37 protein-coding genes and 1 pseudogene (1 of these 38 cut by a window edge) are annotated in these 52592 nt (G+C 60.8%); 9 read left to right on the top strand and 29 right to left on the bottom strand.

Going from position 1 to position 52592, the window contains the following annotated elements; all coding sequences use genetic code 11:
• Window positions 1–76 precede the first annotated feature (76 nt).
• The 4 genes from hldE to msbA all read right to left on the bottom strand — a co-directional run bounded on the left by hldE (window position 77) and on the right by msbA (window position 4883).
• Window positions 77–1498, bottom strand: a complete 1422-nt coding sequence (gene hldE / locus V3W27_RS13665) for a bifunctional D-glycero-beta-D-manno-heptose-7-phosphate kinase/D-glycero-beta-D-manno-heptose 1-phosphate adenylyltransferase HldE (protein ID WP_103368225.1) — start codon at window positions 1496–1498, stop codon at window positions 77–79.
• Between the two features lie 102 nt (window positions 1499–1600).
• A complete protein-coding gene (gene cysC / locus V3W27_RS13660) occupies window positions 1601–2212 on the bottom strand; it encodes an adenylyl-sulfate kinase (protein ID WP_330206812.1) in 612 nt (203 codons plus the stop codon).
• Window positions 2205–2909: a sulfotransferase family 2 domain-containing protein gene (locus tag V3W27_RS13655; RefSeq protein ID WP_330206811.1), complete on the bottom strand. Its 705-nt coding sequence runs from the start codon at window positions 2907–2909 to the stop codon at window positions 2205–2207. Before V3W27_RS13655 ends, cysC begins: the two co-directional genes overlap by 8 nt.
• Before the next feature lie 171 nt (window positions 2910–3080).
• The gene (gene msbA, locus V3W27_RS13650) at window positions 3081–4883 is read right to left on the bottom strand and encodes a lipid A export permease/ATP-binding protein MsbA (RefSeq protein ID WP_027611379.1); all 1803 of its coding nucleotides are present in this window, start codon (window positions 4881–4883) and stop codon (window positions 3081–3083) included.
• Between the two features lie 153 nt (window positions 4884–5036).
• Here msbA and V3W27_RS13645 point away from each other — a divergent pair, with 153 nt between their 5' ends.
• Together V3W27_RS13645 and V3W27_RS13640 are read left to right on the top strand one after the other, a co-directional pair.
• The gene (locus tag V3W27_RS13645; RefSeq protein WP_330206810.1) at window positions 5037–6899 is read left to right on the top strand and encodes an O-antigen ligase family protein; all 1863 of its coding nucleotides are present in this window, start codon (window positions 5037–5039) and stop codon (window positions 6897–6899) included.
• Window positions 6899–8116: an acyltransferase family protein gene (locus V3W27_RS13640; protein WP_330206809.1), complete on the top strand. Its 1218-nt coding sequence runs from the start codon at window positions 6899–6901 to the stop codon at window positions 8114–8116. Before V3W27_RS13645 ends, V3W27_RS13640 begins: the two co-directional genes overlap by 1 nt.
• An 18-nt stretch (window positions 8117–8134) precedes the next feature.
• Here the strand turns inward: V3W27_RS13640 and V3W27_RS13635 are convergent, their stop codons facing one another.
• The 17 genes from V3W27_RS13635 to V3W27_RS13555 all read right to left on the bottom strand — a co-directional run bounded on the left by V3W27_RS13635 (window position 8135) and on the right by V3W27_RS13555 (window position 27362).
• Window positions 8135–9019: a glycosyltransferase gene (locus tag V3W27_RS13635; protein ID WP_330206816.1), complete on the bottom strand. Its 885-nt coding sequence runs from the start codon at window positions 9017–9019 to the stop codon at window positions 8135–8137.
• A 14-nt stretch (window positions 9020–9033) separates the two neighbouring features.
• Window positions 9034–10188 carry a glycosyltransferase family 4 protein gene (locus V3W27_RS13630; RefSeq protein WP_330206808.1) on the bottom strand — a complete coding sequence of 385 codons (1155 nt, stop codon included), beginning with the start codon at window positions 10186–10188 and terminating at the stop codon, window positions 9034–9036.
• Window positions 10185–11621 (bottom strand): PIG-L family deacetylase, encoded by a 1437-nt coding sequence (locus V3W27_RS13625; RefSeq protein ID WP_330206807.1) that lies wholly within the window; start codon window positions 11619–11621, stop codon window positions 10185–10187. Before V3W27_RS13625 ends, V3W27_RS13630 begins: the two co-directional genes overlap by 4 nt.
• 8 nt (window positions 11622–11629) lie before the next feature.
• A complete protein-coding gene (locus V3W27_RS13620) occupies window positions 11630–12526 on the bottom strand; it encodes an antimicrobial resistance protein Mig-14 (protein ID WP_330206806.1) in 897 nt (298 codons plus the stop codon).
• Window positions 12526–13656, bottom strand: a complete 1131-nt coding sequence (locus V3W27_RS13615) for a glycosyltransferase (protein ID WP_027611372.1) — start codon at window positions 13654–13656, stop codon at window positions 12526–12528. Before V3W27_RS13615 ends, V3W27_RS13620 begins: the two co-directional genes overlap by 1 nt.
• Window positions 13640–15397 carry a carbamoyltransferase family protein gene (locus V3W27_RS13610; RefSeq protein ID WP_007967355.1) on the bottom strand — a complete coding sequence of 586 codons (1758 nt, stop codon included), beginning with the start codon at window positions 15395–15397 and terminating at the stop codon, window positions 13640–13642. The genes V3W27_RS13615 and V3W27_RS13610 overlap by 17 nt, the downstream gene beginning before the upstream one ends.
• Before the next feature lie 225 nt (window positions 15398–15622).
• Window positions 15623–16477, bottom strand: coding sequence for a DUF3800 domain-containing protein (locus tag V3W27_RS13605; protein WP_150369514.1), 855 nt, complete (start codon window positions 16475–16477; stop codon window positions 15623–15625).
• Between the two features lie 6 nt (window positions 16478–16483).
• Window positions 16484–16819 (bottom strand): YceK/YidQ family lipoprotein, encoded by a 336-nt coding sequence (locus tag V3W27_RS13600; RefSeq protein ID WP_330206805.1) that lies wholly within the window; start codon window positions 16817–16819, stop codon window positions 16484–16486.
• Between the two features lie 213 nt (window positions 16820–17032).
• Window positions 17033–18484 (bottom strand): lipopolysaccharide kinase InaA family protein, encoded by a 1452-nt coding sequence (locus tag V3W27_RS13595; protein ID WP_330206804.1) that lies wholly within the window; start codon window positions 18482–18484, stop codon window positions 17033–17035.
• Complete coding sequence (locus V3W27_RS13590; RefSeq protein WP_330206803.1) at window positions 18484–19236, bottom strand: lipopolysaccharide kinase InaA family protein; 753 nt, start codon at window positions 19234–19236, stop codon at window positions 18484–18486. Before V3W27_RS13590 ends, V3W27_RS13595 begins: the two co-directional genes overlap by 1 nt.
• Window positions 19233–19967, bottom strand: coding sequence for a lipopolysaccharide kinase InaA family protein (locus tag V3W27_RS13585; RefSeq protein ID WP_041065844.1), 735 nt, complete (start codon window positions 19965–19967; stop codon window positions 19233–19235). The genes V3W27_RS13590 and V3W27_RS13585 overlap by 4 nt, the downstream gene beginning before the upstream one ends.
• Window positions 19967–20773 carry a lipopolysaccharide core heptose(I) kinase RfaP gene (rfaP, locus tag V3W27_RS13580; RefSeq protein WP_096794729.1) on the bottom strand — a complete coding sequence of 269 codons (807 nt, stop codon included), beginning with the start codon at window positions 20771–20773 and terminating at the stop codon, window positions 19967–19969. Before rfaP ends, V3W27_RS13585 begins: the two co-directional genes overlap by 1 nt.
• Window positions 20774–21895: a glycosyltransferase family 4 protein gene (locus tag V3W27_RS13575; protein ID WP_135294812.1), complete on the bottom strand. Its 1122-nt coding sequence runs from the start codon at window positions 21893–21895 to the stop codon at window positions 20774–20776.
• Window positions 21895–22956 carry a lipopolysaccharide heptosyltransferase I gene (waaC, locus tag V3W27_RS13570; protein ID WP_330206802.1) on the bottom strand — a complete coding sequence of 354 codons (1062 nt, stop codon included), beginning with the start codon at window positions 22954–22956 and terminating at the stop codon, window positions 21895–21897. The genes V3W27_RS13575 and waaC overlap by 1 nt, the downstream gene beginning before the upstream one ends.
• A 1-nt stretch (window position 22957) precedes the next feature.
• Complete coding sequence (gene waaF / locus V3W27_RS13565) at window positions 22958–23992, bottom strand: lipopolysaccharide heptosyltransferase II (protein ID WP_047290935.1); 1035 nt, start codon at window positions 23990–23992, stop codon at window positions 22958–22960.
• A gap of 308 nt (window positions 23993–24300) precedes the next feature.
• A complete protein-coding gene (gene glnE / locus V3W27_RS13560; protein ID WP_330206801.1) occupies window positions 24301–27240 on the bottom strand; it encodes a bifunctional [glutamate--ammonia ligase]-adenylyl-L-tyrosine phosphorylase/[glutamate--ammonia-ligase] adenylyltransferase in 2940 nt (979 codons plus the stop codon).
• Window positions 27237–27362, bottom strand: coding sequence for a hypothetical protein (locus V3W27_RS13555; protein ID WP_256198919.1), 126 nt, complete (start codon window positions 27360–27362; stop codon window positions 27237–27239). Before V3W27_RS13555 ends, glnE begins: the two co-directional genes overlap by 4 nt.
• 262 nt (window positions 27363–27624) lie before the next feature.
• On the opposite strand from V3W27_RS13555, the gene aceE reads away from it, so the two are divergent.
• The 5 genes from aceE (at window position 27625) to msrA (ending at window position 37737) form a co-directional block, all read left to right on the top strand.
• Window positions 27625–30270, top strand: coding sequence for a pyruvate dehydrogenase (acetyl-transferring), homodimeric type (gene aceE, locus V3W27_RS13550; RefSeq protein ID WP_003220999.1), 2646 nt, complete (start codon window positions 27625–27627; stop codon window positions 30268–30270).
• A gap of 11 nt (window positions 30271–30281) precedes the next feature.
• Window positions 30282–32243 carry a dihydrolipoyllysine-residue acetyltransferase gene (gene aceF / locus V3W27_RS13545; RefSeq protein WP_330206800.1) on the top strand — a complete coding sequence of 654 codons (1962 nt, stop codon included), beginning with the start codon at window positions 30282–30284 and terminating at the stop codon, window positions 32241–32243.
• Window positions 32244–32522: 279 nt separating this feature from the next.
• Window positions 32523–33920 (top strand): alkaline phosphatase D family protein, encoded by a 1398-nt coding sequence (locus V3W27_RS13540; RefSeq protein WP_247269705.1) that lies wholly within the window; start codon window positions 32523–32525, stop codon window positions 33918–33920.
• A 252-nt stretch (window positions 33921–34172) separates the two neighbouring features.
• Window positions 34173–36869, top strand: coding sequence for a putative bifunctional diguanylate cyclase/phosphodiesterase (locus V3W27_RS13535; RefSeq protein ID WP_247269704.1), 2697 nt, complete (start codon window positions 34173–34175; stop codon window positions 36867–36869).
• Window positions 36870–37071: 202 nt separating this feature from the next.
• Window positions 37072–37737, top strand: coding sequence for a peptide-methionine (S)-S-oxide reductase MsrA (msrA, locus tag V3W27_RS13530; RefSeq protein ID WP_097087056.1), 666 nt, complete (start codon window positions 37072–37074; stop codon window positions 37735–37737).
• A 124-nt stretch (window positions 37738–37861) separates the two neighbouring features.
• Here msrA and V3W27_RS13525 read toward each other — a convergent pair whose 3' ends face one another.
• The 4 genes from V3W27_RS13525 to putP form a co-directional block, all read right to left on the bottom strand.
• Window positions 37862–38701: a 23S rRNA (adenine(2030)-N(6))-methyltransferase RlmJ gene (locus tag V3W27_RS13525; RefSeq protein WP_003220988.1), complete on the bottom strand. Its 840-nt coding sequence runs from the start codon at window positions 38699–38701 to the stop codon at window positions 37862–37864.
• A 321-nt stretch (window positions 38702–39022) separates the two neighbouring features.
• On the bottom strand, window positions 39023–39727 hold the full coding sequence (locus V3W27_RS13520; protein ID WP_330206799.1) for a DUF4123 domain-containing protein: 705 nt from the start codon (window positions 39725–39727) through the stop codon (window positions 39023–39025).
• A complete protein-coding gene (locus tag V3W27_RS13515) occupies window positions 39717–41732 on the bottom strand; it encodes a type VI secretion system Vgr family protein (RefSeq protein ID WP_330206798.1) in 2016 nt (671 codons plus the stop codon). The genes V3W27_RS13520 and V3W27_RS13515 overlap by 11 nt, the downstream gene beginning before the upstream one ends.
• A 354-nt stretch (window positions 41733–42086) precedes the next feature.
• Complete coding sequence (gene putP / locus V3W27_RS13510) at window positions 42087–43571, bottom strand: sodium/proline symporter PutP (RefSeq protein WP_103368701.1); 1485 nt, start codon at window positions 43569–43571, stop codon at window positions 42087–42089.
• Between the two features lie 457 nt (window positions 43572–44028).
• Between putP and putA the strand changes: the two genes are divergently transcribed.
• Together putA and V3W27_RS13500 are read left to right on the top strand one after the other, a co-directional pair.
• Window positions 44029–47982 (top strand): trifunctional transcriptional regulator/proline dehydrogenase/L-glutamate gamma-semialdehyde dehydrogenase, encoded by a 3954-nt coding sequence (putA, locus tag V3W27_RS13505; protein WP_330206797.1) that lies wholly within the window; start codon window positions 44029–44031, stop codon window positions 47980–47982.
• 260 nt (window positions 47983–48242) lie between these two features.
• A complete protein-coding gene (locus tag V3W27_RS13500; protein WP_330206796.1) occupies window positions 48243–50045 on the top strand; it encodes an acyl-CoA dehydrogenase in 1803 nt (600 codons plus the stop codon).
• Window positions 50046–50164: 119 nt separating this feature from the next.
• Here V3W27_RS13500 and V3W27_RS28200 read toward each other — a convergent pair whose 3' ends face one another.
• The 4 genes and pseudogenes from V3W27_RS28200 to V3W27_RS13485 all read right to left on the bottom strand — a co-directional run.
• Window positions 50165–50896 (bottom strand): methyl-accepting chemotaxis protein, encoded by a 732-nt coding sequence (locus tag V3W27_RS28200; protein ID WP_442962655.1) that lies wholly within the window; start codon window positions 50894–50896, stop codon window positions 50165–50167.
• Window positions 50897–51031: 135 nt separating this feature from the next.
• Window positions 51032–52057: pseudogene (locus tag V3W27_RS28195) on the bottom strand (HAMP domain-containing protein); the annotation flags it as partial.
• Between the two features lie 144 nt (window positions 52058–52201).
• On the bottom strand, window positions 52202–52504 hold the full coding sequence (locus V3W27_RS13490) for a cell division protein ZapA (RefSeq protein WP_027611351.1): 303 nt from the start codon (window positions 52502–52504) through the stop codon (window positions 52202–52204).
• A protein-coding gene (locus V3W27_RS13485; RefSeq protein ID WP_003220969.1) for a hypothetical protein crosses the window boundary here: on the bottom strand, window positions 52501–52592 show its 3' end. Its footprint extends 139 nt past the window's final position; the window shows 92 of its 231 coding nt (coding positions 140–231); the start codon falls outside the window, past its right edge — the gene reads right to left on this strand; its stop codon occupies window positions 52501–52503. Before V3W27_RS13485 ends, V3W27_RS13490 begins: the two co-directional genes overlap by 4 nt.

Genomic DNA, 52592 nt, shown 5'->3' with positions numbered 1-52592 from the left:
GCGGCCTAATACTCCTACGGAGTGGTTTAAAAAAACTGAACCACTACACCGCAGGCGGCGATCTTTTTAGCTTGAATCAGTTACCGCGGATTTTCTCCACGATCGCCGTCGTCGAGCTGTTTTCCACCAGACCCAGCACTTTCACCGTGCCGCCGTAAGCCTTGACGATATCGGCACCAACAACCTGGTCGATACCGTAATCACCGCCCTTGACCAGCACATCCGGCTTGACCTCGCGCAGCAGGTTTTCCGGGGTGCCTTCGGGGAAGCTGATCACCCAGTCCACCGCACCGAGGCCGGCGAGTACCGCCATGCGTCGGTCGACACTGTTGATCGGACGTCCCGGCCCTTTCAGACGGCTGACGGAGGCGTCATCGTTGATCGCCACGATCAGACGGTCGCCCTGGGCGCGCGCCTGCTCGAGGTAGGTCACGTGCCCGGCATGCAGAATGTCGAAGCAGCCGTTGGTGAAGACGATGCGCTCGTTATGCGCACGGGCATCGGCCACTGCCAGCACCAGCTGTTCCAGACCTAGCACCCCACGCTCCGAACCTTCTTCACGCTGAATCGCGCGGCGCAGTTCCGGGGCGCTGATCGCCGCAGTACCGAGTTTGCCGACCACGATGCCCGCCGCCAGATTGGCCAGCGCCACCGCGTGCGGCAGCTCTTCACCGGCAGCGATCGCCGCCGCCAGGGTGGAAATCACCGTGTCGCCGGCACCGGTCACATCGAACACTTCACGGGCACGGGCCGGCAAGTGCAGCGCCGGATGCTCCGGGCGCAGCAAGGTCATGCCGTGTTCACCACGGGTGACCAGCAGCGCGCCGAGTTCGAGATCGTGCATCAGGGCCGCGCCCTTGCTCACCAGCTCGTGCTCATCGGCGCACCCGCCAACGATGGCTTCGAATTCGCTGAGGTTCGGCGTGATCAGGCTCGCACCACGGTAGATCGAAAAATCCTTGCCCTTGGGATCGGCCAGCACCGGAATGCCTTTGGCCCGGGCCGCCTGAATCAAGGCCTGATGGTTCTTCAGCGCGCCTTTGCCGTAGTCCGACAGCACCAGCACCTTGATGCCTTCGAGCAGATCATCGACCTGCGAGGCCAGGGCCAGCGCATCGGTGGCAAACGGTTCTTCGAAGTCGATACGCAGCAACTGCTGGTGCCGGCTCATGACCCGCAGTTTGACGATGGTCGGCTGGTGCGCGATGCGCTGGAACAGCGCGCGTACGCCCGCACCCTTGAGACTGTTGCTCAGGCTGTCGGCGGCTTCGTCGTCGCCGGTCACACCGACCAGCGACGCCGGCGCACCCAGCGCGGCAATGTTCAAGGCAACGTTGGCAGCACCGCCCGGGCGGTCTTCGATTTGCTCGACTTTTACGACCGGTACCGGTGCCTCAGGGGAAATCCGTGAGGTTCCACCATGCCAGTAACGGTCGAGCATGACATCGCCGACCACCAAGACTGGGGCTTGATCGAATCGCGGCATGGACAACTTCATGGAGCAACCCACATACAAAATGAACAGGGGCGCGATATTAACACAGGGTTGGCGCAGGCTTGCGTGCAGCCTGCAACAGGATGAAACAGTCCGTTACTTTGCTTATTTTTTGAGCACCAGTGCCGCCAGTTGTCCACAGGCTTCGGACAATTCCAGCGCCTCGGTGTCGATTTGCCACTCGGCTGCCAATGGCGCTTCGTAAGGACTGTCCACGCCCGTAAAGTGCGTGATCCGCCCTTCCCGTACGGCCTGATACAAACCTTTCGGATCGCGACGGGCGCAGACTTCGAGCGAAGTGCTGACGTGGACTTCAATGAACTCATCCTGGGCAAACAGCCTGCGCGCGGCGTCGCGTTCGGCGCGGAACGGCGAAATGGCCGCAACGATCACAATCAGCCCGGCGTCGACCATCAACCGCGCCACCTCGGCCATACGCCGGATGTTTTCCCGGCGGCAGAGGTCGCTCATGCCCAGGTCGCGGCACAGGCCATTGCGCACATTGTCGCCATCGAGCAAAAACGTGTGCAGACCCGACGCATGCAGGTGCAGTTCGAGGGCATTGGCCAGGGTTGACTTGCCGGCGCCGGAAAATCCGGTCAACCACACGCAGCGTGGGTGTTGTGCCTTGAGCGCTGCCCGGGCCTGGTGCGAGAGCGCCAGACCGTAAGGCCGAATGGCGAGCGTCTGTAGCGGCAGTGGCAGGGACTCATTCATACCCGAGCAACTCGTAATCACGCTGATAAACCCGACGCACCAGACGCCGGGTGCGCACCGTACAGAACTCCCGCGCCGGCAATGATTGCCGTTCCCGCGAGCCGTTGACGTGAGGCAACTCGCCAGTCAGCCCCAACTGTTCGCAAACCAGACGAAAATCCCGCGTCAGGTGTTCCTGATAACCGATGAAGTCCAGCGCCAGATGCCCCAGCGAGTCCGTCAGAAAGTCGGTCTGCGCGGCAAAGTGCAATTGCCGGGCAATCGTTTCCGGATGCAGCCAGCGCGCGACAAAAGCGTCGAAATCCCGGTACTGCCGCACCAACCGTTGCGCCATATGGTCACGCGCGCTCAACTCGTTGCCACGCAAAAAGGCGTAGGCCGAATAGGCGCGTTCCAGCGGGTCGCGAACAAAAGCGAACTTGAAGGCGTGGGCGAACTGCTCGGGAAACTGCTCTTCATACCAATACAGCGGCAAGTGCCCGGGTCGCCAGCCGTCGAACAGCGCCGTGCAAACGCTGCTGCCGGCGCATTTCGGAACATGGATAAACAGGCAGGAGCGCTGCTGGAAGGCCTGAGGAAACGTCAGGTTGGCCGACATCGACTTGTTCACCACCTGCCGATCGACCACCGACAGGCGCCCGAGCAGAAAAGCCCGCTGTGGCTTGGGCAGCAGTTTCCAGAGATAGCGTTGCAGCATGAAAGCACCCGCGCGACGGGGATGGCCCCCTCGATGGAAGTCAGAGTTCGTTGAGGAACCTTAACAAGCGCGGTGCCCGGATTTATTCCGGTTTGGTCAAGAAGGGTAAAGGTCTGGATACAAACGACGGTGGGAGCGAGCAGGCTCGCTCCCACAGGGCAGGGCCTGGAGTCAGGCGATATCTTCGGCCGGGGCATCGAGGCCCATGGCGTTGAGGCGCGCGTAGTAACCATTTTGCGCCAGCAACTGGTCGTGGGTGCCGCGCTCGACGATGCGCCCCTGATCCATGACCAGAATCAGGTCGGCCTTCTCGATGGTCGACAGACGGTGAGCGATCACCAGCGTGGTACGCCCCTTCATCACCTGATCCAGTGCCGCCTGAATGTGCCGTTCGGACTCGGTGTCGAGTGCCGAGGTGGCCTCGTCGAGAATCAGCAGCGGTGCATTCTTCAGCAACGCACGGGCAATCGCCAGACGCTGGCGCTGGCCACCGGAAAGCAAGACGCCGTTCTCGCCGACCTGAGTGTCCAGGCCTTGCGGCAACTGCGAAATGAAGTCCATCGCGTAGGCATCACGCGCGGCTTTTTCAATGTCTTCACGCGGCGCACCGGCCAGATCGCCATAAGCGATGTTGTTGGCCACGGTGTCGCTGAACAGAGTGACGTGCTGAGTCACCTGAGCGATGTGACGACGCAGGTTGAGCAGTTTGTACTGTTCGACTTCCACATCGTCGATGAGGATTTCGCCCTTGTCGTGGTGATAGAAACGCGGAATCAGGTTGGCCAGCGTCGACTTGCCGCTGCCCGAACGCCCGACCAGTGCGACCATCTGCCCTGGCTGGACCGAGAAACTGATGTCGTCCAGCACCTGGCGTTCGGTGCCAGGGTAGGTGAAGCTGAGGTTGCGCACGTCCAGACGGCCACTCACCGCATCGCGCTCGACGGTGCCGGTATCGACTTCCGGCTCGACGTCCAGTTGCTCGAAAATGCTCTCGGCACCGGCCACGCCTTTCTGAATGGTCGAGCTGACTTCGGACAATTGACGGATCGGCTTGGGCAACAGGCCCGCCAGCGTGATGTAGGCGACCATGTCACCGGCCGAGGCGTCACCGCGCAGGTACAGCACCAGGAACATCAGCACGGCCATGGCGGTGTAGATCACCAGTTGCAGCATCGGCGTGTAGATCGCACCCGTGCGAGTCATGCGCAGTTGCTTGTCGGTGTTGCCCTGGCTGGCATCGAGGAAGCGCTTTTCTTCATAGGCCTCGCCGCCGAAGCTGCGAACCACGCGATAACCCTGGATGGTTTCCGAGGCCACATGCGTGACATCGCCCATCGCCAGCTGGATCTTCTTGCTCTGCTTGCGGAATTTTTTGCTGGCGGTGCGCACCATTACGGCGATCAGCGGCAGGATCGCCACCATCACCAGGGTCAGCTTCCAGTTCATGAACAACAGCGAGGCAAACAGGAAGATCACCGTCATGCCTTCACGGATTACGACCTTGATCGCATCTGTTGCCGCCCCCGTGACCATCGTCACGTTGAAGGTGATACGCGAAATCAGATGACCGGAGTTATGCTTGTCGAAATAGCGGTTAGGCAGCACCAACAGGTTGTTGAACAACTGCACACGCAAGTCATGCACCAGCCCCAGGGAAACCTTGGCCAGGAAATAGTTGCCCAGATAGGAGCCCAGCCCCTGCCACGCGGCGATCAGGATGATCAGCAGCGGTACGGCCTGCAACAGTTGCAGGTCACGCAGGTAGGGCACGGAGGGAAACAGCACCGCTTCAGGGTTGGACAGGCCATCGACAAAGTACTTGAGGATGTAGCCAAGCATCGGTTGCGTCGAGGCGAAAATCAGAAAGCCGACGATGCTGATCAGGAACAGACTGATGTACGGCCGGACATAGCCGAGCAGGCGGAAGTAGATTTTCAAGCTCGATGGGCTTGCGGCGGGACTGGAATCGGTCATATCACGCGAAAGTCGATAAAAAGGACGCTGACTTTAGCACAGCTTCTTCAGGGTTCTGGCAATCGGCGAAAGGCTGTTATTGTTATGCACCTCTTCTGCATCAAATAGCCATCACTCGAATGGTCGATCAACCTCAGGAATGAATCTCACAGCATGCAACTTCGCGGCTTCAGCAGTACGTCCAATCGGATTTTCGATTTCATTAGCCTGTGGATTCTTCCCACCGGTTATTTCCTGCTCCTGTGCGCGCTGTTCTTCTTGCCGGGTCGAAGTCTGCATCACAAGTTGTTCTATGGCCTGTTCAGCATTCCGACACTGATCGCGCTGTGCCTGCGCCCGCGCGAACTCAAGGAGCTGCTGCGCGAGCCGATTTTCATCGCGGCTCTGCTGTTCGCCGCCTGGGCGTTGCTCAGCCTCGCCTGGGGGCCGGGCGGGGAGCCGCTCGGCGGAATGTTCAAGCCGCCACTGCATACCTTGCTGCTGTTTGCCGGCTGCTACCTGCTGGTGCGCTACCGCAGCGACATCCTGCAACCCTTGCTGTTCGGCGCCGCGTTGGTCGCGCTGATTGCCACGACCATTTTCCTGTTCATGTTCGCCCGGGTTTATGAGCCGGGCATGCGCCTGATCGGCGGTGGTGCCTTCGATAACCCGTTGCTCAGCTCGCACCTGTTCGGCTTCTTCAGTGCCTACTGGCTGAGCGTGACCATGACCTGCAAACGTCGCCAGATGATGTGGCTCAGCTTGCCGGCGATGGCAATCATGTTCATGGCCGTGATCGGCACCGGTTCCCGGACGCCGTTGGTGGCACTGACCATGGCGGCGCTGTGGCTGTGCTTCATCTGCTGGAACAGACGCTCGATGGGGTTACTGATCGCGCTGGTCCTGAGCGGCGTAGCAGTCATTACGCAGTTTTCGCAGATGATCACCGAACGTGGCGACTCCTATCGTCTGGAAATCTGGCAGAAGGTACTGCACATGATTGCCGATCATCCATGGATCGGTCATGGCTACAGCGCCAGCCTTGCCGTAGACCCCGGTAACGGCATCAGCTTTCAGGAGCCGCACAGCTTTATCCTGGGTGTGCTGTATTACGTCGGCATCATCGGCTTGCTGCCCTGGCTGTTCTTCCTGCTGTGGGGCCTGCTGAGCAGTTGGCGCCAGCGCGTGCAGCCACTGCTGATCATAGCCTCGACCTGGCTGGTATTCGGTATCGGCGCCGGGCTGACCGAAGGCGGCGGGATCATTTCGCGGCCCAAGGAACACTGGTTCCTGTTGTGGATCCCGCTGGCACTGATCGCAGCGTTGAGCATCAATCAACGCGCGCGGCGCCTGTTGACCCAGCCGGTGCAAAAGCTTGCGACCGCTGACCTGGAGCACATGAGCAGCACGGCCCAGATCATTGAAGAAGATGGCCTCGGCCCGAAAGTCCTGCGCCTGACCGACGGCAGTTTCCTCAAGCTGTTCCGCCGTCGCCGCTGGTACACCTCCGGCAGCTTCAATCCCTACTCCGAACGTTTCGCGGTCAACAGCGAACAACTTCGTCAGATGGGCATCCCGACCCCGCAAATATTGAATCTGTACCGTCTCGACGATGGCAGCAGCGCTGTGCATTACGCGCCGTTGCCGGGGCACACGCTGCGTCAGGTGCTGCAGAGCATTACCGCTCCAGCGGTGCGCCAGGCGCTGGTGGAGCGCTTTGGCAAATTCATGGCGCAACTGCACGAGAAAGGCGTTTATTTCCGCTCGCTGCACCTGGGCAACGTACTGGTACTGGAAGACGGCGAGTTCGGCCTGATCGATCTGGCCGACCTGCGAATCTACCCTACTCCGCTCAGTCTTTCCCTGCGCCAACGCAATTTGCGTCATATGCAACGTTACACTGTCGACAAACGCTGGTTGTTCGAGGATCACCTCGATGCGTTGCTCCAGGGGTACGCCATGACGGCGTCTAAATCCGCGGTTGAAAATCTGCACAGGCAAGTGCTGGCCGGCAACACCCCGGCTCGGGTTCATTGATGATCGAAACCAATCCGCTTATCGCGCTGGCAGCCTATCTGCTGGCCATCGTCACTTCCGCCCTGCTGTTGCGTGCGGTGCCGAAAATCGCTCGGCACCTGCAGCATTCCGGCGAAAGTCGATATGCCAGCATCGACGGCCTGCGTGGCTATCTGGCGTTTGGTGTGTTCGTGCACCACTCGGTCATTACCTGGATCTTCTTGCGCACCGGGGTGATCGACTTTCCGCCGAGCAACTTCTATTCGATGCTGGGTCAAGGCAGCGTCGCGCTGTTCTTCATGATCACCGGTTTTCTGTTCTGGAGCCGCCTGCTCGCGCAGGGACGCAACCATGACTGGCTGGCCTTCGGCGTGTCACGGGTATTTCGCCTGTATCCGCTTTATCTGCCGCTGATGCTGCTGGTGTTCGTCTCGATCTTCCACTTGCAGGACTGGCAAATGAAGGAGCCTGGCCTGGAGCTGTTCAAGCAGATCCTCGCCTGGCTGACGTTCGACCGCCCGGACATCAACCAGTACCGCCACTCCGGCATGCTGATATCCAACGTCACCTGGACGCTGGCCTATGAGGTGTTTTTCTACATGGCGCTGCCATTGGCCGGGCTGGTGTTCATCTACCGCGGCAGCTGGTTGCAGGTGGTGCTGTGCCTGATCGGCATCTACACGCTGTACCAGGTCATCGGCTGGGAACATTCGCTGAAGAAACACTTTCTGGCGAGCTTCCTCGGTGGCATCGCCGCCGCCTACTGGATTCGCCGGCCGGCGCTCGTGGCGTGGAGCCAGTCGCGTCTGGCGAGCATCATCGCCGTGCTCGCGCTGGTGATTGCGTTCACCGCGTTCAGTCGTGCATTCAAGACTGCACCGCTGTTTTTGCTGGGGTTGTTTTTCGTGATCGTGGCGTCCGGCAATAATCTGTTCGGCGCGCTGAAACCACGCAGCATTCGCTGGCTAGGCGAAATTAGCTACAGCACCTATCTGCTGCACGGGTTCGTCCTGTGGCTGATGGTGCAACGGCTGCCGCTGCTGCTGAATATCGATGCGCGGGAAACGGCGGTGTACCTGCCCCTGGTGGCCGTCTGCACCTGCTTGCTGATTCTGATCAGCAGCGCGACGTTCCTCTATATCGAGCAGCCGGGCATGGCTGCCGGCAAGAAGGTTGTGCATTGGCTGCGCCAGCGTCAGAAGGGCGAAAAGCGCTTGCCGGAGAAGGTCGCCCGCTGAGCGCGAGCGACCGCTGCCTCAGTCCTTTTCCAGCGGGGAAAAGAGTAAACGCCCCAGTCCGCGCCAGGTCTTCTTGTTCCAGGCCTTGAACGGGATCTGCGCCAGCAGCTCGCGTGCCAGCTTGCGATTACGGTTGGCGGTCTTGAGGAACATCGAGTTCAGCGCCTTGAAGCGCACTTCGTCGTACAGCGGATGATCGCTGAACAGCGCATAGGTGCGCAGGATGTTCTCGATCATGAAACGATGATTCTTGTACGAGTTGGTGGCGTGCTTGCGGTAACGCGCCATCACCACGTTCAAACCGTCGATGAAGTAGCCAGCACGGGTCACCTTGAGCTCAATGTACAGGTCTTCAAGACGAATCGTCGGATCAAACCCTCCCACCTTTTCCAGCGCCTCACGACGGATCATCAACGTCGGTGCTGGCGGATACGGCTTGCGTTCAAGAAACATGTCGTCGAAATCGAGGCGGCGAAACGGCACGTCGCGGCGCTGACGTTTCTCCGGGTAAAGACTGCCGTCGGCGTGCATCAGCTCGATATTGCCGGCACAGATCCCGACTTCAGGCTTGCCGTCCATGTACGCCACCTGGGTGGCAATACGTTCGGGGTACATGATGTCGTCGGAGCCGAACGGCACAATCAGGCTGCCCTTCGAACGGGCGATCGCGCCGTTGAGGGTATTGGTCAGGCCCTGATTCTGCTGCACACGGAAATCGAAGCCGTACTGCGCCTGCAACGCGCTGATGCGCTCGACGCTGTCGTCCTTCGAACCGTCGTCGACCACCAGCAACTCGATGTTCTTGTAGCTCTGGCTGAGGACACTGAGGATGCTTTCCTCAATGTACGGGCCGTGGTTGTAAGAGGCGATGATCACGGTGACGAGGGCGTTGGCTTCGCTCATGACTTGTTCTTCGCTCACGGCTGCTCCTTGCGAGCCTGCTCCAGGCCGGATTCGATCAGGTCCAGGTATTCCTGACGGAACACCTCGATGTCGTGCTGTTCCTGCAGATAACGGTAGGCCTGTTCGCCCTTGGCCTTGAGCTCGTCGTCCGACAGCGCCAGATAGTTATCCAGCGCGGCGACCAGACTCGGTACGTCTTTGGGCGTGATCGCCAGACCACCGGCACCTTCGATCAGCGGCAACATTGCCGGCACGTTCGAAGCGATCACCGGCAAATGGCCGCTCATGCCTTCGAGCAAGGCCAGGCCCAGGCCTTCGGCCAGCGACGGCATGGTCCAGATGTCGAACGCACGCACGTATTGCAGAGCGTTTTCCTTGAAGCCCAGCAGGTGCGCGCGACCGCTCAGGCCCAGTTGCTCGATCTCGGCCGCCAGCGGTGCCTGCAGGCGCCCGGCACCGATGATCGCCAACTGGGTGTTCGGGTATTTGTCCTTCAATGCGGCAAAGGCTTGCAGCAGATAGGTGTGGCCCTTGACCGACACCAGCCGCCCCAACGCACCGATCAAACGCACATTCGGGTCGAGGCCCAACAACTCGCGAGCTTTTTCGCGGCTGTGCTGCAAGCCCTCGGCCTGCTCGATGTCGATGGCATTGGTGATGGCGTAGGTGTTCTGGTCGGTGAAGCCGCAGTCACAATCGAGCAGGTACTGTTTGACCGCGGGTGACACGCCAACGAAGCGCCAGTGTCGATCGATCAGACGCTGGGTCTGGCGTCGTCGGTAAAAGCGGTCGTATTCACCGAAACCGTGGGAGATGCCAATGCACAGCGGCACCTTCAACCAGCGGTTGAGCGCCAGCATCATGTTCACCGGTTTGAAGCGGTTGCAGATCACCACGTCGAACTTTTCCCGGCGGCAGAACTTGTACAACTGCCACATCGCCCGCAGGCGCATGCCCTTGAGCGACTTGTCGGAAAACTCGAAGTACACCGAATGGTCGGCCCGGCTCACCGGCTCGCCCGGCCCCGGTTTGCCGCGCAGGAAAGCCGCGGTGATCTCATAGCGATCGCTCGGCAGCGCCTTGACGATCTGCTCGGCGAGGTCGGCAAAGTCATGGGCTTTGACGTTGTAGTCGGGTTGCAGCTGCAACACCTTGAACCGTTGACTCATGACTCTCCCCGCTGGACGCCTGTCTCACCGTGCCTCAGTAGCCAGAACAACTCCTGGCGCCTGACTGCTTTTCGAAAAAATTCGTTTTCGCCGTACACCGACCCAGCCCGCCCGGCGAGCACACGCTGGATAACCCGGCGCAGGCGACGCTTGAACGGTGCCGGCGGCTGCAGGTCATGCATCATGCCCAGCGCCATGGCCTTGTCCCGTTGCAGCTCGATGGACAGCGGCAGGCACAAAGGCTGCATCGGCACCGCCGCATCGAAGGCCGGCGGCAAGGCAATGCCCTGCCCGGTGTTGCCCATCGGCCAGCGGTCGTTGTCGTGCAAGTGGTTGGCGTAACCGAGCAGCGTCGGCTGCCAGTCGAGGCCTTGGAGCGCCTGCAAAACCGCTTGCTGGGCGCAGATATGGTCAGGGTGCGGATCGAGAGTCGGGTGCGGCAGCACGATCACCTCTGGACGGGCGCGCAACAGCACTTCACGCAAGTCGGCCAGCAGGTTGTTCCAGGTCGGCGCGCCGTCGGCATCGCCCGGCAGAGTGAACGGATTCAACTGACGAAACAGGCGCGTGTCGTTCAGGTCGGCTTCACGCGAGCCCACCGCCTGATTCGGCGCGGCCTGCATCGCCGCCAGTTGCAGGCAAAAGTAACCGAGTTGCACGCAGTGTTCCTGCGGCACACCGGCCCAACGCGGCACGGCGAGGCTGTCCCAGGCACGCAGACGGCCCTTGAGCCGCGCGGCCTCGACCTTGCTCATGCCCATCTGCTGATAATGTTCGGCTTCGATCTCGCCAGCGGTCAGGGTGACGATCCAGGCTTCGTCGGTCTGGCTGTACAAGCCATAGGCGGCCAGCTCGGCATCGTCGGCGTGCGGGGCGATCACCATCACCCGCTGACGGCGATAGTCCGGTTGCTCCAGTGCCCACAGCACCGGCTCGCCGGAGACCCGGCAGAAGCGCCCGCGCAAGCGCAACTGGCCTTGCGCCAGAGCTTGCGCCTGACCGCTGAGGTTCAGGTAACGCAGGCCATTGACCGCGCGCTCGAAGGTTTGCGAATCTGGATGCGTCCCGCCGAGCAGTTCGACGCGCGGATCAAAGAACCGTCCCAGCCAGGTGCTTTTAACCTTTACCGCGAGGATCAACGTCGCTTCGTCGACCAGCATCACGCCTTCATCCAGACGCAATTGCTCGCCGCTCAAATGCACCTTCGGCTGCGGTGTAAACGGCGGAAAGCTGTACTGATAATCGTCTTTCGGCGAATAGAACAGGTGATCGGCAAACCACGCTTCATGGGCGACCCAGCCAACCACCGCGAGCACCAGCGGCAACCACCACGCGACCAGCACACCGAGCGCGATCAACACGCTCAGGGCGATCAGCAAGGTAATGCGTTTATTGCGACGATGACGCTTGAGCAGTTGCTGTTTGCGGCTCATGGGCTGACTCATACGGTGAACACCGGCACAGGATTGCACCAGCGATCCTTGTATTCACGGTCGGCGCGACCGAAGGAAAACCGCAGCGGCTTGTTCAGTGCTCGCGCGTGTTCCCAGGCGCTTTGAGTATTGAGGAAGCTCAACACGCTGCCGGGGCTGAATTCGCGGGTTTCGGGATCGACGCCGCCGTTGATGTACTCGACGCTGATCCACTCCGGCGCTTCGACGCGGTACACCAGTTGAATGGCGATCGGCGCATCATTGAGGAAGATCACCGAGCCGATCAGCAGTTCGCGCAGCAGCTCGATGACTTCGGCCATGCGCGCCGCGCCGGTGGCCGGGAAGCCCCAGCGGCGCTGGAACAGATCACAGTAGATCGCCGCCAGTTCGGCACTGGAGAACTCGACAACCGGACGCACCACGCCACCCGCCTCCTCCAGCAGGCGCAGTTCGCGGCGCTGGTTGTAGCGAAACTTCTTCGACAGTTCTTCGGGGGTGCGGGCCATGGCCAATTGTTCGGTCTGCAACTTGAGGCCGCTGAAGCGGTTTTCGTTGAGCGCCGACAGATAGCGTGCGCGATGGCGCAGGGGTGCCTGGGCATCGACCGCGGCCGGCAGGATCAGCTCGGCATTGCCGAGGTCGAACAGACCTTTCTTGCCGTTGCGCTTAAGCACGTCCTTGGACAGGGCCAGGTCGCGGCCCCAGGTCGGGATTGCCGCTTTGACTTCACCGTCCTGCTCCCAGGCCAGATAGCGCACCGGGATGCCGGCCAGATCAGCCAGACGCTCGACTACCAAAGGATGCGTCGCGACGCTGCCGCCAAATCGCTGCCAGACGGTGGCATAGGTGGAGGCGTCAACGGGCGACCAGCCACGTTCGCGCCAGCCTTGAAATCGGTTGAGCATCAGCCCCTCGGTGCCAGATCGGTAACTTGCGGCAGACGCCAGAAGGTGTCGCGCACCGCACGGTCGGAGAAACGCTCACGCAGGCGATCGAGCATCAGCTCGGCGCACTGCCGGCGCTGCTGATCATCCATACCGGCCAAATGTTGCAGGCCTTGTGCAAGGTGTTCGGCATCGCCCAGCGGGAACAGAATCCCCACGCCTTCGACCACTTCCTTGGCCCCGCCACAGGCAGTGGCGAGCAACGGCACGCCAGCGGCCATGGCTTCGAGCAGCACCATGCCGAACGGTTCGTGATCGGAGCTCAGGGCAAACACATCGAAGGCGCGGAAGTAATTGCGCGCGTCCGGCACCTGACCGAGAAACAACACCCGGTCACCGATGCCCAGTTCGCGCGCCAGCTCCTTGAGATCCTGTTCCAGACGGCCCTTGCCGAGAATCACCAGCTGACTGTTGCCCGGCAGACCGGGTAACGCCGCGGCAAAACCGTGCAGCAAGGTGGCCTGATCCTTGTCCGGGTGCAGCCGTCCGACGTTGCCGACAATGAACGCATCCGCCGCCAGACCGAGGGTCTCGCGGGCCTCGCGGGCCGACACCTGACTGGCCTGCAAGGCCGGCACATCGATGCGGTTGTACAAGGTCTGGATGCGAGTGGACGGCCATTTCGGCAGGCAGCGCCGCATGTCGTCGCGCACGGCATCGGAGACGCCGAGCAGACTCAGACGCTTGCGAAAAATGTGCGCGAACAGCTTGCGCGTGCCACGTTTGTAATCGTCAAACGCGTGGTGCACGCCAATCACCGGCAGCGAGGTGCCGAGCAAGGCGATGTAGATCGGCTTGAAGCGATGGGCGATGCAGAAACTGAAATTGCGTGAAGCGGCGATCTTGCGCAGATCACCGATGGCGCCCAGCTTCAGGCCACGAATGGCCTTGGAGCTGTATTCCATGAACAACACTTCATCGGAAGCACACGCTGCGGCCACCTCGCTGTCGGCGGCCCCGGTCAGAAAGACCGTGGTCACCCGATAACCGGTGCCCGCGAACAGGCTGGCGTACTGCCGTGCGCAGTCGAGGAACGGCCCGTCATAGCCGTGACAGAACTGCAGCACATGGCGTTCAGCCGAGCGAGTCATAAGCGTTTGCGCCCTCTTTGACCACCAGAATGTCTTCCATGATCAGGTACTGTAGATCGGAGCCGAAGAACATGTTCAGGGCATCGGTCGGCGAGCAGATCATTGGTTCACCACGACGGTTCAGCGAGGTGTTCAGCGACACGCCGTTGCCGGTGAGGTTTTCCAGCGCCTTCATCATGTCGTAGTAGCGCGGGTTGTATTCGCGCTTGAGGACCTGGGCACGGGAAGTGCCGTCTTCGTGAACGACTTCCGGCACGCGGGTCTTCCACTCTTCCGCCACTTCGAAAGTGAAGGTCATGAACGGCGCCGGGTGATCGATCTTGATCATCTGTGGCGCAACGGTGTCGAGCATCGACGGGCAGAAAGGCCTCCAGCGCTCGCGGAACTTGATCTGGTGGTTGATCCGGTCAGCCACACCGGCCACGCTCGGGCAACCGATGATCGAACGACCACCGAGCGCACGCGGACCGAATTCCATGCGGCCCTGGAACCAGGCCACCGGGTTGCCATCGACCATGATTTTGGCGATCTGCTCCGGCATGTTGTCGAGCTTGCGCCAGGTCGGCTTGTTCTCGTGACGGGCGCACGCGGCGATCACGTCTTCGTTGCTGTACGACGGGCCGAGGTAGACGTGTTCCATCTTCTCGACCGGCACGCCACGGGCGTGGGACACATAGGCTGCTGCGCCGACCGCGGTGCCGGCATCGCCGGACGCAGGCTGGACGAACAGTTCCTTGATGTCATCGCGGGCGATGATTTTCTGGTTCAGCTTGACGTTCAGCGCGCAGCCACCGGCGAAGGCCAGCTTGCCGGTTTCCTTGAGCACGTCGCCCAGGTAGTAATCGATCATCTGCAACGCCAGTTTCTCGAACAGCGCTTGCATGCTCGCGGCGTAGTGGATGTACGGTTCGTCGGCAATATCACCTTCACGCTTCGGACCCAGCCACTCGATCAGCTTCGGCGAGAAGTAGAAGCCTTTGCCCTTCTCTTTATAGCGACGCAGGCCGATCACGTTGGCGTAGTCGGTGTTGATCACCAGTTCGCCGTTCTCGAACGAGGCCAGACGCGAGAAATCATATTTGCTGGCATCGCCGTACGGCGCCATGCCCATGACCTTGAACTCACCGTCGAGCATCTCGAAACCGAGGAACTCGGTGATCGCGCCGTACAGGCCGCCGAGGGAGTCCGGATCGAAGAATTCCTTGATCTTGTGGATCTTGCCGTTTTCGCCATAACCGAAGAAGGTCGTGGCGTACTCGCCCTTGCCGTCGATGCCGAGGATCGCGGTTTTCTCTTTGAAACCCGAGCAGTGGTAGGCGCTGGAGGCGTGAGCCAGGTGGTGCTCGACCGGCTCGATCTTGATCTTCTTCGGATCAAAACCCAGTTGCTCCAGGCACCAGACGATCTTGTTGCGATAGCGCTTGTAGCGACGGTTGCCCATCAGGATCGCATCGAGGGCGCGATCCGGCGCGTACCAGTAGCGCTTGGCGTAGTGCCAGCGGGCCTTGCCGAACAGGCTGATCGGGGCGAACGGAATCGCCACCACGTCAACGTCGGACGGCTTGATACCGGCCTGTTCCAGGCAGAACTTCGCCGATTCGTAGGGCATGCGGTTCTTTGCATGCTTATCGCGGACGAAGCGCTCTTCTTCAGCCGCCGCCACCAGCTTGCCGTCGATGTACAAGGCGGCTGAAGGGTCATGGCTAAGGGCGCCGGACAGGCCAAGAATCGTCAATGCCACAGGGTCTAGCCTCTTTAGTCTGCATTCAGGCGCGATGCGCCTTGAAAATTGATGTGCCCTCGCACCGGGCGAGAGACAGCTAAAGGGCGGGATTATAGCGTAAAAGCGCCGACAAGCCTCTAGCGGAACTGGCCGGCCTTTGCGTTGACACTCCCGAGCCTCTCAACATAGACTTCCGTGCAAATGGGCTGGGGGATCCCGGTCGGCGCTAATGCCTCGGTGAGATCACCGGGGCTTTTCGCTTTCTGGGGGAGGGAAAACCTTCAACCCCCAATTCTCGAAACCTTTCCCAACTTTATTCCGCCCACCGCTGCAATAGAACTTGCGCCTGAGCACATCAAACGCGCGATTTTCCTGACCCGCCCTCAAAACACTCATGCCGATCGGCCTTGCAACAAGATCAGCCAGCTGCAATCCGGTGGAATTGACTTGTTTTGTGGCGAAGACGATGTCAAACGGCAGTTGAACCCCCAATCGGTTAGACCCGCCACAAACCCTGCGAAACTCCAGCTCAAGCTCGTTATCCTCCCGCTTGCCTCGCCGCTCGAAAATCACATGCGTTAACACTTTATGTTGATGCTTTTCCTGCAAAAACTCATGCAGCGTTTCCAGACAGAAGCCGAGAGCCAAGTGGTAGGGGTTGTCCGCAGATGCCTGCTTTTCGCGCAGCAAGGCCTTGTCGATAACGCAACTGATCAGGACAAAATTGATGGCCTCGATAATGCCGGTCAATTCGTCGAGAAAGGCATGCTTGTGCACTCTCGAAGTGAACAGGCTGGAGAACGCTCCTTTTTCTTTTCGAATCTCCAGCTCATGCAGCACGATCAGATCGTGCCCCATATGGTTGAACTTGAATTTCTGGACAGCCGGAATGACCTTTTCGCAGTAATGCCTTTTTTGAAAGACGCAAAAAGCAAGCACGAATATAGGGTAATAGGGATCCAGCTTCTGCATCCCTTGATCACCGCTTTCATCAACATAGACGATGTAGTCGCTGTATCTCCCGGACGGATACAAGAGCGCTGCCGCTTCAACAATCGCTTGCGACTCGCTCTGGTTTTCAAACAGAGAAAATTGCAAAAAAAGTTACCCGCGATCTGTTCGCCAATAGATGCCGATATTGCCATCCACGACCTGTTGATAAATCGTATACGGCAACACCACCGTATCCAGCACCCCGGACAATGGCAGGTCCAGCAACACGAATGGCACCAGGACGCCGGAGGGGTCAGGGGGCGCGTGGAGCACACAGAAGTCGAACGCCAGCCCGCTGTAGATCCGTGGAATCGATTGGCAGTAGGTTTTCTGTTTGCGCATGTCGCGGGCGACGTCGGCGTCCATTTGCATTACCGAGGCGGCGGTGCCGCAGCCGGATAAAAGCCATGCGCAGGTGCTGAGTGTTAAAGCGTTTTTGATGGTCAAGTCTTGCCCTCCGAAGTGGTCAGGGCAAGCTAGCATCGGGGCTGGAGCGGGCACAGTTCATGGCTTCTGGAGAAGCTGTAGGACAAGTCAGTGGTGTTTGTCCGCTATTGCTCAACGGGAGATTTTTGGGGCTTTAAAGCCCTGTTGCGAGCAGGCTCGCTCCTACAGGGGAATGCTTTCCCATGTGGGAGCCAGCCTGCTGGCGAAGGCGGTTCAGGCCGCGCTGGAGATGTCCTTGGGCAACCGCTGATCGATCACCTGATACAGCGCGCTGCTCTCGGGCCAGTTGCGCATGAACCGTGCCCGATCCCGCGCATAGGCCGCTGCGAAACTTCCGACAGAGCTGTGCTGACACATCGAATCCAGATCGATCAGTGCCCAGCGATCTTCCTGCCAGAACAGGTTATGCCCCTTGAAGTCGCCATGGCTGATGCGCTCGGCAATCAATCGTGCGAACAGTCGATCCAGCGCCTGCAACTCGGATTCCGGCGCCGCACCGCTTTCCACATACGGCGCAAAGCGCTCGATGATGTCCGGCCCCGGCAGGAACTCGGTCACCAGATAGGCACGGCTGCGCAACCACAAAAAACGCTTTTCCAGCACCGCCAGCGGTTTCGGCGTGGCGATGCCGAGGAACGCCAGGCGATTGCCTTCACGCCACGAGTGCCACGCACGGCTCGGGCGCCAGAAGCGCTTGAGCCAGTGCGCAAAGCCTTTGATGTTGTAGCGCTTGATCACCAGCGTACGCCCGGCCACTTCGACCTTGCCGACGCTCGCCGCGCCGCCGGTCTTGTACAGATGGCCCTGATCGAGCAATGCATCGGCCTGATCCAGCACCGGCAGCATCGCCGCTTCTTCCTCGCGACGGATCGCCCGCAAGGCGAACGCACCGCGCTGCACACTGAACAACGTGCACTCGCGGCCCACCTTGATCAGGTAATCCTTCAGGCGCCAGGCGCGCACCTTGGCGATCTGCTTCTGCAAGGCTTCCAGCGGCAACGCGTGTTCGCTGTTGCTCAGCAGGTAATACACCAGCAATTCTTCGGTGAACGGCTCCAGCGACTTGGGCAACTGGGCGAAAAACACCCCGAGGTTTTCCAGCACTTTTTGCCGCGACAGCGGCTGGCCAGCGGTCTCGGCGCAGATCCCGGCGCCATCGATCAGGTACAACTGACCGCCCTGGCGCAGCAGATTGTCGAGGTGCAGATCTTCCTGCCACAGGCCTTTGCCATGCAGTTGACCGATAGCGCCCAGCGCCTCGGCGAGTACCGCCGATTGCTCGTCCGCCAGCACTGGCAGCGATTCGACTTTCTGCCAGGCCTCACCAAGGCTTTCGGCACCTTCGAGAAATTCGAACAACAGCCAGCCACCCTCGCCGTCCTGCAAGCCATCAGCCAGCAACAGTGGCGTGGTCAGGCCTTGTTCGGCGAGCAGCTTGACGCCCGCAAGCTCACGCTGAAAATGCCGTGCAGCCTTGCTGCCCACCAGTAATTTGGCCAGCACCGGCCGCCCGCGCCAGACCCCGGCACCGACATAGCGCTGCCCGGGCAACACCCGCAGCAGATTCAGCAGTTGCAGATCCGCAGGACCGGCCGCATCAGCGAGGCTGATCGTCAGCGGCAGACTCGGCGCACGTCCGGCGTTTTTCAGTTCGGACAAGCGCATCAACGGGTCTCCTTGCGACTGCGCCGCGCAGTCAGGCGCGTCACCCAGCTGTCGACCAGCGAACTGTTGACTGGCTGATCGAGATAGGCCGCGAGCAACTCGCGCAATTGCGCTTCGCTCCATTCCGGGGCGCGACGCAGTAGCGGCTCCAGATCCTTGACCCGGTCGCGCATGCCGAACAGCAAGGGCCGGGTCTTTTCCAGGTCGATCAGTTGCGCCCGATAGGCGTCGCCATCAGCCTGCAAAAAGATGTGTTTCGGATAAAAGCAGCCGTGCACCTGACGCAAGCCGTGCAGCCGGCGCGCCAGCTGTCCACAGGCCTTGAGAATGGCCGATTGCTGCGCGGTGCTCAGCTCGGACCAGCGCTGCAGCAACGAGTCGAGATCATCCCAGCCGTCGAGGGCACGGGTCAGCAGGATCGCCTGGACTTCGCCCTTGACCTTGCGCTCACCGAAGAACGCCGCTTGCAGCGCCGGGATCCCCAACTTGTTGTAGCGGCTGATATTGCGAAACTCGCGGGCGAAACTCGGCTCGCCGAACGGCGCATGCAGGGTGCGGGTCAGGTAGTTGCTCTGGCGCTTGAGGTAGTAGGCCTGCCCTTCCAGCTCCAGGCGAAACACGCTGCTCCAGCCACCGCCATCGGTGTTCGGTTCGTCCACGGCCTCGAGCTGTTTGGCCCAGAGCGCGTCGAAAGTGCCGAGGCCATGACGCTCAAGCAGCGCCCGGTCTTCAGCAGCCAGGAAATCAGTCATTCGCGTCCCTCGAAAAATCTCACCACGTGGCGAATCCGTTTCTTGTCGGCGGCATTCAGCCGATCACGTCCGCGGTATTGCAGGTAGAAGCGCAGGCGCTGGGTGTTCGACAGGTGATATTTGGCCACCTTGTCGAGACAGGCCAGATCCTTGGTGATCCGGTATTTGAGCCAGAAGCCGCGCCAGAAATCGCCGTTCGGGCAATCGATCAGAAACAGCTGCGCCTGATCGTCGATCAGCAGATTGCGCCACTTCAGATCATTATGGGTAAAGCGGTGGTCGTGCATGGTTCGGGTGTAGCCGGCCAACTGCCGGCTGATGCCATCGACCCACAGGCGATCCTTGAGTTTCGGATCATTGCGCTCGGCCAGCGCCGACAGGTCTTCGGTGCGCGGCAGCTCGCGGGTGATCATGGCGCCACGGGCATAGGCCGCGCCACGTCGCTCCAGGCCCCAGGCCACCACTTCGGCGGTGGGAATGCCCCACTTGGCGAAGCGCTTGAGGTTCTGCCACTCCATCTTCACCCGGGGCTTGCCCAGGTAACGGCGCAAGCCTTTACCGGCGCCGACGTAGCGTTTGACGTAGTAATTCACGCCGTTGCGCTGCACGCGGATGACTTCGGACAGCGGGTCGCGGGTCAGGCGCTCGCCCTGCAGGGCAAACACCGCTTCGAGGCTGCCGAAATCTTCGCTCAGTTCGCTGTATTGCGGTTCAAGCGTCCAACCCGCCATCAGAGCGCATCCCCGTAACGCTGTTTGCGCGCATAAAGCTTGTTGGCCTTGCCTTCGAGCCAACTCAGCAACGGCGCTTCTTCGGCGAGGATCTGGCGTAGCGGTTGCTGGAAGTAGCCTTTGAGGAAACGCAGCTTGTCGCGTCGGGTCAGGCCGATGTCCAGTGCCGAGAAATACAACGCGGCCAGATCCTTGTTGCGCCAGCGTTGAGTAATTCTTGGGCGAGTCTGGGCGCGGTGCAGGTCGATCACCGACAGCTTGAAATCGTCCGGGGTGATCGGCTTGTCGGTGTGCAGCAGAAAGTGGCAGATGTAGCAGTCGCGATGGTTGACCCCGGCGCGGTGCATCATGCCGGTCATGCGCGCCACTTCAGCGATCAGCGCGTGCTTGAGTTTCGGCTGCGGCGGGTTCTTGACCCAATCGATGCTGAAGTCTTCGAGGCTGATGGTCGGCGCCAGCTCTTCGGTGACGATGAACGAATGCTGATCCGCCGGGTTGCTGCCCTTCTCGCCGTAAGCCACGGCGGTCATGGTCGGCACGCCGACTTCCTGCAGACGCTGGATTGCCTTCCACTCCTGACCTGCGCCAAGCACCGGCAGCTTGGCGGTCAGCAGGTTCTTGAAAATCTCGCCCCAGCCGATGCCCCGGTGGATCTTGACGAAAAATCCGTTGCCGTCGACTTCCGTGCGCAGAGTCCGTCGAGCTTCCAGCTCGCGGTAGACTTCGCCCTGCAAGCCTTCGACTTCGGCGAACGGGTCGCGCCCGGCCCAAAGGCTCTTGAACGGTTCAGCCAGCATCAACTTCATTTAAGCGTGCTCCGCCAGAATCACATCGGCCGCGTGCTGCGGCATGCTGTAGAGGTCGGCCGTCTCGGCGAAAGCCAGACCATTGCGGCTCCAGGCCGCGCGTGCAGCGTCGTCATTCAACATGTCAGTCAGGTACTGCGTCAGTTGCGCCTGATCGAACGGCTCGTCCAGCACTCGCCCGGCGTCCGCCTCGGCAATGTAATGGGCGTAACCGCAGACCGCGCTGACCAGCACCGGCAACCCGGCGACCAGCGCTTCGAGCAATACTGTGCCGGTGTTTTCGTTGTACGCCGGGTGGATCAACAGGTCGGCGCCAAGCAGGAAGCGCGGGATATCGCTGCGGCCCTTGAGGAAGGTCACGTTGTCGCCCAGGCCCAAAGTCGTACTCTGCATCTGGAACAATTTGGGGTCATCCTGGCCGATTACAAACAGCCGGGTGCGCTTCTTCAGCTCGGCGGGCAGTGCAGCCAGCGCCTTGAGGCTGCGATCGACGCCCTTGGTCTTGAACCCGGAGCCGATCTGCACCAGCAGCAATTCATCGTCCTTGAGGCTGAATTCGGCGCGGAACCCGGCGCGAATCTGGTCGGCATCCGCCGGCCGGCGACGATCCTGGGCGATACCCGGCGGCAGCAGGTGGAAGCGCTCCAATGGCGTGTCGTAATGCTTGATGAACAGCGGCTGCTGCACTTCGGAAATCATCAGCACTTCGGTTTTCGCGTCTTTGGCGAACACCGCGCGCTCGTACTCGGCGAAGTGGCGGTAGCGGCCCCAGCGGCGGTACAGCGAATGGCGCAGGTTCTGCGCCTTGTCTTCGAAGCAGCCGTCGGCGGCGTAGTAGACGTCCAGCCCCGGCATCTTGTTGAAGCCGATCAAGCGGTCCACCGGACGCTTGGCCAGATCCGCTTCCATCCACGCCGTGAGTTTCTCGTTGCGACGGTGGTTGAAGAACGCCTTGACCGGCGCCACCAGCACTTCGAAACCGGGCGGCACGTCGCCTTCCCAGATCAGCGTATAGACACGGATCTGATGGCCGCGCTTCTGGCATTCGAGGGCGATGCGCATGAAGTCGCGCTGCAAGCCACCGAACGGGAAATATTTGTACAGAACAAAAGCCAATTGCATCAGCGCAGCTCCTCAGCCATTAACAACGTGCTCAGACGGCTGGCGACACGCTCGGGATTCACACGCGTGAAGCACAGCGGCTGCTCGCGTTTCAGGTCAAACTGGCGGGCATCCTGCGCGGTCGGTTGGTAAGTGCATTTCTTTTGCAGGCAAGGGGCGCAGGGGAAATCACTGGCCATGTGAATCTGCACCTTGCCGTAGGCGCCGGTCAGGCCCGGGTTGGTCGGGCCGAACAGGGAAATCGTCGGCACGTCCAGCGCGGCCGCCAGATGGCCGAGGCCGGTGTCCACCGCGACGCAGGCCTGGGCGCCGGCCAGCACTTTACCGACCCCGGCCAGATTCAGCTTCGGCAGCACTTCGGCGTGTTTGAAACCGGCGGCAATCCGTTCGGCACGGGCCTTCTCCAGCGGGTTGCCCCACGGCAGTTTGACCCCGACGCCCAGATAGCCGACCCGCTCGGTCAGCTCGCGCCAGTAGGCTTCCGGCCAGTGTTTGGTGTCCCACGTGGTGCCGTGCAGGAACACCACGAAGGCGCTCTTGCGCGGCAATTCCACCAGACGCTCGACGTTGAGGCCGTAGTCGCCCAACCCTTTGGGCAGGTCATAACCAAGGGCGATGGCGAACAACTGACGCACCCGTTCGACGGCGTGTTGCCCACGGGCCACCGCCAGTTTGCGGTCGTAGAAACGTGCAGCGATCGGCTCGCGCGCCGAGCCTTTGTCGAGGCCGGCCACCGGGGCTTTGACGTAGCGGGTCAGCCAGGCGCTTTTCAGCAGGCCCTGAGCGTCGATCACCAGATCGTATTGGCTGGCGCGCACGCTTTGCTTGAAGTGCTTCCACTCGCCGCTCTTGATGGTCTGCCAGAGGTTTTTGCGCCAGCGGCGGATCGCCACCGGAATCACCTTGCCGACGGCCGGGTGCCAGGTCGGGATCTCGGCGAAGCCTTCTTCCACCACCCAGTCGAACTTGATCCCGGGAATGGCCCGGGCGGCGTCGGTCAGCGCCGGCAACGCGTGAATCACGTCGCCCAGCGATGAAGTCTTGATCAGCAATACCCGCAACTTAATGAACCTCGACCACGGAGCCCTGCAGTTTCTGCAAGGCATCGTTGACCGCGTCCGGCATCAGCTGGCGCAGGCAGTTGTAATGGCCGAACCGGCAGGTACGGTCGAAGCACGGGCTGCAATCGAGTCCCAAACGAACGATTTCGACGTGCTCGGCCAGCGGCGGGGTGAACCCCGGTGACGTAGAGCCGTAGACCGCCACCAGCGGACGGTTCAGCGCCGCCGCAACGTGCATCAGGCCGGAGTCGTTGGACACCACCGAGTCGGCGCAGGACAACAGGTCGATGGCTTCGGCCAGCGAGGTACCGCCGCTGAGATTGACCGACTCTTCACGCAGCCCGGGAATCAGCCGTGCGCGAATGTCTTCGCCTACCGCGTGGTCGTTTTTCGAGCCGAACAGCCACACCTGCCAGCCTTCGCGAATCCGCGCTTCGGCAACTTTGGCGTAATGCTCGGACGGCCAGCGCTTGGATTCGCCGAACTCGGCGCCGGGGCACAGGGCCAACACCGGGCGGTCCAGAGTCAGGCCGAACTTGGCCAGCGCCGCTTCGCGGGTCACCGGATCGATTTGCAGGCTCGGACGCGGATAAGGCTTTGGCAGCTCGGCGTTCGGCTCGTAAGCCAGCGCCATGAAGCGCTCGATCATCAGCGGATAACGTTCTTTATCCAGCGTGCGCACGTCATTGAGCAGGCCGTAGCGGAATTCGCCACGCCAGCCGGTACGCTGCTTGATGCCGGCGAAAAACGGCACCAGCGCCGACTTCAGCGAATTCGGCAGCAGGATCGCCTGATCGTACTGGCCGGCCAGGGACTTGCCGATCCGCCGACGCGTCGCCAGTTCCAGCGCGCCATGGCCGAGCGGGAAGCTCAAGGCCTTGCGCACTTCAGGCATGCGCTCAAGGATCGGCCGGCTCCACTCGGGGGCCAGCACGTCGATTTCGCATTGCGGGTGGCGCTGCTTGAGACACTGAAACAGTGTCTGCGCCATCACCATGTCACCGACCCAACTGGGCCCAACGATCAGAATATTCATGTGGTTTCCATAAACGAACCGGGGAGGCCAATGCCTCCCCGCCTCGAGAATCACTGAGGGAGCGGCGCTGCTTGCGATGGGTCATTACCTTCAACATGACTGTCGACTGTCACTCCGCTATCGCGAGCAGGCTCGCTCCCACATGGTTTTGCCTCTGTTCACACATCTGCGACTCACCGCAGATCTATTGTAGGAGTGAGCCTGCTCGCGATGGGGTCGTTACATTCAACATTGAAGTCGTCTGACACTCCGCTATCGCGAGCAGGCTCACTCCTACAGGGTTTTGCATTCATTCACACATCTGCGACTCAGCTTAGCCCCAACTCTTTCCAGATCCGCAATACCTGCCGGCGCTCCTCGACAAACTGGTCGCCTGCAATCACCCCGGCGTCCTTCTGCAAGGCCTGTCGGTGGGCGGCGGAGCGGTAGGCTTTATAGGCCTCGCGCAACAGGCTGGCGTCTTCGGCAGGCATCAGCCCTTCGTGTTCCAGCTCTTCCAGAATGCGGATGTTATCGGTCCAGCGCAGCAACGGCGGGTGGCTGTGCGACCACGCCAGGGCCGCGTATTGCACCATAAATTCAATATCGACGATACCTCCGGCGTCCTGCTTGAGGTCGAACGGCGCTGTGGCCTCGAAGGCATTTACCGCCGTGCCGGCCGCCGTGCTCTTGCTGCCGAGGTTATCGCGCATCTTGGCGCGCATCTCGCTGACTTCCTGTTGCAGCTTCGCCAGATCCCGCGCCTTGCCCAAAACCTGCGCGCGAACTTTCTCGAAGGCCTGGCCGACATCCTGACTGCCGACCAGCACCCGCGCCCGCACCAGGGCCTGATGTTCCCAGGTCCAGGCTTCATTTTCCTGATAGCGCTCAAACGCCCCGAGCGAACTGACCAACAGCCCCGACGCGCCGGACGGGCGCAAACGCATGTCCACTTCATACAGCTGGCCGGAGTTGGTCTGCGCCGTCAGCAAGTGAATGATCCGCTGCCCCAGCCGGGTGAAGAACTGCGCGCCATCGATCGGCTTCGGCCCGTCGGTTTCCGCCTGCGGATCACCGTCATGGATGAACACCAGGTCCAGGTCCGAACCATGCCCCAGTTCCAGCCCGCCGACTTTGCCATAACCGACAATGATGAAGCCGGGATCGCACAAACTGCCGTCAGTGCGCAGCGGCGTGCCGTACTTGGCCACCGTCTGACGCCAGGCCAGCGCCAGCACTTGCTCGAGAATCGCTTCGGCGAGCCAGGTCAGGTAATCACTGACTTTCATCAACGGCAGACTGCCGGCGATTTCCGAGGCGGCGACGCGCAAGCGGTGCGCCAGTTTGAAGTGACGCAGGGCTTCCATCTGCTGTTCGAGGTCATCTTCGGGGATCCGCGTCAGGCGCTCGCGCAATTCGGCGGCCAGTTCCGGGGCCAGTGGCGGCTTGAACAGCCGGCCTTCATTGAGCAACTCGTCGAGCAGCAACGGGAAACGGGTGATCTGTTCGGCAATCCACGGACTGGCCGCACACAGCGTCAGCAAACGCCGCAGGGCGCCGGGGTTTTCCGTCAGCAACACTAAATAAGCCGAACGTCGGGCCACGGCTTCGACCAGTGGCAGCACCCGTTCCAGCACCAGATCCGGGTTGTCATGCTCCACCGCCTGGGCCAGCAGACGCGGAATAAAAGCATCGAGACGCTCGCGACCCAGCCGTTGCATCGCACGCAACTGCGGGCTGCCGCGCAAACCGGCCAGCGCCTTCAGGGCCTTGGTCGCATCAGCAAAGCCGCCCTCTTCGAGCTGTCGGCAAGCGGCCTCTTCATCCTGCTCCTCTTCCCACAGCGGCAACCATTCACCGCCCACTACCACTTCGCAGTCGGCGCCCTCTTCTTCATCGGGATCGGCGATCACCTGCGCAAAGTGCCAGGCCACCCGACCACGCCAGAACATCAGCTTTTCATGGAAGGCGTGCCAATCGGCGAAGCCGAGCATGAACGCGATGCGCGCCTGATCCTGAGCGCCGTCCGGCAACATCTGGGTCTGGCGGTCGGCAATCGCCTGGATCGCGTGTTCGGTGTAACGCAGGAATTCGTAACCTTCGCGCAGCTCGCTGATCACCGCCGGCGGCAGGTAGCCCTGTCCTTCCAGCGTGCTCAGCACCTTTAATAGAGGACGCTGTTGCAGGCTGAGGTCGCGCCCGCCGTGGATCAACTGAAAAGCCTGGGCAATGAACTCGACCTCGCGGATACCGCCGGAGCCGAGCTTGATGTTGTCGGCCATGCCCTTGCGCCGCACTTCCTGCTGGATCAGCTGCTTCATGGTGCGCAGCGCTTCGATCGCCGAGAAGTCCAGGTAACGGCGGTAAACGAACGGGCGCAGCATGTCGAGCAACTGCGCGCCGGCCGTCTGATCGCCGGCCACCACCCGCGCCTTGATCATCGCGTAGCGTTCCCAGTCGCGGCCCTGATCCTGGTAATACTGCTCCAGTGCATTGAAGCTCAGCACCAGCGCGCCGGATGAACCGTACGGGCGCAGGCGCATGTCGACGCGGAACACGAAACCGTCGACGGTCATCGGGTCGAGGGCCTTGATCAGGCGCTGACCGAGGCGAATGAAGAATTCCTGATTATCCAGCGCGCGTTTCACACCGACGGTTTCGCCGCCCTCGGGGTAGGCGAAGATCAGGTCGATGTCCGACGACAGGTTCAACTCGACCGCACCGAGCTTGCCCATGCCGAGGATGACCATCTGCTGCGGCAAGCCGCTGCGCCGGCCGGTCGGCGTGCCGAACTGCTGGCAATGGCGGCTGTACAGCCACCGGTAAGCCTGATCGATGGTGGCGTCGGCCATGTCGGAGAGGTCGCGGCAGGTCTGCACCAGATCGGCCTGGCGGTTGAGGTCACGCCAGATGATCCGCACTTGATGCCGAGCGCGCTGACGACGCAGGACGCGCCCGAGCTCGTCTTCGCTTTGCGCGGTGTTCACGGCGGCGGCAATCTGCGCGCACAATTCACCCGGCGCGAACGGCCGGTCGAGTTCGCCGGACTGCACCAGCGACAGCAACATCAAAGGGTCACGAACGCTCTGTTCAATGACGAAATCGCTGGCGGCACTGACGCGGGCGAATTGCGCCCAGCGTTCCGGGGTCCAGCTGGAGAAACCGTGATCGTCTTCCAGCGCGGCGACGGCCGTACGGAACGACTGCTCGGATCGAGTGACCAACGGCAGGAGAATGGCGGGGAGTTCAGCGAGCACGGGCAGGGTCATGGTCTATCCTTGATCGGCGTGTAAATGGCCGCTTGTAGTGTTTGATGAAAACCCGCTACGCGAAGGACTGTCGAACAAAAGTTAGAAATAGCTGAAATTTCTTCTTCTTTGGCATCCAGCATCAAACTTTCACCTTTTTCGGATGGTAATCGACCAACCTTAACGATTATTCTCACAACGCAGTCGGAGGCCACAAGCCTTTCCTCTGTAGTTTTACTACTCGTCTATACAGGCGAAAGGCTGAAATGCTCAAAGATTTGTAGTAAAACTACACGCCGCCGGAACAACCTGTCGGCAATCCAAGAATTTTAAATCGTCTGCCCACAAGGCCAGTCGCAAACTCAGGCAACCGATTCTGGAAGCCTTTCCGCCCTGGAGCAAGCCATGCAAGACCTCGATCCCGTCGAAACCCAGGAATGGCTGGACGCCCTGGAATCGGTTCTCGACAAAGAAGGCGAAGACCGTGCTCACTATCTGATGACCCGTATGGGTGAACTGGCGACCCGCAGCGGTTCGCAGCTCCCTTACGCCATCACCACGCCTTACCGCAACACCATCCCGGTAACCCACGAAGCACGCATGCCTGGCGACCTGTTCATGGAACGCCGCATTCGCTCGCTGGTGCGCTGGAACGCAATGGCCATGGTAATGCGTACGAACCTGAAAGATTCTGACCTGGGTGGTCACATCTCCAGCTTCGCTTCCAGTGCGACCCTGTATGACATCGGCTTCAACTACTTCTTCCAGGCCCCGACCGACGAACACGGCGGCGACCTGATCTACTTCCAGGGCCACACCTCGCCAGGCGTTTACGCCCGTGCATTCATGGAAGGCCGCATCACCGAAGACCAGATGAACAACTTCCGCCAGGAAGTCGACGGTCAGGGCCTGTCGTCCTACCCGCACCCTTGGCTGATGCCTGACTTCTGGCAGTTCCCGACCGTATCCATGGGTCTGGGTCCGATCCAGGCGATCTACCAGGCACGCTTCATGAAGTACCTGGAACACCGCGGTTTCATCCAGCCGGGCAAACAGAAAGTCTGGTGCTTCCTGGGCGACGGCGAGTGCGACGAGCCGGAATCCCTGGGCGCGATCTCCCTGGCCGGCCGCGAGAAGCTGGACAACCTGATCTTCGTCATCAACTGCAACCTGCAGCGCCTCGACGGCCCGGTTCGTGGCAACGGCAAGATCATCCAGGAACTCGAAGGCGTGTTCCGCGGTGCTCAGTGGAACGTGACCAAAGTCATCTGGGGCCGTTTCTGGGACCCACTGCTGGCCAAAGACGTCGACGGCATCCTGCAACGTCGCATGGACGAAGTCATCGACGGCGAGTACCAGAACTACAAAGCCAAAGACGGCGCGTTCGTTCGCGAGCACTTCTTCAACACGCCTGAACTCAAGGCGATGGTTGCCGATCTGTCCGACGACGAGATCTGGAAACTCAACCGTGGCGGCCACGACCCGTACAAGGTCTATGCGGCGTACCACGAAGCGGTCAACCACAAAGAACAACCAACCGTCATCCTCGCCAAGACCATCAAGGGTTATGGCACCGGTGCCGGCGAAGCGAAAAACACTGCGCACAACACCAAGAAAGTCGACGTCGACAGCCTGAAGCTGTTCCGCGACCGCTTCGACATCCCGGTCAAGGACGAAGAGCTGGAGAACCTGCCGTTCTTCAAGCCAGAGCCAAACAGCGCCGAAGCCCGCTACCTGAGCGAGCGCCGTGCCGCACTGGGCGGTTTCGTACCGCAGCGCCGCGCGCAGAGCTTCAGCGTACCGACCCCGGACCTGGACACCCTCAAAGCCATCCTCGATGGTTCGGGCGACCGTGAAATTTCCACCACCATGGCCTTCGTGCGGATCCTCGCGCAACTGGTCAAGGACAAGGAAATCGGCCCGCGCATCGTGCCGATCATCCCGGACGAAGCCCGTACCTTCGGTATGGAAGGCATGTTCCGTCAGTTGGGCATCTACTCCTCCGTCGGCCAGCTCTACGAGCCAGTCGATAAAGACCAGGTGATGTTCTACAAGGAAGACCAGAAAGGTCAGATCCTTGAAGAAGGCATCAACGAAGCAGGCGCCATGAGCTCCTTCATCGCTGCCGGTACTTCGTACTCCAGCCACAACCAGCCGATGCTGCCGTTCTACATCTTCTACTCGATGTTCGGCTTCCAGCGTATCGGTGACCTGGCCTGGGCCGCTGGCGACAGCCGTACCCGTGGCTTCCTGATCGGCGGCACCGCCGGCCGTACCACCCTGAACGGTGAAGGCCTGCAGCACGAAGACGGTCACAGCCACCTGCTGGCCGCGACCATCCCGAACTGCCGCACCTACGATCCGACCTACGGCTACGAGCTGGCGGTGATCATTCAGGACGGCATGAAGAAGATGACCGAAGAACAACAGGACATCTTCTACTACATCACCGTGATGAACGAGTCGTACCAGCAGCCAGCCATGCCGGCCGGTGCCGAAGAAGGCATCAAGAAAGGCATGTACCTGCTCGAAGAAGACACCCGCGATGCGGCGCATCACGTACAGCTGATGGGCTCCGGCACCATCCTGCGTGAAGTGCGTGAAGCGGCGAAGATCCTGCGTGAAGAGTTCAACATCGGCGCCGACGTATGGAGCGTCACCAGCTTCAACGAACTGCGTCGCGACGGCCTGGCCGTAGAGCGCAGCAACCGTCTGAAGCCTGGCCAGAAGCCTAAGCAGAGCTACGTTGAAGAGTGCCTGAGCGGCCGTAAAGGTCCGGTGATTGCCTCTACCGACTACATGAAGCTGTTCGCCGAGCAGATCCGTCAGTGGGTACCGTCCAAGGAATTCAAAGTCCTGGGCACCGACGGTTTCGGCCGCAGCGACAGCCGCAAGAAACTGCGTCATTTCTTCGAAGTCGACCGTCATTTCGTGGTGTTGGCAGCCCTGGAAGCACTGGCTGACCGTGGTGATATCGAACCTAAAGTGGTGGCCGAGGCCATCGTCAAGTTCGGCATCGACCCGGAAAAACGCAACCCACTGGACTGCTGAGGAGACATTTTGTGAGCGAACTCATTCGCGTACCTGACATCGGCAGCGGTGAAGGTGAAGTAATTGAACTGTTTGTGAAGGTCGGCGACCGTATCGAAGCCGACCAGAGCATCCTGACTCTGGAATCGGACAAGGCCAGCATGGAAGTGCCGGCCCCGAAAGCCGGCGTCATCAAGAGCCTGAAAGTGAAGCTGGGCGACCGCCTGAAAGAAGGCGACGAACTGCTTGAGCTGGAAGTCGAGGGCGCCGCGCAAGCGGCCCCTGCACCTGCTGCTGCACCGGCTGCAAAAGCTGAAGCCAAACCGGCTGCCGCGCCTGCTGCTGCCGCGCCAGCCGCTGCCCCTGCTGCCGCTTCGGTGCAGCAAGTGCACGTGCCGGACATCGGTTCGTCGGGCAAGGCGCAGATCATCGAGATCCAGGTCAAGGTCGGCGACACCGTCGAGGCTGATCAATCTTTGATCACCCTGGAATCCGACAAGGCCAGCATGGAAATCCCGTCGCCTGCCGCGGGCGTGGTCAAGGCCATCAGCGTCAAGCTCAACGACGAAGTCGGCACTGGCGACCTGATTCTGGATCTGGAAGTGGCGGGTGCTGCGGCGCCTGCTGCGGCCGCTCCGGCTCAGGCTGCTGCGCCAGCCGCTGCCGCTGCGCCTGCTCCTGCGGCAGCCCCGGCTGCTCCAGTGGCTGACAGCGTTCAGGACATCCATGTTCCGGACATCGGTTCGGCCGGCAAGGCCAAGATCATCGAAGTCCTGGTCAAGGCTGGCGACAGCGTTGAAGCCGACCAGTCGCTGATCACCCTCGAATCCGACAAGGCAAGCATGGAAATCCCATCGCCTGCCGCTGGCGTGGTGGAAAGCATTTCCATCAAGCTGGACGACGAAGTCGGCACCGGCGACCTGATCCTCAAGCTGAAAGTCAAAGGCGCAGCCCCTGCTGCTGCCCCGGCTCCAGCTGCCGCTGCGCCAAGTGCTCCGGCACCGGCCGCTGCGGCTCCGGCAGCCGCAGCACCTGCTGCTGCCGCTCCGGTTGCTGCGCCGGCCAAGCCAGGCGCGAAAGTTCACGCCGGCCCTGCCGTGCGTCAACTGGCCCGTGAGTTCGGCGTCGAGCTGAGCGCCGTTGGCGCCAGCGGTCCGCACGGTCGCATTCTGAAAGAAGACGTGCAGGTTTACGTCAAGGCGATGATGCAGAAGGCCAAGGAAGCACCGGCCGCTGCTGGCGGCGCAACCGGTGGCGCGGGCATCCCGCCGATTCCGGTCGTGGACTTCAGCCGCTTCGGTGAAATCGAAGAAGTGCCGATGACCCGCCTGATGCAGGTCGGCGCTGCCAACCTGCACCGCAGCTGGCTGAACGTGCCGCACGTGACGCAATTCGACTCGGCGGACATCACCGAGCTGGAAGCCTTCCGTGTTGCGCAAAAAGCCGTCGCCGAGAAGGCCGGCGTCAAGCTGACCATCCTGCCGCTGCTGCTCAAGACCTGCGCGCACCTGCTCAAGGAGCTGCCGGACTTCAACAGTTCGCTGGCGCCAAGCGGCAAGGCGATCATTCGCAAGAAGTACGTCAACATCGGTTTCGCGGTAGACACTCCGGATGGCCTGCTGGTCCCGGTGATCAAGAACGTCGACCAGAAGAGCCTGCTGCAACTGGCTGCTGAAGCGGCTTCGCTGGCTGAAAAAGCCCGCACCAAGAAGCTGTCTTCGGACGAGATGCAAGGCGCCTGCTTCACCATTTCCAGCCTCGGCCACATTGGCGGCACCGGCTTCACGCCGATCGTCAACGCGCCGGAAGTGGCGATCCTCGGTGTTTCCAAGGCAACCATCCAGCCAGTCTGGGACGGCAAAGCCTTCCAGCCGAAACTGATGCTGCCACTGTCGCTGTCCTACGATCACCGTGTGATCAACGGCGCCGCCGCTGCACGCTTCACCCAGCGTCTGGGCAGCCTGCTGGGCGACATCCGCACCATCCTGCTGTAAAGCGTTCGGCCCTCCGGCAACGGAGGGCCGATTGCGTCCCACGTTTTCGAGCGCCACACGCTCGTACCTCAACCCCGTCAGTTTGACGGGGCTTTTTTTGCCCGAAGAAAAGTTACAACGCTTTTATTCCTACAACTTCGGTCTACTTAAGCCACGAGTCCAGTCCACTTCGCGCCGATATTTTTTATCCGCCGACAACTAACCTTGGCGGCACAAGTTAAACGAATAACTTGCTAAACACTGACCGTTATTCAAGTATCAATTCGAACGGATTCGAACATGTTAAAACCAACTGTCGGCCCGATTATTGGCCATACAACAACTAATCACGCACGCATCTTCATGCGCGGCGACTCGCAAAACAACGCCACCACATTTGCCGGCCTGCGTTATCGAAAGCGCGACAGCAATCAATGGTCAAATAGCCTTTTTTCCCGTTTAAGTGCTTTGCGCGATTTTTGCCAGGTCTTTTCATTGAATAACCTGGAGAGCCATTGCGAATACGAATACCAGACGGGCTGGTTCAGCCCCATGAGCCCGGTGCATACCGTCGAGAGCATCGCCGAATTGCCTCTGCAATGGCCGCGCGAGATCTACCGCTTTCGCACCCGTGCCAGCGACGCCGCGCAGCCACGCGCTTATATCATCGGCTCCTGTCGCTACTTGCGCATGACCGCCGGCATTGCTTCCCTGCCCCAAATTGGCGACCGTATATTCGCCTCGATCAATCAGTTGATCGAAGGCGCCGAGCCGCCGATCAGCGCCACCCTGATGACCGGAGACCAGATCTATGTCGACGACCTCAACCTGATTGCCCCGGATCGCGAATACAAGGACATCCTCGACAAATATCGCGCGGCCTTCTCGCAACCGAATATTCAGCGGCTGATGTCCGGCACTTCGACTTACATGATCCTCGACGACCACGAAATTGAAGACAACTGGCCGGCGAACGCCAGTAAGTCCGATCATGAGTTATATCGCAATGCAATGGCGGCGTATGAGTTGTATCAAACCAGTCATAGTCCGGCGCATGAACTAACAGTTGATGGCGAGATTGATCATTCAAAACTGGCGCATTACTGGTATCAGTTCAGCGATGGCGATATTGAATGGTTTGTCACTGATAGCCGCACTCGGCGCAACCTGGCTGCTGATGATCGACGCATCCTGGACAGCGAGCAGGAACTGGCCCTGGTTGCCTGGCTGAGCAACAGCAAGGCACGGGTCAAATTCGTGGTCACCAGCGTGATGTTCTATCCGGATCGCAAACTGCACGGCGACGATGCGTGGAAAGCCTTCCCGGCGCAGCGCCTGCGCCTGCTGGAAACCATTCGCACCCGACAGATCAGGAATGTCGTATTCGTCTCGGGCGACGTGCACGGCTCGCTGACCTCGCGCCTGACCCATAGCGAAGACCCGGACTTCGAAGTCCACACCATCGTCTCCTCGCCGTTGTGTAACAGCAAACTTTTGCCCTATGCCACGGCGTCGACGTTCATCCTTGATCAGCCACTGGTACGCACTGCGGCGGGTGACTATCAACATGAGTTGACCAGCACTGTGGTCAGCGAAGACAACTTCGCCCATGTAGTGGTCGAGGCTGATCAGATTTTGATCAATTACCATGATCGAGATGGCAAGAAGCTGCAATCGCTCAGCCTGAAATTACGTTGAATCTAAAAGATCGCAGCCTTCGGCAGCTCCTGAAGGACATCGTATATCCCTGCAGGCGCTGCCGCAGGCTGCGATCTTTTGCTCTTTTCAACCACCCACTGGAGAAATGCCCCGAGCGGCCGACACATTCTTATAGCACTTGGCCTTCATCTCTCTTGTCAGTCGGTGCCGCAATGATGCAACCTTGCCGCAGGCAACAGTAAAGAGGGCGAGAGCCCGGCGCGTTCAGCATATTTCCAAGCGAGTTCCTTCATGAAGAGCCAACCCGATGCCGCCAGCCGTATGGCGGCCGAGGTAGTGACGCAGTTGCCTGTGCCCTCGCGGCTCGGCATGCTGCGTTTCGAGCGCTTGAATGAAGCCAGTTGGGCGATGCTGTTTCTCGACCCCAATTGCGAACGTCAATTCGGCCAGCCGGCCGTCGAGCTCTGTGCGCTGGTCGGTTCACCGTATGCCAGCCTGATGGAGCCTGAAGCGCGCTATCAGTTGCACGACGCGATCCAGCAGCAACTGCGCGACAGCCCGCATTATCTGGTGCGCTACACCCTGCACACCGCTGCGGGCGTGCTGAGCATCCTCGAACTGGGCGAAGCCTATAAACAGCACAATCGACACTTGCTGCGCGGTTATTTGCTGGCGGTCGATGACGTGTTCGACGAAGCGCCAACGCTGCCGTCCGTTGACCTCGAAACCCAGAACTCGCGCCTGCAGATCGCCCTCGAACTCAACCAGCGCGCCCAGCAGGAACAATTGCAGCACCTTGATCGGGTGCGCGCCCAGCAGGATCTGATTCTGCTGCTCGCCCGCCAGCGCTACAGCAGCCACAACTCGCTGCAGGAAGCCGCCGAACTGATCACCCGCTGCGCCTGCGATATCTATGAAATCGACTGCGCCAGCCTGTGGAACCTCGAAGGCAATCTGCTGGTGCCGATTTCCGCGTATCACCGCGCGACGCAGGAATACATCCTGCCGGAGGTGATCGACATCAGCGGTTTCCCCGACTACATGGAGGCCCTGCACGGCAGCCGCGCCATCGACGCGCATAATGCGATGCGCGACCCGCGCACCCGTGAGATGGCCGAAGCCCTGCGCCCGCGTGACGTCAACGCCATGCTCGACGCCAGCATCCGCGTCGACGGCCAGGTGGTCGGCGTGCTCTGTCTGGAGCAGACCGGCGTCACCCGCGCCTGGCAGTCCGACGAAATCGCCTTTGCCGGTGAGCTGGCCGACCAGTTCGCCCAGGTCATCAACAACCACAACCGCCGCACCGCCACCAGCGCCCTGCACCTGTTCCAGCGTGCGGTCGAGCAAAGTGCCAACGCCTTTCTGCTGGTCAATTGCGACGGCGTGGTCGAGTACGTCAACCCGAGCTTCACCGCGATCACCCAGTACTCCACCGAGGAAGTCCACGGCCAGCGCCTGTCGGAGCTGCCGGCGCTGGAAAACCTCAGCGAGCTGCTGTTCGACGCTCCCTCGGCGCTGGCCAAGAGCAACAGCTGGCAGGGCGAATTCAAGAGCCGGCGCAAAAACCTCGAACCGTACTGGGGCCAGTTGTCGATCTCCAAGGTGTACGGCGACAACCGTGAGCTGACGCACTACATCGGCATCTACGAAGACATCACCCAGACCAAACTGGCGCAGCAGCGCATCGAACGTCTGGCCTACACCGACAACTTGACCAACCTCGGCAACCGCCCGGCGTTTATCCGCAATCTGGACGAACGCTTCGCCCGCGACAGCGATACGCCGATCAGCCTGCTGCTGGTGGACATCGACAACTTCAAACGGATCAACGACAGCCTCGGGCACCAGACCGGTGACAAGTTGTTGATCAGCCTCGCCCGGCGCCTGCGCAACAGCCTCAGCCCGAGTGGCAGCCTCGCGCGCTTCGCCAGTAACGAATTCGCCGTGCTGCTCGACGATACCGACCTCGCCACCGGCCAACAGATCGCCAACCAATTACTGGCGACCCTCGACAAACCGATGTTCGTCGACAACCAGCTGATCAGTGTCACCGGCTCCGTGGGCCTGGCCTGTGCGCCGCTGCATGGTCGCGATCCGCAGACCCTGATGCGCAACGCCGGTCTGGCCCTGCACAAGGCCAAGGCCAACGGCAAACACCAGGTGCAAGTCTTCACCGAAGCACTCAACGCCGAGGCCAGCTACAAGCTGTTCGTCGAGAACAACCTGCGCCGCGCCCTGACCCAGAACGAGCTGGACGTGTTCTACCAGCCCAAGCTGTGCCTGCGCAGCGGTCGCCTGCTAGGCATGGAAGCGCTGCTGCGCTGGAACCACCCGGAACGCGGGATGATCCGCCCGGATCAGTTCATCAGCGTTGCCGAAGAAACCGGCCTGATCATTCCGATCGGCAAGTGGATTGCGCGTCAGGCCTGCCGCATGAGCAAGGCGCTGACCGCCGCCGGCATGGGCAACCTGCAAGTGGCGATCAACCTCTCGCCGAAGCAGTTCTCCGACCCGGATCTGGTCGCCTCGATCGCCAACATCCTCAAGGAAGAGGCGCTGCCGGCCAATCTGCTCGAACTGGAGCTGACCGAAGGCCTGTTGCTGGAAGCCACCGAAGACACTCACTTGCAACTTGATCAGCTCAAGCGTCTGGGCCTGACCCTGGCCATGGACGACTTCGGCACCGGTTACTCGTCGCTCAGCTACCTGAAGAAATTCCCGATCGACATCATCAAGATCGATCGAAGCTTTATCCACGAAATCCCCGACAACCAGGACGACATGGAAATCACCTCCGCGGTGATCGCCATGGCCCACAACCTGAAGCTCAAAGTCGTGGCTGAAGGCATCGAGACCGCCGAGCAACTGGCGTTCCTGCGTCGCCACCGTTGCGACGTCGGCCAGGGCTACCTGTTCGACCGGCCGATCCCCGGCGCCGAGCTGATCCAGGCGCTCAAGCGCTACCCGCGCGGCCCGCTCTGCCTCTAGACCCAAAGATACCCTGTCGATGAACTCCCCTTGTGGGAGCGGGCTTGCTCGCGAATGCGGTGGGTCAGCAGAGAAAATGTTGAATGACACACCGCATTCGCGAGCAAGCCCGCTCCCACATTTGAATAGTGCGAAATCCGGCATCATTCGGCACACTGGCGGTCTGACTTTTTACATCCCATCCTGACTGAGAGGAACGATCATGGTTCTGCGCTCGGAAATTCTGGTGAACAAAAACGTGCTACCGACCAAAGATCAAGCTCTGCCCGGCCGCGAAACCGCGATGACCCTGCCTGAAAAGCATTTCGTCTTCGAAGAAACTCCGCTGCTCGGCCCGTTTTTCCAGGACGTCGACTTTGCGATCTTCGGCTTGGGTTGCTTCTGGGGGGCGGAGCGCCGCTTCTGGCAGCGCGAAGGCGTGGTCAGCACCGTGGTCGGTTACGCCGGCGGCTACACACCGAACCCGACCTACGAAGAAGTCTGCTCGGGCCTGACCGGCCATGCCGAAGTAGTGCTGGTGGTGTATGACAAGGACAAAGTCAGCTACGAAGAGCTGCTGGCGATGTTCTGGGAGCTGCACAACCCGACGCAGGGCATGCGTCAGGGCAACGACATCGGTACCCAGTACCGTTCGGTAATCTACGCCACCTCGCCAGAGCAACTGGACGCTGCGCTGAAGAGCAAAGCGGTGTATCAGGCTGAACTGTCGAAGGCGGGTCTGGGCGAAATCAGCACCGAGATCGAGCAGGCGCCGACCGTGTACTTCGCCGAGGCGTATCACCAGCAATATCTGGCGAAGAACCCTGAGGGCTATTGCGGGATTGGCGGCACCGGCGTGTGCATGCCACCGAGCCTGGCGGGTAACTAAACCCCAAAGCATCGCGGGCAAGCCCGCTCCCACAGGTTTAGCGCCGACTTCAAAATGGCGCAGTACTTTGTGGTAGCGGGCTTGCCCGCGAAGGCGTCCGTTCAGACACCGCTAAAACAGTTGATCAGCTTTCAGCAATCAACCAATCCATCTGCCACCCACCCTGAGTCTGCCCAAGCTTCTTCGACAACCACGGCAGCAGCTCACGCAATTCTTCCTCCAGCCCCCACGGCGGATTGGCAATCGCCATCCCCGAGCCGTTGAGGCTGTTCGGCGTATCCAGCGGATGCACCAGCAGTTCCACGCGCAGCAACTTCGGCGCACCGGTACCAGCCAGATCCTGATAGAAACGGCGCAACGCACGCTGATCCTTCACCGGATACCAGATCGCCGCCACGGTTTGGCGCATCCGGCCAATCGCTTCTTTCAGCGACGCCGCACACTTTTGCATCTCATCAAGCTGCTCGAACGGCGGATCGATCAACATCACCGCACGCTTCTCCTGCACCGGCAGCATCGCCCGCGCCACATGCCAGCCCTCGCCCAGATGCACTTTCACCCGACGGTCACCGGCCATGTTCTCTTTGAGCTGCACGCCGTCTTCCGGGTGTTTCTCGTTGAGCATCACCCGGTCCTGAGGCCGGGTCAGACGCCGCGCCAACTCCGGCGAACCCGGGTAGTAGCGCAACTGGCCATCCGGGTTCATCTCGTGCAGCACCTTCATGTAGTCGGCGGTCAGCGCCGGCAGATCCGGCTGATCCCACAAACGCGCAATGCCTTCCAGGTACTCGCCGGTACGGTTGGCCTGATCACCCTGCAAGTCATACAAACCGATACCGGCGTGCGTATCGAGATAGGCAAACGGCTGCTCCTTGCGCGACATCAAGGCGATGAGGCGGGTCAAGGTCAGGTGTTTGAACACATCGGCGTGATTGCCGGCATGGAAGGCGTGACGATAATTCATGGCTGCTCCTGCGAAGGGCGCAAAGTTTACCTTTTACCGGGCGGCAAGTCAGGGGTTGGGGGCTGAGTGGCCCTCTTACACCTTAAGATTCGGCCCAATACCTGTGGCGAGGGGATTCATCCCCGATGGGCTGCGCAGCAGCCCCCCTATTCTGTCAACATGTTGTATCTGTTGCTCCGCGATGACAGGTCTTGGGGCCGCTTCGCTGCCCATCGGGGATGAATCCCCTCGCCACAGTTCAGTTGCCTCGACAACCCATCGAAAGCTTTATCAAAACCCAGGATGCGAACATCGCTGATCCGAGGACTTCGCCCGGAAATTTCATTCTGCTTGGTCCTGCAAATGGTCCAATAACGCCGATTGCGACGTTTCTTCCGACGCTGAAACCTGAAAAAACTGCCTGACCTTGCAACGTAAAACCGGCTCGGGAAAGGCCTCGAACACGGCAGGATGCTCCTCGCTCAGCCACTGCACAGCATTGCCGATGCGAATGTCATCAGCTGTTGCGGCCAAGACCGATCCCGGTACTTTCCACCAAGGAAACACCCGCCCCGAAACCTGCGCCCTGCCCCCGATCTCCACGGTCTGTCCGTTGATCAAGCCGCGCGAGATCACCGGCATCAACTGCACAGATTGCACTTCATCGGACTGCAGGATCGGCAACAAAAACCGTCCATCCCAAAATCGGAAAAACACCGCTGTGCCGTCCGGCATCAGCACTTGAGTCAGGCTGCGAAAGTGCTCAACTACCACCTCCAGGCTCGCCGAGGACACCGCCAACCACCCCCAGTCGCGAGACTCGGTAGAGGCCACCCAATCGAGAAACTCACTGTCCGCCGCGACAATTCCCACGAAGGGCATCACCGCATCCCACTCGGCGTAGATCGTCTCTGCCCAGATCGGGCTCGGTGCAACCAGTGGAGGCCTGGCGTCGCTGGCGTTACTGAAAATCGCGAACAGTTGCTCCGAAGGTTTCAGCGGCTCACGCGCCAGCCACGCTGAAGGCGTCAGGCAATCAGGCTGCACAGACACCGTCCTTGCAGCGCTCGCATTCTTCGCAGAATGGTGCATCACCTTTAAAGCTCATGATTTGCGCAGCAGTGAGCATGGCCGCTGGTGCTGCTGCGAGTTTTGCCGGCAATCCCGGCACTCCCGGCGCTGCACTCATCGCCGCCATTGGCGCCCCACCCACGACAATCGGTACGCTACTGAAAATCCCGCCGGGACCGATGTTGATCCATTGCCCGCCGGCCTGAATGGTCGCGCTCGCGCCACCGTCGATCACCACTTGTTGCCCGGCACTGACGTGAATTTGTGCGCTCGCACTGGTTGCCTGACTACTCACCCGAATATGTCGATCACCAATAACCGTGAGGTGATCGTCCTGTTTCACTTCGGTGTGGCGCTGGCCGTGGGTGATGCGCTGCTCGTCAGCCTTGAGTTCATGGCTGGCAAGGCCAGTGACGACAATGCTGCGCTGGTTGTCGACCTGCACCTGCTGGTCGTGCAGGACATGCTGCGTCCAGTTGCGCTGGGCGCGCAGGTAGATTTCTTCGGCGCCCTTTTTGTCCTCGATGCGCAGCTCGTTGTAACCGCCACCACCGGGGCTGCTCTGGCTGCGGAAGATGCTGCGGGTCTGGTCGGTGGGCAGGTCCAGCGGCAGCGGAGTTGCGGCGTTTGGCAGGCAACCCATCACCAACGGTTTGTCGGCATCGGCATCGATGAAACCGACCAGCACTTCCATGCCGACCCGCGGGATCAGCACGCTGCCGTAATGATCATGCGCCCAACCCGTGGCAACGCGCAGCCAGCAACTGGAATGCTCGTTGAGCTCGCCGTCACGATCCCAGGCCAGTTGCACCTTGACCCGGCCGTACTCGTCGCAATGGATTTCCGTGTCTTGCGGCCCGGTGACCACGGCAGGCTGATAACCGGGCATGCGCGGTTTTTCCGGCCCCAACGCCGGGCGAAAGAACACCTCCCACGGCGTGGCAAGAAAGGTATTACGGTAACCCTGAAATGTTTCCCCATCGCTGGTCACCGATTCCTCCAGCACTTGCGGCTGTCGGCCATGATGCTCGATGGCGGTGAGCAGCCAAAGGTCATTCCAGTCCTGGCGCGGATGCTCGCTCAGTTGCAGGAAATGTCCGCAAACCAGTGCGGATACGTCGCTGATGCCCTCAGCCTGACGGTAGTCGGCGACATGCCTTTCCAGCGTACGTTTCGCCAGTTGCCTGCCGGTTTCTCGATCGTTGAATTGGCCGGGAAAGTGATAGTCCTCGAGCACCGGGCGCTGCTCACTGTCGCTGCGGCTTTGCAGTTGCAGTCGCGGCTTTTCGAAGTTGTAGTCGCGCCGGGTGACCACGCTGGTGCGAGTCTCCACCCGGACGTTGAAGCGCTTGATGGCCGGCGCCGTCGACGCCATGCCGCTGCCCGGCAGATACAGCGTCGGCTCGGCCAGGCGCGGAAACACCGTTTGATCGTCGCCGAACACCAACAGATGGCCTTCGGGACTGTGCTGAAAGTGGTAATGAATGCCGACCTCGGCACACAGGCGCTGGATGAACGCCAGATCGCTCTCGGCGTATTGCACGCAATATTCCCGCACCGGGTAATCGCTGCCGAGGCGGAACTCGAAGGCATCGCGCAGGATTGCGTGATCCTTGAGGATCTGCGCGACGATCTGTGGAACCGTCTGATGCTGAAAAATCCGCTGGTTGATGCGGTGACCGAGGTAGGTCAGACGCGGCACCAGACTCAGGTGATAGCGCGTCAGACGTTTCCCGGAATCGCCCTGCCCGACCTGATAAATCTGACCATGGACACCGGAACCTTCCGCATCGAGGCTCAGAAACGCCTGACGGTGCAGCAGGCTTTCGAGGTCCAGATCCGGACGCTCACTGACCAGTTCCAGCTCGAAACGAAAGGGTTGGCTGATGGCTTCCTTGCCCGTGAACTCAAGGACTTTGAGATCAACTTGGGCGCCTTCGAGGGTCAACGTGAAACGCGGTTGATTGGCAGGCGCGAACATCCGATGTCTCTCTGCAGATTGAGGGCGGGCGATTCTGCATGAGGGGCAAGAGGTGTTGGGTGGGTGACGGGAAAATCAGATTTGCCCTACTTTTCCTGTCGAAAAAGCCTTCGCAAATCGGTGTATCCGACTACAGACAACCCTCTCAAAATCACCACCGAACAACTGTGGGAGCGGGCTTGCTCGCGAAAGGGCCGTGTCAGTCGACATTGATTTCATTTGACCCACCGCATTCGCGAGCAAGCCCGCTCCCACAGGGGATCTATGCTGAGTCAGGGATATTGCAGGCACAAAAAAACGGCCCGCCTCCTTGTAGGAAACGGGCCGTTTTTCTGTGAGCCGCAGCTCAATGCATCACTTGTTCAGGTGGAAATCTTTTTCCGCCGCTTCAAAGCGCTGCACCATGCCTTTGGTTGGCTCACCCATTTTGCTGACGATGTAGATCGCCAGGCTGGCGAAGATGAAGCCCGGGATGATTTCGTACAGACCCAGCAGTTCGAAATGCTTCCAGACCACTACGGTGATCGCGCCGACCAGGATGCCGGCCAGTGCGCCGTTGCGGGTCATGTCCTTCCAGATCACCGAAATCAGCACCACCGGACCGAACGCGGCACCGAAACCGGCCCAGGCGTATGACACCAGGCCCAGTACGCGGTTTTCCGGGTTGGCGGCCATGGCGATAGCGATCAGCGCCACCAGCAACACCATCGCGCGACCGACCCACACCAGTTCCACCTGGGAAGCGGATTTGCGCAGGAAGGTTTTGTAGAAGTCCTCGGTCAGAGCGCTCGAGCAAACCAGCAGCTGGCAGCTCAGGGTGCTCATCACAGCGGCGAGAATCGCCGACAGCAGGACACCGGCAACCCACGGGTTGAAAAGAATTTTTGCCAGCTCGATGAACACCCGCTCGTGGTTCTCGGTGACTGGACCGGCCACTTCCGGGTGCGCCGAGAAGTAGGCGATACCGAAGAAACCCACGGCGACGGTGCCGCCCAGGCACAGGATCATCCAGGTCATGGAGATGCGACGGGCGTTGGCAATCGACTTCACCGAGTCAGCGGCCATGAAGCGCGCGAGGATGTGCGGTTGACCGAAGTAACCCAGACCCCAGCCCATCAGCGAGATGATGCCGATGAAGGTGGTGCCCTTGAGCATGTCGAAGTTGCTCGGGTCCTGAGCTTCGATGGCGAGGAACGTGGTATCGACACCACCGGTGGCCAGCAGCACGATGATCGGCGTCAGCAGCAGGGCGAAGATCATCAGCGTGGCTTGTACGGTGTCAGTCCAGCTCACCGCGAGGAAACCGCCGACGAAGGTGTAGGCAATCGTCGCCGCAGCACCAGCCCACAGCGCCGTCTCGTAGGACATGCCGAAGGTGCTTTCGAACAGACGGGCGCCAGCCACGATGCCGGAAGCGCAGTAAATGGTGAAGAACACCAGAATCACCACCGCCGAGATGATACGCAGCAGGCCGCTTTTGTCTTCGAAACGGCTGGAGAAGTAGTCCGGCAGGGTCAGGGCATCGCCGTTGTGCTCGGTCTGCACGCGCAGACGGCCGGCGACGAACAGCCAGTTCAGGTAGGCGCCGACGATCAGGCCGATGGCGATCCAGCTTTCGGACAGACCGGACATGTAGATGGCGCCCGGCAGGCCCATCAACAACCAGCCGCTCATGTCGGAAGCACCGGCGGACAGAGCCGTCACGACGCTGCCCAGGCTACGGCCGCCAAGAATGTAGTCAGAGAGGTTATTGGTGGAGCGATAGGCCATGAAGCCGATCAGCACCATTGCTGCGATGTAGATCACGAACGTGATCAGTGTTGGATTGCTTACGCTCATTAAGTTACGCCCTGGCTTTGTTTTTATGTTGCAGCGGTGATTGATCGCCCACAAACGACGACGTTTGGCAGACGAAACGGGATCCCGCGCATTTAGGACTGATGTTTCCCCAGGAAAGCCACCAGCCGATGCACCGGGCATTCCCGGTTGCACCTTGGGCGCGAATGCTATGCAACAAAGTAAAAAAGGTGCAACCAGTTTCTGGCGATTAAGTTGCACCTAGTCGGATATACCGACAAATAGGCCGTTTTTGCTCCCTTTTAGCGCAGTTGCGTCGCTCTGCTAGAAGTAAAAGCACCAAGCAGGAGCGGCACTTCAGTACCAGAAAATAATTCCTGACGAAGCGTTTATTTTTCCGACAAAAAAAGGGTTGCACCCGGTTGCACCTCTTTCGGCGCACGGCTAATCTTGCCGCCAGCTGATGCCACGCAACTGTGGCAACCATGAGGATAAAAATATGGCTACCACCACCCTTGGGGTCAAACTCGATGACCCGACCCGCGAGCGCCTGAAGGCTGCCGCGACCTCGATTGATCGCACACCGCACTGGCTGATCAAGCAGGCAATTTTCAATTACCTAGAAAAACTCGAGGGTGGTGCAACCCTGACCGAGCTGAACGGCTTGACCGCCAAAGACACCGACGATGCCGGTGAAGTCCATACCGATCACGCCCACCAGTGCTTCCTCGAATTCGCTGAAAGCATCCTGCCGCAATCGGTACTGCGCGCATCGATCACCGCTGCTTACCGTCGCCCTGAGCCGGAAGTGGTACCGATGCTGATCGAGCAGGCACGCCTGCCGGCACCGATGGCCGACGCCACCAACAAACTCGCCGCGACCATCGCGGAAAAACTGCGTAACCAGAAAAGTGCCGGCGGTCGTGCAGGCATTGTTCAGGGCCTGCTACAGGAATTTTCCCTGTCGTCCCAGGAAGGCGTGGCCCTGATGTGCCTGGCCGAAGCGCTGCTGCGTATCCCGGACAAAGGCACTCGCGATGCGCTGATCCGCGACAAGATCAGCACCGGCAACTGGCAGCCGCACCTGGGCAACAGCCCGTCGCTGTTCGTCAACGCCGCCACCTGGGGTCTGCTGCTGACAGGCAAGCTTGTTTCCACGCACAACGAAGCCGGCCTGACTTCGTCGCTGAGCCGGATCATCGGCAAGAGCGGCGAGCCGATGATCCGCAAGGGCGTCGACATGGCCATGCGTCTGATGGGCGAGCAGTTCGTCACCGGCGAAACCATCGCCGAAGCGCTGGCCAACGCGAGCAAGTTCGAAGCCAAGGGCTTCCGTTATTCCTACGACATGCTCGGTGAAGCGGCCCTCACCGAACACGATGCGCAGAAGTACCTGGCGTCGTACGAACAAGCCATCCACTCGATCGGCAAAGCCTCCCACGGCCGTGGGATTTATGAAGGCCCGGGCATTTCCATCAAGCTCTCGGCCCTGCACCCGCGTTACAGCCGTGCGCAGTACGAGCGCGTGATGGACGAGCTGTACCCGCGTCTGCTGTCGCTGACCCTGCTGGCCAAGCAATACGACATCGGCTTGAACATCGACGCCGAAGAGGCCGACCGCCTGGAGCTGTCGCTGGATCTGCTTGAGCGCCTGTGCTTCGAACCGCAACTGACCGGCTGGAACGGCATCGGTTTCGTGATTCAGGCGTACCAGAAGCGTTGCCCGTACGTGATCGACTACGTGATCGACCTGGCTCGCCGCAGCCGTCATCGCCTGATGATCCGTCTGGTGAAAGGCGCGTACTGGGACAGCGAAATCAAGCGCGCCCAGGTCGAAGGCCTGGAAGGCTATCCGGTCTACACCCGCAAGGTGTACACCGACGTTTCCTACATCGCCTGCGCGCGCAAACTGCTGTCGGTGCCGGAAGTCATCTACCCGCAGTTCGCCACGCACAACGCCCACACCCTGTCGGCGATTTACCACATTGCCGGTCAGAACTATTACCCGGGCCAGTACGAATTCCAGTGCCTGCACGGCATGGGCGAACCGCTCTACGAGCAAGTTGTAGGCAAAGTTTCCGAAGGCAAGCTGAACCGTCCGTGCCGCGTGTACGCACCGGTCGGTACCCACGAAACCCTGCTGGCGTACCTCGTGCGTCGTCTGCTGGAAAACGGCGCGAACACCTCGTTCGTCAACCGCATTGCCGACCAGTCGATTTCGATTCAGGAACTGGTGGCCGATCCGGTGGCGCAGATCGAGCAGATGGCGACCGTGGAAGGTGGTTTCGGCCTGCCGCACCCACGCATTCCGCTGCCGCGTGACCTGTATGGTTCCGAGCGCGCCAACTCCAGCGGCATCGACATGGCCAACGAACATCGTCTGGCCTCGCTGTCCTGCGCCCTGCTCGCCACTGCGCACAACAACTGGAAAGCCGCGCCGATGCTCGGTTGCGCTTCCAGCAACGAAGCCCCGGCACCGGTGCTGAACCCGGCGGATCACCGCGATGTGGTCGGTCACGTGCAGGAAGCTACCGTCGAAGACGTCGACAACGCGATCCAGTGCGCCCTGAATGCTGCGCCAATCTGGCAGGCTACTCCGCCAGCCGAGCGCGCGGCGATTCTGGAGCGTGCCGCCGACCTGATGGAAGGCGAGATCCAGCCGCTGATGGGCCTGCTGGCTCGTGAAGCCGGCAAGACCTTCGCCAACGCCATTGCTGAGGTGCGTGAAGCGGTCGACTTCCTGCGCTACTACGCGGTGCAGGCACGCAACGACTTCAGCAATGACGCCCACCGCCCACTGGGCCCGGTGGTGTGCATCAGCCCGTGGAACTTCCCGCTGGCCATCTTCAGCGGTCAGGTCGCTGCCGCGCTGGCCGCCGGTAACCCGGTACTGGCCAAACCGGCTGAACAGACTCCGCTGGTCGCCGCGCAAGCCGTGCGCTTGCTGCTGGAAGCCGGGATTCCCGAAGGCGTGCTGCAACTGCTGCCGGGTCGCGGTGAAACCGTCGGCGCCGGTCTGGTCGGTGATGAGCGCGTCAAAGGCGTGATGTTCACCGGTTCCACCGAAGTGGCGCGCCTGCTGCAACGCAATATCGCTGGCCGTCTCGACAGCCAGGGCCGTCCGATTCCACTGATCGCCGAAACCGGCGGGCAGAACGCGATGATCGTCGACTCTTCGGCACTGACCGAACAAGTGGTGATCGACGTGGTGTCCTCGGCCTTCGACAGTGCCGGTCAGCGTTGCTCGGCCCTGCGCGTGCTGTGCCTGCAGGAAGATTCCGCCGACCGTGTCATCGAAATGCTCAAAGGCGCGATGGCTGAAAGCCGCCTCGGCAACCCTGAGCGTCTGTCCGTGGACATTGGCCCGGTGATCGACGCCGAAGCCAAGGCCGGTATCGACAAGCACATCCAGGGCATGCGCGATAAAGGTCGCAGCGTGTACCAGGTGGCTATCGCCGACAGCGAAGAAGTCAAACGCGGCACCTTCGTCATGCCGACCCTGATCGAGCTGGAAAGCTTCGACGAGCTGCAACGCGAGATCTTCGGCCCGGTGCTGCACGTGGTGCGCTACAAGCGCAAGGACATCGACCAGTTGATCGGCCAGATCAATGCGTCCGGTTATGGCCTGACCCTCGGCGTACACACCCGCATCGACGAGACCATCGCCAAGGTGATCGACAACGTCAACGCCGGTAACGTCTACGTCAACCGCAACATCGTCGGTGCCGTGGTCGGCGTGCAGCCATTCGGCGGCGAAGGCCTGTCGGGTACTGGCCCGAAAGCCGGTGGTCCGCTGTACCTGTACCGCCTGCTGTCGACCCGTCCTACTGACGCGATCGAACAATCCTTCGCTCGCGGTGATGCAGCCGTCGCCCCGGACGTGCGTCTGCGTGATGCCATGAGCAAACCGCTGAACGCCTTCAAGGCCTGGGCCGAAAGCAACCAGTACGCCGAACTGAGCAACCTGTGCGTGCAGTACGCCGCGCAATCGCAAAGCGGCATCACCCGCGTGCTGGCCGGCCCGACCGGCGAGAAGAACAGCTACGCGATCCTGCCGCGTGAACACGTGCTGTGCCTGGCCGACGTCGAAGGCGATCTGCTGACTCAACTGGCGGCGGTCTTGGCGGTCGGCGGTTCGGCGGTATGGCCGGAATCCGACATCAGCAAGGCTTTGTTCGCCCGCCTGCCGAAGGACGTTCAGACGCGAATCAAACGGGTTGCCGACTGGCACAAGGATGAAGTGGTGTTTGATGCCGTGCTGCATCACGGCCATTCCGACCAGTTGCGTGGTGTGTGCCAGCAGATTGCCAAACGTGCTGGTGCGATCGTTGGCGTTCAGGGCCTGTCCCAGGGTGAGACCAACATTGCGCTGGAGCGTCTGGTGATTGAGCGGGCATTGAGCGTTAACACCGCGGCGGCGGGGGGTAATGCGAGCTTGATGACTATCGGTTAAACCCGAGAAGTCAGGCAACCGCGATGGTTGCCTGACAATCAAATCCCAATGTGGGAGCGGGCTTGCTCGCGAAGGCGTTGTGTCAGTCGACATCTCCAGTGACTGATCCACCGCATTCGCGAGCAAGCCCGCTCCCACAGTTGTTTTGGGGTGTTTGTTAAGTCGGTGCTCGGCCCTGACATCACCGTTATCAATCATCGTATTCAGTCTTTATCAGCACGCCTAGACTCGGCCCAACCCCAATGTTCAGGTAGGCCGCCATGTCCGAGACGCTGCTCAGTTCCCGCAATCTGGCTTTCGAGCTGTACGAAGTCCTCGATGCCGAGGGCCTGACCCGGCGTGAGCGCTTTGCCGAGCACAACCGTGAGACCTTCGACGCGGCCATCGGCACCGCGCGCAGCATCGCCGAGAAATACTTCGCACCGCACAACCGCAAGGGCGACGAGAACGAGCCGCGCTACGAGAACGGCCAGGCGATGCTGATTCCCGAAGTGAAACCGGCGGTGGACTCGTTTCTTGAGGCGGGTTTCCTCAATGCCGCGCGCAGCTTCGAAGCCGGCGGCATGCAACTGCCGACGCTGCTGTCGCAAGCCTGCTTTGCGCACTTTCAAGCGGCGAACGCGGCGACCACATCCTACCCGTTCCTGACCATGGGCGCGGCCAACCTGATCGAAAGCTTTGGCACCGACGAGCAGAAACAGCGCTTCCTGCAACCGATGATCGACGGCCGTTTCTTCGGCACCATGGCCCTGACCGAACCGCACGCCGGTTCGTCGCTGTCGGATATTCGTACCCGCGCCGAGCCGGCGTCTGACGGCACCTATCGCCTGAAGGGCAACAAGATCTTCATTTCCGGCGGCGATCATCCGCTGTCGGAAAACATCGTGCACATGGTCCTGGCCAAGCTGCCGGACGCGCCGCCGGGGGTGAAGGGCATTTCGCTGTTCATCGTGCCGAAGTTTCTGGTCAATGATGACGGCAGCCTCGGCCAGCGCAACGATGTGCTGCTGGCCGGGCTGTTCCACAAGATGGGCTGGCGCGGCACCACTTCCACCGCGCTGAACTTCGGCGATAACGGCGAGTGCGTCGGCTATCTGGTGGGCAAGCCGCATCATGGCTTGAGCTACATGTTCCAGATGATGAACGAGGCGCGGATTGGCGTCGGCATGGGCGCGGTGATGCTCGGTTACGCCGGTTACCTGTACTCGCTGGAGTACGCCCGCGAACGCCCGCAAGGCCGAGTGCCGGACAGCAAGGATCCGAGCACCGCGCCAGTGGCGATCATTCAGCACGCGGACGTCAGACGCATGCTGTTGACGCAAAAGTCCTACGTCGAAGGGGCGTTTGGCCTCGGCCTGTACGCGGCGCGGCTGTTCGATGACACCACCACGCTGGAAACCGAAGCCGAGCGCAAACAGGCCCACGAGCTGCTGGATTTGCTGACGCCGATCGTCAAATCCTGGCCGTCGGAGTTCTGCCTGAAGGCCAACGAACTGGCGATCCAGATTCTCGGCGGTCACGGTTACACCCGCGAATACCCGGTGGAACAGTACTACCGCGACAACCGCCTGAACCCGATCCATGAAGGCACCCACGGCATTCAGTCGCTGGACTTGCTCGGGCGCAAACTGGCGCAGAACGGCGGCGCCGGATTGAAGCAACTGATCCGTCTGATCGCCAACACCGCCGAGCGCGCGACCGCGCATGAATCGTTGACCGCATTGCGTGAGCCATTGGAGAAACTCGTGGCGCGCCTGCAAGCGGTGACCATCGGCCTGCTCACCGATCTGGCGCAGGGCAAGATCAACAGCAGCCTGGCGAATTCGGCGCTGTATCTGAAAGTGTTCGGGCACACGGTGATTGGCTGGCGCTGGCTGGAGCAGGCGATTCGGGCTGAGGAAGGTTTGGCCAAAGGCAATGCGGCGGATGCTGACTTCTATAAGGGCAAGCTACAGGCGGCGCGGTATTTCCTGACGTGGGAAGTGCCGGGCTGTCACCATGAGCTGGCGTTGCTGGAGGCGCGGGATGACACGTGCCTGGCGATGCAGGATGGGTGGTTCTGATCCGAGTTGTGTGCCGCGGCTGAAATCCAATCGCGAGCAGGCTCACTCCTACAGTTGGAATGCGTTCCTCTGTAGGAGTGAGCCTGCTCGCGATAGCGTCAGTTCAAACAACACATCTCTCAGGACAGCTTGAACCCACCCATCTGCCTTGCCAGATCATCCGCCAGCTTCTGCAACATCTGACAATCCTCACGACACGCCCGCACCTCGCCCGCCGTGGCCCGGGCCAGATCGGAAATCCCCTGTACGTTGCGGTTAATCTCTTCAGTCACCGCCGACTGTTCTTCTGTCGCGGTTGCCACTTGATGGTTCATGTCGCTGATGCGCTCGACCTGCCCGGTAATCGCGGTCAACGACGCGCCGGTACGCTGGCTCGATTCAACCCCGGTGCCGGTCGCCGCCTGCCCGGTGCGCATCGATGACACCGCGTTTTCTGCGCCTTGTTTGAGGCTGCCGATCATTTGCTGGATTTCGTCGGTAGACGCCTGCGTCCTGCGCGCCAAGGTGCGCACTTCATCCGCCACCACGGCAAACCCGCGCCCCATATCACCCGCCCGCGCAGCTTCAATCGCAGCATTGAGCGCCAGCAAGTTGGTCTGCTCGGACACGCCGCGAATCACCGCCAGTACCGAATCGATCGACGCCACCTGATGCGCCAGCTCACCCACCGCGCCCGCCGCCACGCCAATCTCATCGGACATGCTTTCGATATGACGGATCGAGCCGCCGACCACCTCCCGCGCCTGCAGCGCTTCATCGCGAGCAGTTTGTGAAGCCAGCGCGGCGCTGCCAGCGTTCTGGGCGATTTCCTGCACGGTCAGGCCCATCTCATGCACCGCCGTGGCGACCATGTCGGTCATTTCCTGCTGGCGTCCGGAGCGTTCAGCGGTGTTTTCCACCACTTTCGCCACTTGGCCGACTGCCGTGCGCAAGCGCTCGCTGGTGGTCAGCACTTCGCCAATCAGCCCGCGCTGGCTGTCGAGAAAACGGTTGAAGCCGCGCGCGAGATCGCCCAGCTCATCGGCGCGACTGGAATCTAACCGATGGGTCAAATCTCCACCGCCGCTACCGATCGCTACCAGCGCGGCTGTTACCTGACGAATCGGTCGCACCAGCCCTTGGGCCAGCCACACCACCAGCGCCAGGCACACCAGTGCCACCGCCAGACCGATGCCGCCGCTCATCCACATCGCCTTGCGGGCTTCGGCGTAGATCTGCGATTGCGGCACTTCGGCCACCAGCGTCCAGCCCAGATCGCGCAGCGGCAGGCTGAAGGCGAGGAAGTCTTCGCCATCGCGCTGGAAGGAACTGCTGGTGGCAACTTTTTGACCCATGACCGCTTGCGCCGCCGACGCACCGATCTGCTCCGTGAGGGTGCGCTTGCCACTGAACTGCGCTTCGGGATGGACCTGGATCAAACCGTCGGAACGCACGAGATAGACCTTGCCGCGCTCGCCAAAGCTGAAGTTGTGGATCAACTCCGACAGCTCTTTCATGCTTAGGCCGAGCCCCGCGACGCCGACCACTTTGCCGGCCTGCTCGACCTTCAAGTCGATGAACAGTGCCAATTCTCCGGTGGCGCCATCGTTGTCGATGTTCAGGGTGCGCGGCTGATGGCTGTCGAGGAAGGAATAAAACCAGGCATCGGCCGGCTTGGTCCGACTGAGGGTGCGATCCAGGCCTTTTTCGGTGATGTAGTGGTTGGAGTCGGTGCCGATGATCAACGCGGTGAAAGCTTTATGTTCGGCGCGGATGCCCTCCAGATACTGCGCGAAGGCCGCTGTTTTGCTGCTGTCTTCACCCGAGGCCAACCAGTCGCGCACCATGGAATTGCTGGCGATGTCTTTGGCGGCGGTGAGGGGTTGGACGAGGATGCGTTCGATGTCGTTGCGCGTCGCTTCGATGCTCGACGGCAGCGCTTGTTCGACCAGATAGCTCTGGGCGAGGCGGTTGACCACCAGGGTATAAATGCCAACCACGATCAGGATGCTGACCAGCAGGGCGGTGCCCATGCTGAGAATCAGCTGCCATTGAATACTGCGTCGCCACAACTGCATGGAGCACCCCCAAAGAATAAGTGGCCGAAACAATGCAACAGCCGTGCCGATTGTATACAACCTGATCGACAATTTATTCTTTGGTTGTGCGCAACCCCATCAGCCCTGATTGATGGTCTTGGCGATGGTGTCGACCGTGGCGCTGACTTGCTCTTGGTAACGGTCGAGTTCTGCCTGATGCTGCTTCTTCATTTCGATCTGCTGCGAGCACAGGTTCATCGCTGCCAGCACCAGCAAGCGGTCACCGATCAGCGTCGGGTATTTGCGTTTGGTGTCGGCCAGGGCGGCCTTGAGCATCAGTGCGGCGTCCAGCAGGGTCTGTTCTTCCCCGGCCGGTGCCTTGATCGAATAGTCCTCCCCGAGAATGGAGATGACTTTTACCCCTGCGGTGCCGTGGTTCATGCGCTGACAGGGCCTGCGTTGACGCGATCAACCAGAGCCTGGATGCGCGCTGCGGTGGCGCCGTGCTTCTCTTCCTGTTCCATCAGGC

The organism is Pseudomonas sp. AM14(2022) (genome assembly GCF_036346455.1).
Classification (GTDB): Bacteria; Pseudomonadota; Gammaproteobacteria; order Pseudomonadales; family Pseudomonadaceae; genus Aquipseudomonas; species Aquipseudomonas putida_A.
This window is presented reverse-complemented; position numbering and strand designations above follow the sequence as displayed.

Bases quoted from the DNA above. Each gene is read 5' to 3' on its own strand.
- hldE (WP_103368225.1), bottom strand. From the start codon at position 1,498: ATGAAGTTGTCCATGCCGCGATTCGATCAAGCCCCAGTCTTGGTGGTC.
- cysC (WP_330206812.1), bottom strand. From the start codon at position 2,212: ATGAATGAGTCCCTGCCACTGCCGCTACAGACGCTCGCCATTCGGCCT.
- V3W27_RS13655 (WP_330206811.1), bottom strand. From the start codon at position 2,909: ATGCTGCAACGCTATCTCTGGAAACTGCTGCCCAAGCCACAGCGGGCT.
- msbA (WP_027611379.1), bottom strand. From the start codon at position 4,883: ATGACCGATTCCAGTCCCGCCGCAAGCCCATCGAGCTTGAAAATCTAC.
- V3W27_RS13645 (WP_330206810.1), top strand. From the start codon at position 5,037: ATGCAACTTCGCGGCTTCAGCAGTACGTCCAATCGGATTTTCGATTTC.
- V3W27_RS13640 (WP_330206809.1), top strand. From the start codon at position 6,899: ATGATCGAAACCAATCCGCTTATCGCGCTGGCAGCCTATCTGCTGGCC.
- V3W27_RS13635 (WP_330206816.1), bottom strand. From the start codon at position 9,019: ATGAGCGAAGCCAACGCCCTCGTCACCGTGATCATCGCCTCTTACAAC.
- V3W27_RS13630 (WP_330206808.1), bottom strand. From the start codon at position 10,188: ATGAGTCAACGGTTCAAGGTGTTGCAGCTGCAACCCGACTACAACGTC.
- V3W27_RS13625 (WP_330206807.1), bottom strand. From the start codon at position 11,621: ATGAGCCGCAAACAGCAACTGCTCAAGCGTCATCGTCGCAATAAACGC.
- V3W27_RS13620 (WP_330206806.1), bottom strand. From the start codon at position 12,526: ATGCTCAACCGATTTCAAGGCTGGCGCGAACGTGGCTGGTCGCCCGTT.
- V3W27_RS13615 (WP_027611372.1), bottom strand. From the start codon at position 13,656: ATGACTCGCTCGGCTGAACGCCATGTGCTGCAGTTCTGTCACGGCTAT.
- V3W27_RS13595 (WP_330206804.1), bottom strand. From the start codon at position 18,484: ATGCGCTTGTCCGAACTGAAAAACGCCGGACGTGCGCCGAGTCTGCCG.
- V3W27_RS13590 (WP_330206803.1), bottom strand. From the start codon at position 19,236: ATGACTGATTTCCTGGCTGCTGAAGACCGGGCGCTGCTTGAGCGTCAT.
- V3W27_RS13585 (WP_041065844.1), bottom strand. From the start codon at position 19,967: ATGGCGGGTTGGACGCTTGAACCGCAATACAGCGAACTGAGCGAAGAT.
- rfaP (WP_096794729.1), bottom strand. From the start codon at position 20,773: ATGAAGTTGATGCTGGCTGAACCGTTCAAGAGCCTTTGGGCCGGGCGC.
- V3W27_RS13575 (WP_135294812.1), bottom strand. From the start codon at position 21,895: ATGCAATTGGCTTTTGTTCTGTACAAATATTTCCCGTTCGGTGGCTTG.
- waaF (WP_047290935.1), bottom strand. From the start codon at position 23,992: ATGAATATTCTGATCGTTGGGCCCAGTTGGGTCGGTGACATGGTGATG.
- glnE (WP_330206801.1), bottom strand. From the start codon at position 27,240: ATGACCCTGCCCGTGCTCGCTGAACTCCCCGCCATTCTCCTGCCGTTG.
- V3W27_RS13555 (WP_256198919.1), bottom strand. From the start codon at position 27,362: ATGCTGGATGCCAAAGAAGAAGAAATTTCAGCTATTTCTAACTTTTGT.
- aceE (WP_003220999.1), top strand. From the start codon at position 27,625: ATGCAAGACCTCGATCCCGTCGAAACCCAGGAATGGCTGGACGCCCTG.
- V3W27_RS13540 (WP_247269705.1), top strand. From the start codon at position 32,523: ATGTTAAAACCAACTGTCGGCCCGATTATTGGCCATACAACAACTAAT.
- V3W27_RS13535 (WP_247269704.1), top strand. From the start codon at position 34,173: ATGAAGAGCCAACCCGATGCCGCCAGCCGTATGGCGGCCGAGGTAGTG.
- msrA (WP_097087056.1), top strand. From the start codon at position 37,072: ATGGTTCTGCGCTCGGAAATTCTGGTGAACAAAAACGTGCTACCGACC.
- V3W27_RS13525 (WP_003220988.1), bottom strand. From the start codon at position 38,701: ATGAATTATCGTCACGCCTTCCATGCCGGCAATCACGCCGATGTGTTC.
- V3W27_RS13515 (WP_330206798.1), bottom strand. From the start codon at position 41,732: ATGTTCGCGCCTGCCAATCAACCGCGTTTCACGTTGACCCTCGAAGGC.
- putP (WP_103368701.1), bottom strand. From the start codon at position 43,571: ATGAGCGTAAGCAATCCAACACTGATCACGTTCGTGATCTACATCGCA.
- putA (WP_330206797.1), top strand. From the start codon at position 44,029: ATGGCTACCACCACCCTTGGGGTCAAACTCGATGACCCGACCCGCGAG.
- V3W27_RS13500 (WP_330206796.1), top strand. From the start codon at position 48,243: ATGTCCGAGACGCTGCTCAGTTCCCGCAATCTGGCTTTCGAGCTGTAC.
- V3W27_RS28200 (WP_442962655.1), bottom strand. From the start codon at position 50,896: ATGGTCGCCACGGCGGTGCATGAGATGGGCCTGACCGTGCAGGAAATC.
- V3W27_RS13490 (WP_027611351.1), bottom strand. From the start codon at position 52,504: ATGAACCACGGCACCGCAGGGGTAAAAGTCATCTCCATTCTCGGGGAG.